Here is a 57,671-nt window from a genome sequence, read left to right as displayed (position 1 = left end):
GATGCATCAATTGTTCCAGCTACAACAAAGAAGCTGACAATCTACATTACGGTTGCATCTGCTATTGTGCTCATCGGTGGATTGCTCTTCTCCTTTATCATGGGAAGAAGAATTGCGAAACCAGCTCGTTCATTGATGGAATCAGCGAACCGAATTGCTGACGGTGATTTAACTGGAATGGTAGAAGTTGAAAGTAAAGACGAGATCGGCCAGCTTGCCGCATCCTTCCAAAAGATGCAGGGGCGGATCAAAGAGCTCATTTCGAAAATCTCACACTCATCTAGTGAAGTGTCGAAAATGTCTTCACAGCTTCGTACGGTGACGAACGAATCAAGTCAAAGTGCGCAACAAGTATCAGAAGCTATGACGAATATGAGTGAAGGAATCAATGATTCTGTCGCAAATATTACGGATTGTACGACATCCGTTGCTGAGATCGATACTCAAATCGAAGGCGTCACAAAAGAAGTTGATGAAATGAAATCTGTTTCATCTGACGTGCAAGAGCAGTCAGAATCTGGTCAAAAATTAGTGAACCATGTGCTTGATCATCTGAATATGCTACATGACAAGATGACCAACTCTAAGCAGGCAGCAGAAGAATTACAATCCCATTCTACGGAGATTGAAAGTGTCATCTCGATTATTACGGATATTTCAGCTCAAACGAATCTGCTTGCACTGAATGCTTCAATTGAAGCGGCACGTGTTGGAGAAGAAGGAAAAGGCTTTGCTGTTGTGGCAGATGAGGTACGTAAGTTAGCTGAGCAATCAGCGGATGCGGCTAAAACCGTTTCAGATCTCGTCATCGGCACACAGGAAAACAGTCAGCGCGTTCTTGAAAGCGTAGAGGAAAGCAGTAAAGCAGTGGAAGAAGGACGTGAGCAAATGGAAGGCACGTCACAAAACTTCGCTTTGATTTACGATGGTGTGTCTCAGTTTTCAAGAAGAACGAACAATTTGCTTGCTTCTATTAAGCAAGTGGAGAAAGCATATCAAACGATTTCTACATCGATTGAGCAAATTTCTGTTGTATCGGAAGAACAAGCAGCCAGCTCACAAGAAGTAGCGGCAGCAACAGAACAGCAAAGTGCTGGTATGCAGCAAATTTCAAGTGCGATTGAACAGCTCTCTGATATGTCGGATGACTTAGCACAAATGGTATCTACTTTTAAAATAGACAATAAATAATGAAAAAGCTGACTCTTGTGAAGGAGTCAGCTTTTTTGCTATGCTTAATCAAATTGTTACGGACGAAAGGAGAAACGCTATGGATTTTGCGCAGAGATTATCAGAAGAACGGATCAAAAAAGCGATGGATAACGGGGCTTTTGAAGGGTTATCTGGCTTTGGGAAGCCTTTGCCAAAAGATGACGCTGCTCATGTACCAGAAGAACTTAGAATGGGCTACCGCATCATGAAAAATGCTGGCTTTGCTGGGGAAGAAACAGCACTGAAAAAAGAACTCATGACTGTCAAAGAATTACTTCAATCGAGTATAGATGGAGAGGAAAGAAAGAAACTGTCTCTCATATGTGAAGAAAAACAAAAACGCCTGGATGAACTTACATCAAAGCGCCAAACTTTTGCCCGTCCAGCCTCCTACTTTTATAAAAACAGGATCTACGAAAAATTAACGGAGCATAAAAAAAGATGATGACACGCTGCCTCACCTGAGCACATTGAGGGGGCTTTTTTTATGAAAGCGCTGCATTTTGTTGTTGACTACATGTATATACAAATATAAAATAAGAATCAAACATGTATATACAAGTTTTTTGATTCTTTTTTCTTATAAAAAACGATCTCGGAGGGGATAGCATGGCTGATTATCAGGCAGCAGCAGATCAGATTGTGAAAGCCATCGGCGGCAAAGAAAATATTGATCAAGCGACACATTGTGTGACAAGGCTTCGCTTTGTGCTGAAAGATGAAGGCAAGGTTGATGAGAAAGCACTTGAACAAATTGAAGAAGTGAAGGGATCTTTCTCAGCTAACGGTCAATACCAAGTGGTGATCGGCCAAGGGGTCGTCAATCGGGTATATGCCGAAATGGTGAAACAGACGGGGATTGGGGAAGCCACAAAAGAGGACGTGAAGCGTGCCTCTGATCAAAAATTAAATCCATTGCAGCGTGCTGTGAAAACGCTTGCGGATATCTTTATTCCGATTCTTCCTGCCATCGTCACAGCCGGTTTATTAATGGGGATTAATAATATTTTAACAGCTCCTGATATTTTCTTCGATCAAAAATCGATTGTGGATGTGTATCCGGCATGGGCTGACTTAGCGAATATGATCAACTTAATTGCAGGCACTGCCTTTACGTTCCTGCCAGCATTAATTGGCTGGTCAGCTGTGAAGCGGTTTGGGGGGAATCCGCTTTTAGGGATGGTCCTAGGTCTGATGCTCGTACACCCAGACTTGTTAAACGCATGGGGCTATGGAGCGGCTGAAAAGACCGGTGACATTCCTGTTTGGAATTTGTTTGGTCTTGAAGTGCAGAAGGTAGGCTATCAAGGACAGGTTCTTCCGATACTCGTTGCCTCCTATTTACTTGCAAAGCTCGAATTATTTATCACAAAACGGACACCTGAAAGTATTCAGCTATTAGTTGTTGCACCAATTACGTTATTAGTCATTGGATTTTTATCATTTATCGTCATTGGACCTGTTACATTTGCAATCGGAAACGTTTTAACATCTGGACTTGTAGCCGTATTCCAGCAATTCGCAGCACTTGGCGGTCTATTATACGGCGGACTGTATGCAGCATTAGTCATTACAGGAATGCACCATACGTTCCTCGCTGTGGATATTCAATTGATTAACTCAAAGCTGCACGGCACGTTCCTATGGCCAATGCTTGCACTGTCCAATATCGCACAAGGATCAGCTGCACTGGCCATGATGTTTGTCTTAAAAGATGAAAAACAAAAAGGACTTTCGCTGACATCAAGTATTTCTGCTTATTTAGGAATTACCGAACCGGCCATGTTTGGGGTCAACCTGCGATATCGATTCCCGTTTATTTTTGCACTGATCAGCTCAGGATTAGCCGGTATGTTTATCGCCTCTCAAGGGGTGCTGGCAAGTTCAGTTGGTGTTGGAGGCATTCCAGGAATCTTCTCCATTATCCCGAAATATTGGGGTGCATTTGCAATCGGAATGGTGATTGTACTCATCGTCCCATTCATCGGTACTCTTTTATATGCAAAACTAAAAAAGAAGAAGGATTTTTCAGAAGAACTTAACTAGTGGTGGTGAAGGAAATTGAATCAGCAGACAAATGAACCGTGGTGGAAAAAAGCGGTGGTCTATCAAATTTATCCGAAGAGCTTTTTAGATACAACGGGTTCTGGTACAGGCGATATCAATGGCGTGACGAAAAAGCTTGATTATATCAAAGAGCTTGGGGCGGATTGTATTTGGCTCACGCCAATGTACGAATCCCCGCAGCATGACAACGGCTATGATATTAGTGATTATACAAAAATCCATGACATGTACGGCACAATGACAGATTTTGAACGCATGCTGAAGGAAGCGCATGAGAGAGGGATACGGGTCATCATGGATCTAGCCGTTAACCATACATCCATTTTCCATGAGTGGTTTCAAGCTTCGCGTGAGTCAAAGGATAACCCTTACCGAGATTATTATATTTGGAAGGAGCCAAAAGCGGACGGATCTCCTCCGAATGATTGGCAGTCGAAATTTGGCGGTCCAGCATGGGAGCTAGACGAAGTAACAGGAGATTATTATCTTCATTTATATGATGTCACTCAGGCGGATCTCAATTGGGAGAAGGATGAGGTGCGCGGGCAAGTATATGACATCATGCACTTTTGGTTTGAAAAAGGAATTGATGGGTTCAGGCTGGATGTCATCAACAACATCTCAAAGGATCAGCGTTTCTTAGATGACGCCGGACAATCTGTGCAAGGCGACGGCCGCATGTACTATACGGACGGGCCGAGAATTCATGAATTTCTGCATGAAATGAACCAAGAGGTTTTTTCGAAATACGATAGCATGACAGTTGGAGAAATGTCTTCAACGAATATCGCAGACTGCATTCGGTATACAAGACCTGATCGGCAGGAGCTGGATATGACGTTTAACTTCCATCATTTAAAGGTGGATTATCCAAACGGCGAAAAGTGGGCGATCGCACCATTTGATTTTCAAGAATTGAAGTCGATTCTGTCTGAATGGCAGACAAAAATGCATGAGGGCGGCGGCTGGAATGCACTGTTCTGGTGCAATCATGATCAGCCGCGTATCGTCTCAAGGTATGGTGATGATGACACGTATCATCAGCAATCAGCGAAGATGCTGGCGACCACGATTCATCTGATGCAGGGGACTCCGTATATTTATCAAGGTGAGGAAATTGGCATGAAGAATCCTCGCTTTGAGGACATTTCATCTTACCGCGATATCGAGTCACTCAATATGTATGAAGTCATGCTTGAAAAGGGAAAATCAAAGGAAGAAGCACTCGCCATTTTACAGGTCAAGTCAAGAGATAATGCGAGAACACCAATGCAGTGGACCTCAGAGAAGAATGCAGGTTTCTCAACAGGAACGCCTTGGATTGAGCCAGCCAATAACGACATTTCAGTCGAATCTTCATTAAAGGACCGGACGTCCATTTTCTATCATTACCAAGCCCTTTGCAGACTGCGTAAAGAACTTGACGTGATCACATATGGCAGCTTCTCTTTACTCCTAGCAGAAGATCCAAAGATTTTTGCTTATGTGAGAGAAAGCAAGAATGAGAAGCTCCTCGTGATCAACCACTTTTATGCAGTGGAGGCGGACTTTACGCTTCCTGATGAGCTTGTGCAGGCTGTAGATGAGATGGAGGGTCAAGTACTGTTATCGAATTATGAGGATGTGCCGGCACATATCAAGGGATTTACGTTGCGCCCATATGAGTCAATCGTTTATCATTTAACCAAACGCTAGAAAATGGGGCGGATGGAAAATGAAAGAGAATAAGTTTCGAGTGATTTATGATCAGCTCGCAAGACGAATTGAGCAAGGTGAATGGCAGGATAAAGGCATCCTTCCATCAGAGCATGAGCTTTCTATCATGTACGACACCTCCCGGGAGACGGTGAGAAAGGCATTAAATATTCTTGTGCAAAATGGCTATATCCAAAAAATCCGCGGGAAAGGCTCTGTATTGCTGAATCGGGAGAAAATGCAGTTTCCTGTATCAGGTCTTGTCAGCTTTAAAGAACTTTCTCAAACGCTTGGCCGAAAGACGGTCACAACGGTTCATGAATTTGGTTTAATCAAACCGGATCAGTATATTCAGTCTCAGCTGAAAATTGATGAACAGACGGACGTCTGGAAAGTCATTCGATCTCGTAATATTAGCGGGGAAGAAGTGATTTTAGACAAGGACTACTTTTTGCAAAAGCATGTTGAAGTATTGTCTAAAGACATATGCGAAGGATCAATCTACGAGTATATTGAAGGAGAACTCGGTGTATCGATCAGCTATGCTCAAAAGGAATTTGTGGTAGAGCCATGTACAGAAGAGGACGCCAAGTACCTTGATTTGAAGGGATTTGACCATGTCGTCGTGGTAAAGAATTATGTGTTCTTAGAGGATACGAGTCTATTTCAATACACAGAAAGCCGTCACCGATTAGACCGCTTCAGATTCGTCGATTTTGCTAGAAGAGAAAAAATGGACAGAGCATAGGCTCTGTCCTTTTCAGGTGTTGGAGAAGCGGGGATATACACAACGATAAAATCTTGATTTACAGGAGGAAAAATGATTAGACTGAATCGACCACTAAAATTAAGGGATTTAGAAATTTTTAGCGTGATGAAAGATCATCGAATATTATGTTACGTCATCATTGAAGATACTCGAAAACCGTTTACAGAAGAAGATCGAAAACTAGATCCATTATGTTATATGGATGAAGAAGATATACAATCGATTTTGAATGTGTTCCATATTTCAATTATTAATGATGAAAAATTAAGTGAAGAAGATTTAACTCTTGTCCAATCGTATTTTGCTGAATTTGTAAATAATACGAATTTAACGAATTTTATTACGAGAGATTATGTTCAAGAGGATTTATATGCCGTCGATGATGAAGATGACATCACGTTCTTCAATAGAATGCTGCGTCATATAGGATCAGATGATGTGAAACAATTTGATAAACGCAATTGGATCTATTTATCCCAAGATTGAGATGAAAAAAGGACAGAGCAAAGGTTAAATATACTAAGATATTAGTAGGTTTGTTAGTTCAATATAACAATGATCCTACTTTTTTATTTATACACTAGACTTATTGAACTATATGTTGAATGAGTAGGTATATTTTATTCGGATAGGGAGGTCGGTGGATAACGGGCAGAAAAATTAAATAAGGCGAACATTAAAACAGCTGCTCCTGATTTTTATAGTGGGTTAGTAAAAAATAAATATTTTAATTATCATCTTGATACATAGTTAAAATTTCTTCCGCTTGTTTACGTAATCCAACGATTAATTCCTTTGGTTTCAAAATTCGTGCGTGACTTCCAAGTCTTAAAAATAGTGATGTTATAAAATTTAGTTCACCTCTATCTATGATTGTATCTATGTATCCAGTTCCATCTTCTTGCGTGACTACAAAACCCTCAAAATAAGGAACACTTTTACATTGACGGACACCTTCCACAGTTAAATGTACATGCAGTCGAATTGGGTTTTTTACTTCAATAAAGTTGAACCATTCTTTTAAATTCATCAATTCAACTTCGTTTTCCTCAGTTGATAAAATGGAAAGAATACGATCTACACGATACAGTAATATTTTTTCCTTATGATAATCGTAAGCAGGCAAATACCATAATCCATCATGGGCATATACACCAATAGGACGAATGTGTTTTTTCCTGATACCTGATTTAGATTCATATTGAATGTGTAAATTTCTATTCTCAATAGAATACTTTAAAACATCGTTTAAAAAGGGGGTATCAATCGTTCTTTTGGGGTTCCAAAAAGCGATATAAGACCGAATTTTATCTATTTTTATTTTAGCTTCACTCTGGAGTGAACTATATAATTTATGTTCGACCGAGGAAATTTCAGTATCAAATGGCAAGTTGCGATAGTAATTTAGAGATTGAAAAGCAAAGAAGATAGAAACAGCTTCTTCTTCTGTAAATAAAATTGGAGGAAGAAATCTACTCGTTAATACTGTATATCCACCATTACGTCCTTGTTCTGAGTAAATTGGCAATCCCATATCAGATAAATCTAATATGTATCTGTGTACAGTACGAATGGATATATGAAATTCATCAGCTATTTCTTGTGCAGTAAATTTTTTCTTAGTCTTAACAAACATAAGAATATCTAATAGACGCTTAGCTTTTGACATTTTTTCACCTTTTTCATTTAATCATGTCATTACTTGTCATGTTTTACGTATAGTATAGTTTATACCTTATGATTTTAGCAAATAGGGGAAATTCTATAAGATAAAAGGGGATAATAATATGACCATTAATGAGAGAGCAAGAAGAGTGATTTTAGATTTAGCAGTTACTTTAGATGGATTTATTGAAGGGCCGAGTGGAGAAGTTGATTGGTGCATTATGGACCCTGATATGGATTTCAATAAATTTTTGAATCAAATTGATACTATACTATATGGTAGAAAAAGCTACGATTTATGGGGGAAATATATTCCAAAAAATGAAGACTCGGATACCGATAAAGAAATGTGGAGATTGGTTCATAGCAAAGAGAAGTATGTGTTTTCCAGAACACAAAAAGAAACTGATAATCGAACGATATTAATAAATGATAACATTGTTGAAGAAGTTAATAAGTTAAAGAAAAAGCCCGGTAGGGACATTTGGCTTTATGGTGGATCAAGTCTTATTACAACTTTTATCAATTTGGGACTTGTTGATGAATTTAGATTGTCTGTTCATCCAATTATTTTGGGAGAAGGAAAACCTTTATTTATAGATATAAACAAGAGAATAAATCTACAAATAGTTGAAACCCAAAAGTTTTCTTCTGGCGTTGTTCAATTAACTTATAGATTGAATTAAACAAAGGGTACATTTCAATGAGTTTATTGTCGTCACTTTCTTCTACTAAAGGGTAGCAAGAGTTTAATATCCAGCGGCCACTTTGGTGGCTTTTTTATTATTCGACTAAAGGATCAGGTTAGCTCAAGAATGAGTTTTAGTGTAAGAAGAATTAATTCATTTTAAGACTGAGGTCAAATTTAGTTACTCCATTAAAGGAAACTATTGCGAAATAAAAAGTAAAAGGGAAGATACATATTAGTCATGACTAATATGTATCTTCCCTTATTTTTTATGATTTTTTACGATTTAGGTCTTGATAATTTAAGCTCTGTCCTTTTCTTTTAGGATGAAACATTTTTTCTTGTACGCTTGCGCTGGTAGTAATATAGGATACCTCCTGAGGCAAGCATGAGTACGCCAATCAATACAGCTGTATACATCATCGTTGCTGTATTCGGCAGTGTGCCGCCTGGGAGTCCGGTTCCATCTTGGCTTGGATCTGTACCTGTACCTCCGCCTGGCGCTGAAGTTCCGCCGTCTCCGCCAGTTTGATCTGGCGTTGTTCCAGCTGCCCCGCTTTGGTTGAGTACGGTATATTCGCTGAAGTGCTCAGTTTGACCTGATACGACCCCATTTTCAAATGATCCGTTACTTGTTTTGGCATAACGGTTTTTCTTGCGGTCTACATAGTATACACCAGGTTTCTTCGCCTTTTGAGGCTCATCTAATGTAAAGGATAGTGTGACAGGATCTTTAAAGGTAGAAACCTTTTTCTGATCTTGTTTGATTTGGAAATCATACGTATCCGTTAATGCATTTTTCACCTTATCCGTCTTTGTCATCCATATATCTGCGCTTTTCTCGGACAAGTTAGAGAGCGGTAATGCGAGTCCCACTTTATCATGATAGATGGTGACGTTTGGATCTTGCTCTCTTTTCTTCAGTTCGGCTACCTGTGCTTTTGATAGTGACAATTGAACGTTTTTCGCTTCGCTCGCTTTGTCTAAATAGAGCAATGCTTTGTTTGTATGCTGCACATACGTTTGGAATTTCTCATCATCTTGAATATCATAGGCACCTTTTCCTTTCGCACGCGGAAGGAACACTTCTTTCACCCGATGATCGATGACAGGAGAAATATGCCCGCCGTCTGCCTGTTCAATTTGCTCTTTAAAGATTTCATAATCAACATACCCTAAGTCTTCGCCGTGAGAGGCTTCTGTAAAGACGCTGTAGCCATCGCCGCCTGTGCCGACAAATGCGTTTGTTGCCACGCGGTATGTTTTCTTATCATCAATGTCTGTTAGTTTGCCGTTTTTGTCTTTCAGTTTGACATCAATGAGTCTGCTGCCAGCTGGTTTACTCAGTGTAAACGTATATTCAATGCCGGCTACATGAGGGAACGCGCCGCCGCCTTCCTCAATGCCTGAAAGTCCTTGTTCGAGTGCTTTTTTAATTTGGCTGCCTTTTAGATCTGCGACATATAGTGTGTTTCCAAATGGCATGACCGTTAAAATGTCACCTAAAGTGATATCTCCTTTTTCAATGCTGCCTCGAATACCGCCGCCGTTTGTGATGGCAAGATCAGCACCAGCAGATTCTTGCGCTTTCTTCAGCATGCCGTCAGCAATAAAGTTCCCAAGGTTCGTTTCCTTCGCACGGACGTGCTCTCGTTGTCCATCTAAGAGGACATCGGTAGACCCGACTTTTTCCGTTTTTAAATCTTGAATATCTGCCTTGTACTGATCGAGGATCGCTTTTGCATCGGCATCTTCTTTGACAGAGTCATCGATGGTGATGAGGTCAAAAGAAGATTCCTTTGGCTGTACGACTCCTTTTTGATTAAAGGCCACATCTACTTTTCCTAAGAATTGTCCGTAGTCTTTCACCTGTGCGACAATCGTTGGTTCTTTCTTATTGACGACCTTTAATTTTTCAACAAGGGTGTGCGTGTGACCGCCAATGATTAAATCAATCCCGTCTACTTTTTGAGCGAGCTCAAGATCACGGTTATAGCCAATGTGTGTTAAAGCAATGATTTTGTTGATTTTTTCTTTTGTTTGAATGGTGTTGACTGTTTCTTTTGCTTTCTTGTATGCATCCTTGAATTGAATGTTAGGACCGCTGCTGGATGTAATGGCGGTGTCTTCAGTGGTTAAGCCGAATACAGCCACCTTCTCACCGTTTACATCAAGCAGGATGTATGGGTAAATCCCAGCTTCTTTTTTCTCACCAGCTTTAAATGTGGCTGGCTTTTTCACTAAGTCGCTCAATTGTTTTTCCTTAGAGACATCAACGTTTGATGACACAATCGGGAATGCAGGCTTTTCAAATTGGTGGCGATTTTTCGCATCTACATCTGAAGCATCGCCCGTCAGGAATTGACGAAGAACAGAAGGACCTTTGTCAAATTCATGATTACCAAACGTCATGGCATCATATTTCATTAAGTTCATTAGTTTTAGGTCGGCAAGTCCTTGCCATTTTGTGAAATATAGGTCACCAGAGAAGACATCTCCAGCATCTAATAAAATGTTGTTCTTGCTTTCGGCTCGAACTTCTTTAATCTTTGTTGCACGTCTTGCCGCATCATCAAGGTGTGCGTGTGTATCGTTTGTATGCATCACCGTTAAATTCCAATTGTCTGATGAAGGCGGTTCTGTTGTGCCATCCCCTTTAAAGGCTAGCTTGTACACGCCAAGACCATCTGTGCTGGCGTTACGAACAAAGTCTACGCTGCTTGATTTTTCAGCAAACGGCTTAGCCAAAAGAGAAGATTCGAATGTGACTGTTGCGCCCTTGACTGGTGCAATGGACCAGTTTTGATCCGCACTTGGGTTGATGGTTTTTTGTTCGATAATATAATCCATCAGCACTTGGCGGTTCTCATCAGCTGAGGCAAGCACCACTTTATCTTGCGTCAGATGCGGGAAGCCCCCGCCGCCAGAAGCTCGATAGTTGTTCGTTACGACTAAAAATTCTTGATTGTCAGAGACTGGTTTCCCGTTGTAGGACAGGTTTTTGATGCGGTTTGCATTCGCATTGACAAGAGTACCTGTTGTGCTGTACTTAGCAGGCTGCGTCACATCGACTTGATAGGTGACACCATCGATCACATCAAAGTTATACGAGCGGTATTCTTCGTTTAAAATAGGCTGTTCATTTGAATCGTTTGGTTTGATCTGATTAAACTGTCCGGCAGACATCTCGAGCCAGTCTTTCACTTCACTGCCTCTCAGTTTGACAATCTGCACGGTGTTGTCGTAAAGGTAGAGATCGCCGATATTTTTAATCGCTAAATCTCCTTTTGCGATATTTGTATAATAATTCACACCGTTTCGGCCGCCGGCTTTAAACGGAGCGCCTGCAGATAAAATCGGTAAGTTTTTGTATGACGTGTCCTTCATTTTTTCTTGTGCATACCATTTTTGTGCATCTGTCACAATTTGAATAGAAGGGTCATCCATCACTTGAGCAAAAAAGCTGTTAATGTCTGCTTCTGTTTTACCGACAGGTTTTCTCACATAATCAAGTGTGTTTTGATGCGTCGTTTGAATGGCATCTTTCACAGTGCTGTTTTGAGAGGTGACTCCTGCAACAGATTCAATCTTTCCTGTTCCGTCTGTGACCTTCCATTTGCTGCCGTCAGGCTCTAATGTTAAATCAATGACTCCGAGGTAGCTTCCCCAGTTTTTTGACATGACGACTGGAATGCCATTGATGGTTCCTTTTGAGACATCGAATTTGTCGACGCCGCTATATTCAGCGCTTGGGAATGTGCCATGCTGGTGGCCGGACACGATCGCATCGATGCCTTTCGTTTTCGTGGCAAGGTCAAAGATCATATTTTCTGATCCTTTAGGCGAAGCGGTTTTTTCAATTCCTGTATGGGCAAGAGCAACGATGACATCTGCGCCTTTTTCCTTCATTTCAGGGATGGTTTCATTGGCAGATTCGACGATATCCTGCACTTGAACTTGTCCATCTAAATGCTTCTTATCCCACGTCATAATTTGCGGTGGAACGAATCCTATGTAACCGACTTTCACAGTTTGTGAAGCTCCGTTTGCGTCTTTAAAGGTCTTATCTTGAATCACATAAGGCGTAAAACGGTGTTCTCCATTTAACTTTTTGACGTTCGCATTGACAATCGGGAAGTTAGCGCCGGCAATGGTACCATCAAGGAATGATAATCCGTAGTTAAATTCATGATTGCCAAGTGTTCCTGCATCGTACTTTAGTTTGTTGAGTGTATGAATAATGGGGTGAACCTTTGTTTGATTGATGATACTGTCTTTCTCATTTTTGTAAACGTATTCTCCAAGAGGGGTTCCTTGAATCAGGTCTCCGTTATCAACAAGGAGTGTATTTGGATTTTGTGAACGGTGCTTTTCAATCAGCTCGGCTGTTTTTGCTAAGCCAAACTCATTTGTTTCTTTGTCGCTGTAATAATCATAATTCATCATGTTCGCATGAACATCCGTTGTGGCTAAGATGCTGACTTTTACGGCATCGCCGTTTTCTATTGCTGCATGAGTAGGTACTGCTGGGAGAATGAGACTAATCATCATAATGGAAGTGAGCAGAATAGACAGGTTTTTCCTTCGTTTAGACCTATGTGCTTGCTTCTTCACCTGATCTCCGCCTTTCTAATTTTTTTGACCACAATACCTATTGTAGAAATGTTTCGTTAACTTTTGTAGTTATTTTTTGCAGATTATTGTAAAGATAACATAAATCATACGAATTACCTTGTTGAGGAAATATAAATAAGTCTAAATGCTTATTTTCATCATAAGGGGTTTTCTGATCGGGATAGGATGTTTGATTTCAATATACCCGGGTATAGTGTGTAGTGTAAACGATAATTAAGCAGGAGGGTTTCTACATGGGTAAGAAAATTGCAGTTGTATTAACAGATTACTTTGAGGATGTTGAATTCACCGAGCCTGCAAAAGCCTTTAAAGATGCAGGCCATGAGGTCACAGTGATTGAAAACGAAAAAGGAAAAACAGTGAAAGGCAAGCAAGGAGAAGCAGAAGTGAGAGTGGATGCGTCCATTGATAACGTGAAGCCTGAAGACTTCGATGCACTTCTGATTCCTGGCGGGTTCTCACCAGACATTCTGCGTGCAGATGATCGCTATGTTCAATTCACAAGAGCATTTATGGACGAGAAAAAACCAGTATTTGCGATCTGTCACGGACCGCAATTGCTCATTACAGCGAAGACGCTGGAAGGCAGAGGCGCGACTGGCTATACATCCATTCAAGTAGATATGGAAAACGCAGGCGCAAAATTCAAAGATGAAGAAGTTGTTGTTTGTCAGGATCAGCTTGTGACAAGCCGTACACCTGATGACATTCCAGCATTTAACCGTGAATCATTAAAACTGCTTGCAAAATAAGCAGTTTTGACAGGATAAACAAAAGCCAGCACCCGGCGGGGTGCTGGCTTTTTCTGTGCATGAATGTAAGAAAGCGGCGAAAACCGCAATCCAGTGATTATTTTCTTAAGCTTTTTAGCTCGCTTGCGATGGCTTGCATTTCACTTGGGCTGAATGAAGATTTTTTCATCACCATTTGGTGTAGAAATTCAATATCTTCGTACTTGTCTGGACTGAAGTCCTCGGCTTTGATGACTCCAATGTTCAGCATATTTAACTTTTGCGAAATGTCTTCAATCAGCTGATTGACTTCAGCCGCTTTTTGCTCTGACAAGGGCGGCACGTCCTTTCCTGCATATGTGTTGAATAATATGTCTATTTTAACAGAAATGCAAAAGAATAAAAGGGTTATTAAGACGACACCGAGATGTTTTTCTCCTTTTTCTCCTGCTTGATCTTATCAATGATTCGTTTAGATTCAAACACGACAACTCCTGATAAACCGATGAGGCCGATTAAGTTAGGAACAGCCATCAGTCCATTTAGCATATCCGCTACGCCCCAGACGAAATCATTCTTAAACACGGCACCGAAAAAGACAGCAATAACAAACACAACACGATAATACATCACATACGAATCTTTCGCCAAATATGTAAAGCATTTTTCGCCATAATAGGACCAGCCAATAATGGTGGAATAGGCGAATAAAAGTAAGCCGATTGCAACAATGATTGAGCCGATTGGTCCGAGGAAATGAGCAAAGGATAACGAGGTGAGTGCATCACTTTTTTCTGTGACGTACATATCGGCCATGACAATTGTGATCCCTGTAATGGAACAAACAATCATCGTATCAATGAATACTTGCGTCATTGACACAAGCGCTTGACGAGCTGGCATATCTGTTTTGGCAGCAGCTGCAGCGATTGGTGCAGAACCAAGACCCGCTTCATTGGAAAATACCCCTCTCGCCACTCCCCAGCGGATTACGGTACCGATTGCGCCGCCTGCAACGGCTTGACCTGTAAATGCATCCGTAAAAATGAGCCCGACTGCACTTGGGACAAGATCCGCATTCATGACAAGAATGATCAGTCCGCAAATGACGTAGAATAAAGCCATGACCGGTACAAAAATAGCCGTCACACGGCCAATGCTTTTAATCCCGCCTAAAATCACGAGGGCAGTAAAGGCCGTAATAATAATGCCGGTGACCCATGTTGGAATCTGAAAGGTTGAATTCATGACACCAGAAATCGAATTTGACTGCACGAGATTCCCAATCCCAAAGGCAGCCGTAGCGCCAAAAATAGCAAACAATACCCCTAGCCATTTTTGCTTCAAGCCATGCTCCAAATAGTACATCGGCCCGCCGGACATTTCACCTTTTTCATTTTTGACACGATACTTCACTGCGAGAACAGCTTCAGCATATTTTGTCGCCATTCCAAAGAACGCTGCAAACCACATCCAAAACACAGCGCCTGGTCCGCCGGCAATGACAGCAGAGGCGACCCCTACAATATTTCCCGTTCCAACCGTTGCAGCAAGAGCTGTCATTAATGCTTGGAAGTGAGAAATATCACCTTCTGATGTCTTGTCTTGCTTTGAAAAAGCCAGCTTGAGTGAATAGGGGAGCAGCCTAATTTGAATGAAGAGCACGCGAAAGGTAAGATAAATCCCTGTCCCCACGATCAAAAACAAAAGCGGCGGTCCCCATAATACATCATTGATATTGCTGACAATCTGTTCTACCCATCCCATATGTATCCCCCTTTATTTGTGCAATTCTCCTAAAGTGTCACCTTTTTTTGTATAATGTGTCAATGCCGATGGGAGTTTTTCTTGCAAAGTTTTCAAAAGAAAAGGGGCTTGATATGATAGAGAAAAGGTTTTCGAAAGCAGCTCTTAGGGAAAAGATAGGAGGAGAATGAAGGATGATTCATGTATTATTCGTATGTCTTGGCAATATTTGCAGATCACCGATGGCAGAGGCCATGTTTAGAAAACGAGTAGAAGATGAGGGACTAAGCGAGCACTTTGTGATTGATTCAGCCGGCATTGGCGGCTGGCATCAAGGAAGTCCTCCGCATGAAGGAACACGAAAGCTGCTTGATGAAAAAGGGATTAGCTATGAAGGGATGTCCGCAAGACAAATCATAGATGAGGACATCACAGCATACGACTATATCATTGCGATGGATGCTGAAAATGTAGGGGCACTTCGCAGTATAGCCGGCTATGGGAAACATCACTTTATTGGCCGTCTTCTTGACTTTGTTGAAGACGATGATCGAGATGATGTGCCAGACCCTTATTACACTGGAAACTTCGAGGAAGTACATGATTTAATTGAAACAGGAATTGATCGTTTTTTGACGTATGTAAAGAAAGAGAAACACCTTTAACTGAAAGGAGATCAGATGAGATGGAAGAGAAAAATCAAATCATGCTTCGAGGAGCTGTGATTGGAGCAGCTTGCGGCGCACTGCTGACATTATTTCATCGGCCAACGAGAATCGCACTCAAAGACAAATGGGATGACTGTCAGGAAAAGCTGGCGGAATACCGTCAGGAGCCAGCCAGAATTTCTGCTTGCGTGAAAGAAAAAATGGAAGAAACGAAGCAGCTGATGCGAACAGTCTCAGATGACTTGTCATTTTTAAATGAACAAGTCAATCAGTTAAAGGAAACAACCCCAAAAGTATTAGAGATTATTGAAGAAACAAAAGATCACTTTCGAACGAAATAGAAAGATTGATCATTGGAGATGAGGCGTATGGGTTTTGTTAAAGCGTTAATTGAACGCTTTTTGCTGCATGAAGGACCGGCAAAATCTGCTGAGCTTGCTTACTTCTTTTTGCTTTCATTATTTCCGTTTCTCATCTTCGTGCTGACGCTCGTTGGATATTTGCCGCTGACGTCGAAGGATGTCCTAAGTGTCATCTCTGGTTATGCGCCAGAAGGAGCGCTTTCCATGATTGAATCTATTGCTGAAGAGACACTGAACAGCCGTAACGGCGGATTGCTGTCATTCGGGATTATTGCCGCCCTTTGGTCTGCATCTAACGGCATTAATGCCGTCGTCAGAGCATTTAACCATGCTTACGAAGTTGAGGAAAATCGTTCCTTCGTTCTCGTACGTTTAACATCCATCATCTTAACCATTGCAATGGTTCTTACAATTATTTTTGCCTTAATGCTGCCTGTCTTTGGAAAAGAACTTGGCTTATTTCTCGCTAAATTAGTCGGGCAGTCAGATGCCTTTCTCTCCATTTGGACGGCCATGAGGTGGATCATTAGCCCGCTGATTTTATTGATTGTGTTTACAGCCCTGTACTATTTCGCCCCAAACATCAGGCTGAAATTGAAATTTGTTCTGCCAGGCGCCATTTTTGCATCGATTGGATGGATCTTGGTGAGCATGCTGTTCTCATTTTACGTAGGCGAGTTTGCTAATTACAGCGCAATGTACGGAAGTATTGGGGGAATCATTATTTTGATGATCTGGTTTTATTTAACCGGCATCATGATTATCCTTGGCGGTGAGCTCAATGCGCTTTTACATAAGCGTAAAATCGTACCAGGCAAGGTGTGAAGAAATTCGGGCATCCTAAAGAAGAACGAACATGTTCAATCTTGATGGATGGGGGGAATCACATATGTCCAAACAATCGAAAAAAGGTGGAAGCAAAACGAAACAAAACAAAGGCCATCAGCCAAAGCACAAAACAAGCGGCAGTGCGAACGGGCAAAATGGTTATCATTAAATGAAAAAAACTCCTCTGCATAGGTGCAGGGGAGTTTTTATTTCGACAATCGTATATATCGCTTAAGGATAAAAGCTGTATCAGGTTTTGACAGGTAGTGACGATCATGCTGAAATCCTGCGTTTATCGCTACACGTTCACTTCTGACATGGCCAGCAGGACAAAAAATTTCAAATCCATCGACTTTAGGAGCAAAGATTTCTGTCATAGATTTGACGATGGTTGTCACAATGCCCTGTCCTTGCGCGTCTTCATCAATCCAATAACCGATATTGCCTAATTGTTGATCAAATGTCAGACGGAACACACCGATTAATTGCTCGTTCAGCTGAATGCCAGCTTCCAACCCTTTTTGTTGATTGTAGATGGTTTGAGTTGATTGAATAAACGTTTTGACAGCTTCTACGCTTTGGCATTGATGAACCCAAGGCAGCCACTCCCCTAAATGGGCCTTATTCTTTTGAATAAGGCTAAATAGTGAGTCCGCATCATCTAATTGTAGAGATGCCAAAGTCAACTCATTTGTGATGTTATATGTAAACAACGATTGACCCTCCATTTTAGTGACTCTCCAGCACTGCCGTCGTTCTCCCAAATCGAACGCAGCAAAACACAAATAATATCACGAGGCTGACAAGGTAAAGTAAATTCATGCCTTCAAACGTTTGCACAAAGATTCCACCGAGAACAGGCCCGAGAATACTCCCTGCACTAAACGCCATCCCACACATCAAATTTCCGGCGGGAAGCAAATGCTTTGGCAATAAGTCGGTCATATAACTGATGCCAAGTGAGAAGGTAGAACCTACAGCCATTCCAGCGATAAAGAAACAGATGGCCACAGCCAAAACGGATTGAATAAAAATCCCTGCCAAAAGGAAAAAGAATGATCCAGCGAGTGTCACACATAAAATAATGCGGCGTCTGCCAAACCGGTCACTGAGCATCCCAAGAGGAAGCTGAAAGACAATGCTCCCAATGGCAAACGCAGGTAAAATAAACGCAACTGCATCTACTGTCACACCGCTTCTGAGTGCATACACAGGGAAGTTACTATTAAGCGTCGTTTCTAAAAAGCCGTAGCAAAATGGCATCATAAAGGCGACCCAGCCAAATTGAAAGGCCTTTTTGAAGCGCTTCAAACTGTTTGTCTGCTCTGACGTTTGCACTTCACCCGTATCTGGATATGTATTTTTTAAAACAAACACAAGCAGCCAAATACATAAACTAACGGCACCAGAAACAATAAAAGGCAAAGCTGGATTGATCTCAATGAGCGGAGTTAAAAAAGGGCCGGCGGCAAAACCGAGTCCAAACGATAATCCATACAGTGAAATATTTCGTCCGCGATTTCTCGAGGATGAAGCATAGGTCACCCACGTCTGTGTAGAGAAATGCAGCATATGGTCACCAATCCCGATCATGAGTCGGAGGAAGAACCAGACGACATAAGATTCAAAAAACACAAAGCTAAACAAGCTTAAAAAGACAGCAGCGCCTCCAATGACGATTAACGGCTTAAATCCAAACCGGCGAAGCGGTGCTTCCATAAAAGGAGACGCAAGCAGCACACCGAGATATAAGCCTGTGGCATGCAGGCCGTTTAACGTAGGAGAAGTACCGGCATGTTCAAAAATAATGGAAATGACAGGAAGTAATGCACCCTGTGAAAAACCAGATACGGATACAAGTAAAATTAAAATCATAAAGTGAATTCTCGACATAAGATGCTCCTTACAAGTTCATGCTTTCATCGTACAATGGAACCATAGGGGTTTCAATAGAAAGGTGGAAAAGGAATGAAGCTGACATACGAAAAGGATCATTGGATCGCACATATTGAGGACGGGCAGCTGCCTATTTCAGGAAAAGAAGAAACGGGGTACCGCCCATCACAGTTGTTCACCTCAGCCATTGCAGGCTGCTTTGGAGAAATGCTCACTCATGTATGCCGTAAAAAGCGAATATCCTATAAAGGGCTGACGATCACACCAGAAACGACAAGGGCAGGAGCTGTAAACAAAATTTCCCGCATTCATTTACATATCTTATTTGAAGACATCAAGACATCTGATGAACAAATCGATAAAATGATCACCCTTGCATTGAAGCATTGCTCTATGGTGCAGTCTGTGAAAGGAAGTATTGATATCACCTTCTCACACGCGCGAATATAAAATGTATATGATGCCGGCACTCACGAAAGAATAACAGTCAGACATATGTAAAGGAGAATGGCTGTATGAATCGTTTATTTCTTGTGATTGTCGCAATCGGTGTTCCGCTATCGGTAATTGGCAGTTTTCTTCATTTCCCGCAGGTCGTCATGTTTGCCGTTTATTGTATCGCCATTATTGGTCTTGCTAGTTTTATGGGAAGAGCTACAGAAAGTCTTGCCATCATTGCTGGACCAAGAATTGGCGGACTTTTAAACGCCACATTTGGAAATGCAGTGGAGTTAATCATTTCGTTTTTTGCCTTAAAGCAAGGACTGACGGCCATCGTACTTGCATCATTAACAGGATCGGTCATCGGGAATTTACTGCTTGTGGCGGGGCTGTCTTTTTTCGTTGGCGGATTAAAATATAAGCGTCAAGTGTTCAATGTCCATGATGCAAGGCACAATTCAGGCTTGCTCATGTTTGCTATTATTGTAGCGTTTGTCATTCCAGAAGTGTTTTCGATGGAGATGGCAGAGAATAAACAGTTTGTTTTAAGCATTGGGATCAGTATTGTCATGATTTTGCTTTATGTCGCGGCGCTCTATTTCAAACTGGTCAGCCACCGCGGGGTCTATGTTGCCAAGCAGGAGAGCATGGAAGGTGAAGCTGAGACGGAAGAAGAAACACCTGAATGGTCTGGGAAGTTTGCCACCGTGATTTTGCTGCTTTCGACGATCGCAGTTGCATACATTTCAGAGCGCCTTGTTCATACATTTGATACGGTAGGAGAACAGTTTGGCTGGAGTGAGCTGTTTATCGGTGTCATTATTGTGGCCATTGTCGGCAACGCAGCAGAACATGCCTCGGCTGTCATCATGGCGTATAAAAACAAAATGGATGTGGCAGTGGAAATTGCCTTTGGCTCCACACTTCAGGTGGCCATGATGGTCGCGCCAATCCTTGTCATCAGCTCGTTATTTTTCGACAAGCAGATGCCGCTCATTTTCTCTTTGCCAGAACTCATTGCGATGGCATCCTCTGTGCTGCTCACGGTCATTTTATCAAATGATGGTGATACAAACTGGTTTGAAGGCGCCACATTACTCGCTGCCTATTTTATTATGGCGATTGGATTTTTCCTTTTATAATCTTTTGTGGATAATGGACGTCTTTGCGGAAAATACTATGGAAAAATGAATGAGAAAGAGTGATGATATGAAAAAGATGCCCCGCATCATGTTTGTTGTTCTCTTATCCTTAAGTTTTCTATACAGCTTTCCAATAGAGGCGGCAAAGCCATTTAAAGTGCCATCCTCTGTCGCAAGTATCTCAAAGGAGAATACGTATCCGAATGCTTCACAGGATCAGCCCCTGCTTCAGCCAAGCGAGCTGACGGCTGAATTGTTCAAAACAACAAGTGTACCGATTGAGAATACTCATTTGATTAAAATGCTGAATGAATCCAGCATTTCAGGGACGCCATTAGCTGTTGGATACCGTGCGACCATTTTCCTTGGAAGATGGGCGCTGAGCTACGATTCAAACGAAACGGTCGCCAACTGGGAATACAAAAAAGTGAATACGAACCACATTGATAACAGAGGCGGCAACAAAACAGCCATTGGAAAATACGTTCAAAAGCAGCAAGTGAAAGTAAGCGGCGGCCTCACAGCAAAAGTGCCTAACCCAGAAGATGTGAAAACATTGATGATGCAAAAAGCGATTCAAAAAACAAAGCTGCCCCTCGCTTTTGATACTGTGATTGGTGCAGGAACAAAACGAGATCAGTCATACCACGTCTCACCGAAAAAAGCAGCAGCGCTACATGCCTATGCACCAGCGATTAACGAAAAAGGAAAGGTCACATACGGAGAAGTGTACCTTGTGCTAAAAGGAAATAAACGAAAACTCGTCGTGAAAAACGTGACCTCACAAGGAATCGGCGCTTGGATTCCAGTTCAGGATCACCTGACGTTTGGGTTTCAAGGGATGAATTAAAACAGTCATCTCCTCTTATCAATAGGGGAGATGACTGTTTTTTTTTTGCTAATCGGGTTTCTCTTTTTTTCTTTTTAGCTCATTCATGTAAAAGTCAAAGGCGTTATATAAATACCATACGATAAAAAGAAAGAAGATCACTTTAGTGAATATCGTTAAGTTGTTGAAAATAAAACATAGGCCAAGATAAGGGATGATCATAAATCCATTAAGAAAACCACCATGTTTTAAAAATGAAACTCAGCTCCTTGGAAATTGTAAACATTAACACCTTATCTATATATTACATTTTTTTCAGGGAAATAAAAAAGCCTTAGTAGAAGTTGAATGAACCTAACGACTACTATGGCTTAAGTTTTTTATTCCCCTAAATCCACATTATGATAAACCTGCTGCACATCTTCAAGCTCTTCTAATACATCGATCAGCTTTTCAAATTGTTCTTTAGATTCATCATCTAACGTCACTTCGTTTTGCGGGAGCATTGTGATTTCAGCGACAGTGAATTCTTGAGTGCCGGCTTGTTTGAATGATTCTTGAACTTGATGGAATTGATCTGGTTCAGCGTACACAATCACCGTTTCATCTTCTTCCATGATGTCACGTACATCAACGTCGGCTTCCATTAGAAGCTCAAGCGTTTCTTCTTCACTTTTTCCTTCGACACCGATGACAGCTGTTTGGTCAAACATGTAGGCAACAGAGCCGCTTACGCCCATGTTTCCACCGTTTTTCCCGAATGCCGCACGAACATCTGACGCTGTACGGTTCACGTTATTGGTGAGGGCATCAACGATCACCATTGATCCGTTTGGACCAAATCCTTCGTAGCGCAGTTCATCGAAATTCTCTTCCGCACCGCCTTTGGCTTTTTCAATGGCACGGTCCACAATGTGTTTTGGGACACTATATGTTTTTGCACGTTCTAGGACAAAACGAAGTGCTTGGTTTGATTCTGGGTTTGGCTCACCTTGTTTGGCAGCCACATAGATTTCACGCCCGAATTTTGCGTAAATACGACTTGTACTGGCATCCTTTGATGCTTTCTTTTCTTTAATGTTGTTCCACTTACGACCCATCTTATTCACTCTCTTTCACTTAGTAAATACACAGTATGAGGGTCCCCATGCTGCATGAAATCATTCTGTTTTCTATTATACATGAATCAGTCAAGAGGATAGAAGTTAGAGGGGCTGAAATGAAGAGAATTCTTAACGGATGTGTCCAAGCTGTTCAAGTGTTTCCTGTTTCCTGTGAGCCCGAGTCAGCTCGACGCATCTAATAATAAAGAAATAAGAGCCAATGATATAAAAAAATAACCCCATCATAAATGAGGTTATTTTGCAGGCTGGGGATAAGCGAGATCCTCAAGCAATTTGACATCATGCTGATGAAGTTGTTTGATCATTTCTTTTCGCACAGCGAGGGCGGCGTCGAAGTATTTTTCGTCTTCGACCATTCCCTTTACTGTGATTTCAATCCCGCGATTCAGCTTATTCAGACCCATAATTCCATGAACCTGAAAGGGTTCAATGGCGTTTTGGAATTCATCTTTTTTAAGAAAATCATGATGCATTTGATTTAAATTGTCACATGCTGATTCAAGTGCTTGGAAGGCGATATCAGGGTTTTGATTCGCACTAATTAATACAGATTCCGTAATCCGCATATATTGCATGTTATAGTTTTGGATTTGCCGGATATCCCCGTTAGAAATGGTTAACAGCTTGCCGCTCCATTCTCTAATTTGCAGAGAGCGGAGCCCAATCTCTTCAATGGTTCCATTAAAGAGGTTATTCACCGTCACATAATCCCCTTTATGAATCTGGCGTTCATAGATGAGAAAAATGCCTGCCAAAATATCACGAATCAGCGTCTGGGCGCCAAAACCGATGACGATCCCAGCAACACCAGCACCCGCAAGGATTTTCCCAAAGTCATGAAAAAAGAGAGAAATGACATAGAGCACAAAACAAATCGAAGCGGTGTACTGCGTGACCGATTTGACCAAGCTCTCGATCGTTTTCTTCTTTTTGTCCTCTATAAACTCAGTTCGTTTAAAGAAAATTTGAAGGGCTTTGTTAATCATAAAGACAGCAAGCCAAAGAACCAGTCCAACAAGGAGAATTTCAATGTATTTGTTTTTGACCACTGTCAGAAATGTATCGTCCATCTATCGGTTACCCCCTGGCTGTACGAGAAGTAAAATCAACATCTTGATAATAGCTGTTTTTCACTAGAACATTCGGACCGAGGCACTGCACGCTTGGGCAATGACAATTCAGTTCTTTTGCTAATTTCGTGTCCATCCACCGTGTATAGGCTGATTGCAATGTATCAGTTGCAATGTTTCCAAGCGGCGGTGTATCGCCAAAGTCTGTCACAATAATATTCCCATCAAAAATATTCACATTCAACCGTGAGCGTCCATCAGGGTCATTTCGTACCGTGATATTTTTCTCCTGGCGCAATCGGTTGAGGAGACGCTGGTCTTCTTCATCTGTACTGCATGAATAAAATGGCAGGGTGCCAAACAGCATCCATGTGTTTTGATCACGAATATCAAGCAGCTGATGAATCGCATCCCGCATTTGCGGAAGCGTCAATGATTCAAGGGCGCTGGCGAAATCACTTGGATACATCGGGTGAACTTCGTGGCGCTGGCATTTCATTTCCTCGACGATTTGCCGGTGGATGTGTTCGATATATGGAAGCGTGCGTTTATTCAGCATGGTTTCAGCGGATACGGTTACGCCCGCTTTGACAAGTGCTTGACTATTTTCAATCATGCGGTTAAATAATTTCTCGCGCTGCTCAAAGGTTGGTTTTCGATCCATCATGGCAAAACCGACTGTTGCAAACTCTTCGACAGTGCCCCAGTTATGTGAAATGTGAAGGACATCTAAGTATGGAATAATTTCTTCATATCGCGCCAAATCAAGGGTTAAATTTGAATTGATTTGTGTACGGACACCGCGTTCATGGGCATACTTTAATAAAGGAACGACATATTCCCGTACAGATTTAAGAGAAAGCATCGGCTCTCCGCCTGTAATACTGATGGAGCGCAGAAGCGGAACTTCATCTAAACGGCGAAGCAGTAAATCAATCGGCAGTGCATTCGGGTCTTTAGGCTGCAAGGTATAGCCGACCGCACAATGCTCGCATCTCATGTTACACAACGTTGTTGTCGTAAATTCAATATTTGTCAGCTTCATTTCTCCGTAATCCTGCACATCGAGATAGGCTTCCCAAGGGTCGTATGCAGGTGTGATCGGACGAAGTGCTGTTTTTTGGTTCATGGTATCTATCTCCTTTTCATTCAGGCAAACGTGGACCCGCCAACAGTTAATTTTAAGCCTCATCACGGTTATACGCAAGGGGGACGCAATTGATTTACAAGGGAAAAAAAGATAAGCTAAAAACAAAAGCTAAAGGGAGTGTATCGATGGGCAAGGCAGCAGACAGCAAAGAGCAGCAGGTTGATTATTTAAAGAACCGATTAGATATGTTTATGAATGTGATTGATTCATTAGATCCCGAATCAACAGACGTTGAGGATATAGACAGACTGATCCAGATGATTGACGACCTGGAAGCGAAATATGAACGGTTTAAAAACGATTGGAAAGAAGAATAGCTCGCGCGATGCGGGCTTTTTTCTTTAAATTGGCAGGTGAATCGGTGTATGAGTCTCGGTCTTATTCTGCACAATAGAAGAAAAACCGGGAAGTGACGTAAATGAAAAAATACATGCTGATCTGTTTATGTGCGCTTTTTGTTTCCATGCCTCTTTCAGAAGCAGGAGCCGTGTCTAATAAGCCCATCCACTGGGGATTTGCGAAAAGTAAAGAGCACAGGCCGCCGGATGCGGGCAAAGAATTGACGGCACTCTTAAAAAAGTATGATGCCTTCTACTTAGGAAACACGAAAAAGAAAGAGATTTATTTTACCTTCGACAATGGCTATGAAAATGGGTACACACCCAAGATCTTAGACGTGCTGAAAAAACATCAAGTACCAGGCACCTTTTTTGTGACAGGTCATTTTGTAAAGGACCAGCCGGGGCTTGTCAAACGTATGGCAGAGGAAGGTCATATCATTGGCAACCATTCTTATCACCATCCTGATTTAACAACAAAGAGTACAAAAGAAATCAAAGAAGAATTGGACCGTGTCAATGAAGCTGTGTACAAAATCACAGGGAAACAAGATAACCTCTATCTTCGTCCGCCGCGCGGTGTGTTCAGTGAACGGGTATTAAATGAAACAAAACAGCTCGGCTACCAAACTGTTTTCTGGTCAGTGGCGTTTGTGGACTGGCACATCCATCATCAAAAAGGAAAACAGTATGCATACGATCAAATGATGAAGCAGGCACACCCAGGTGCCATTTACTTACTTCATACCGTCTCAAGAGACAATGCAGAAGCGCTGGATGATGCCATCACTGCTCTGAAAAAACAAGGATATTCCTTTAAAAGTCTAGACGATCTCATGCTTGAAAAAGTATGGCATCTGCCTCAGCTATAGAAAGAAGCCTGCAGAAGACCTGCAGGCTTTTTGATTATCCTTCTCTGATTTTACGCTGAAACAAAAGAGGGTGATGACGTGAAAAAGAGTCAAACATTATTTAAAAATCCTAAACCACCCTTTATGTTTAAACCACAAAAGCATACCCGAGACGAGCAGACCCATGAAAATCAGCACGCCAAAATAGCCGTATTTCCAATGTAATTCAGGCATGTTGTCAAAGTTCATTCCGTACACCCCAACAATAAAGGTCAGTGGAATAAAAATGGTCGACACAATGGTCAATGTCATCATAATGGCATTCATCCGGTTGGAATTCAGCGTCTGATAGCTGTCTCGTAAATCGGCTGTCATGTCACGGTTTGACTCGACGATCTCGGTTAGTTTCAAAAGGTGATCATAAATATCATTAAAATAAGCATGGCGGTTTGGATCGCTTTTCATCATATTCGTGTTCACAATACGATATAAAAGGTCCCTCATTGGGATAATCGTTCTTCGCAGTTTGAGCAAATCTGATCGAATCCCAAATACTTCGTTCATTAACGTGCCATACGTTTTATGCCCTTCTTCATCCTCAATTTCATTCAGCCTGTCTTCAATTTGATAAATAATAGGGAAATAATCATCAACAAGCTCATCAATCAGCATGTAGGCAATATGCTCAGGTCCGCTGTTTCTCGCTTTATCAGAGCCTTTGAGCTTTCGAATCACACGTTCAACGTACGGCGCTTCTTTCAAATGAAAGGTCACGATATAGTTTTCACCAACAAACAGATCGACTTCCTCAGAACGAAGCGTTTTTTGATTAAGGGCATGCAGCACGAAAAATAAATACCCTTCATAAAAATCAAGCTTGGGCCGCTGTAAATAATGGAAGCAATCTTCAATCGCAAGCGGATGGAATTGAAAATATTCCTTTAAAAGCGCTGCTTCCTTTTCCGTTGGCGCATAAAAATCAATCCAATACCAGGCGATATCGGGGCTTGAAAGCTGCTGCAATGTTGCATGTTCAATCAAGTCGCCGTTTTTTGTCACTGCAAGTTTTCTCAGCATGTGCACCCCTCCAGACTTGCATTATATCATGAAGCAGCGCCGGTGAACTTATACGTTTTCTTCATAAAAAAAGCCGATCTCATTTTTGAGATCGGTTCAATGTGCGTGTATGATTGATGGATAAAACCGAGAATTAAGGACGGTGGAACGTAACGAATTTATCTTGGCGGTCAAACCAGCCTCTAAACGCCCAGTTATCCCAGCCGCCATCGCCGTTATTTTTAAATGTACCGCTTTCGAATACCCAAATACCGTAAACAACATTACCAAGATTAGCAGTAGCGAAAGTTTTTACACCGTTAAAACGGTCTTCGTAGTTTTGGCTTAGGTTAAAAACCATGACGTTATATCTGCCGCCAGCAGCGTAGAATGTGCTTTCCATGACGCTTTTAACGAATCCAGAACGGTTTGCATTTGCGTTTACTGCGTTTACAATGGCATTGGCAATCCCAAGAACATCAAAGTTTACGTTAACATTAGGGCTAGCCGTAGTGCCAGCTTTACCTTCAGCAGCTTTGTTTAAGACAGTTTGCTGAAGTGTAGTAGAAACAGGTGCTGAAGTTTTTGGCTCAGCAGCGTCAGCGAATACTGGCAGTGTCGAAGAAACAGCAGTGGCAAGGGCAACAGAAAGAATGGTTTTTTTCATTGGTCGGATCTCCTTTGTTTTTAAATTTTGGGTCTTCTTTTTCGTAAAATGTGAAACTAAGTGAAGCCGGTCATCAATGAGGTAAAAATGTTCCTGCAAGATAAAACAAATGATTGCCTAATCCGCTAATTTCTTTGTTCACCTCCTTGATATGTCATAATTATACAAATGTTTTCAGAATGGAAGATATCACCCAGAGGTTCTATTTCTAATTTAAGGAAAATGAGCCTAAAATGTTGAAGGATGCTGTCGAATTTTAGCTGAATTCGACTAAAAACTTTCGTCTATCCAAAAGGAGAATGTCCACAAATAAGGAAGATATAACTGATAAATTCTTGTACTCTTTATGTTTAAAAGTATTCAATCTAGAGAATCATTCATGCAAAATGAAACAATCACATCTGCGTATGTTTGCAGAAAGGAAGAGGACATGTATGTGGGAAAAACAGCTGGTGGTAGAGCCGCCGTATCATTTCGATCAAGTGCTTAGACGCTTATCAAGTGATCCATTAAAAGCAGTCGATTTGAGTCAAAGAGAAATCAAAGTGCCAATCAGATTAGAGGAAAAACCGTACGTGGTCATCGTTCAAGCTACTGGAACAAAAGATGCGCCTCTGTTCCGGGTGCGAGCAAACGGTCCTGAGGAACCCCTTCTTTCTGAGGTGAAACGGATATTTGGCATGGAGCATCAATTACACATGATTCAAGACCATTTTTCTCAAACCAATCTAGCGCCCATTTTTGAGCAGCATATCGGAACGCCACTCATGCTGGATTTTCATTTATATCATTGTTTAATGAAATGCATCATTCATCAGCAGCTTAATCTCTCGTTTGCTTACGAGCTCACGAAACGATTTGTCCATACGTACGGCGAGCAAATAGAAGGTGTATGGTTTGATCCTTTACCAGAAACCATTGCTTCTCTTGAAACAGAGGATTTGAGAAAGCTTCAATTTAGTCAGCGAAAAGCAGAATATGTCATCGATGTATCGAAACGAATTGTGAGCGGCTCACTTTGTTTGGAGGAATTACACGATTTATCTGATCTGGAGGTAGAAGAGCGATTGCTTCCGATTAGAGGGATTGGACCTTGGACGGTTCAAAATGTGCTCATGAATGGGCTTGGAAGACCAAATCTTTTTCCGGTGGCAGATATCGGCATTCAAAACGCAATCAAACGGCACTTCGACCTGCCTGAAAAGCCGACAAAAGAAGAGATGACAGCGCTAAGCAAGGAATGGATACCATATTTAAGCTACGCTTCTTTATATTTATGGAGAAGCATTGAGACAGATAAATAAATGAAAGGCATTTTCTCTCTTTGTCTAAGACGTGATATACTAATGAGATGGAATAAAATGAAGACAACCTATCAAGGGTTTAAATAGAACGGAGAGAATAAATTGAAAGAAAAACAGCAAGGTGCCCTTTTGCAAAAGGGACAGCAGTTCCCGCTTACCATTAAACGCCTTGGCATTAATGGGGAAGGGGTCGGTTATTTTAAAAAGCAAGTGGTCTTTGTCCCAGGCGCGCTTCCAGGTGAGGAAGTGGTGGTTGAAGCAACGAATGTCCAAGCAAAATATGCAGAAGGTACAGTGAGAAAAGTGCGAAAGCGCTCCGAGCATCGAGTCAAACCGCCATGCCCAGTATACGAAGAGTGCGGCGGCTGTCAGCTTCAGCATTTGGCGTATGAGCAGCAGCTAAATGAAAAGCGTGATATTGTCATTCAATCAATGGAGCGCCATACAAAGCTATCGGTTGAAAAGCTTGATATTAGGCCAACGATTGGTATGGAAGACCCGTGGCATTACCGAAACAAAAGTCAGTTCCAAGTAGGACGTTCTCACAGCGGAGACATCATTGCAGGGCTTTACGGACTGAATTCTCATAAGCTTGTACCGATCAAGGAATGTATCGTGCAGCATCCAAAAACGAACAAAACAACGGGCGTTGTCCGCAAAATTTTAGAGAAATTCGGCGTATCTGTCTACAATGAACGGACAAGAAAAGGCGACGTACGCTCGATTGTCGTGCGTGTCGGCTTTGAAACAGGTGAAGTACAAGTCGTTCTTGTCACATCAAAACCTGAATTTCCAAAGAAAAAAGAAATCGCCGAAGCCATTCAAAAACGTCTGCCTGAAGTGACGTCCATTATGCACAATATTAATGGTGAAAAAACGTCGGTCATCTTCGGTCATAAGACATCTCACCTAGCTGGCAACATGGTCATTCAAGAATTTTTAGGAGACGTCTCCTTTGAACTGAGTGCACGTGCTTTCTTCCAATTGAATCCCAAGCAGACGCTAAAGCTTTACGATGAAGCGAAAAAAGCGGCCAAACTGACTGGAAAAGAAAAGGTTGTCGATGCATATTGCGGCGTTGGGACCATTGGGATGTGGCTTTCAGATGGCGCCAAAGAAGTACGAGGAATGGATGTCATCAAAGAATCGATTGATGATGCTAAGAAAAATGCCAAAAAACACGGCATGAAAAACGCGACCTATGTGACAGGAACAGCTGAACATTGGCTGCCAAAATGGGTCAAAGAAGGCTTCCGTCCTGACGTCATCGTCGTCGATCCGCCAAGAACAGGCTGCGAGCGCACCTTCTTAGACACCGTCAAACAAGTCAAACCAAAACGCTTTGTCTACGTCTCTTGCAACCCATCCACACTAGCAAAAGACATTGAGTACATGTCAAAAGACTACAAAATCGAATACATGCAGCCAGTCGATATGTTTCCGCATACGGCGCATGTGGAGACAGTTGTATCAATGGTAAGAGTGTAAAAAGTGAAGTGAATAAGACAGTCCGTGATTTGAATACTGGTGTCTAGCTGGTAGGATGATCACGGATTTTTTATATACTGATCCATAGGTGTCGATCAGAGTAAACCATATGAATGAGGTATAGGAGGATGGAAATGAGTCAATTCGAGATTCTAACAAAATACATACCAATGCTTCAGGAGGATCGTATAGGAGAATGGGTGATCGATCAAGAAAATGATGGAACAGCTGAACGCCCAATCCAGATGCCCTTTGTGAATTATTCCGAAACGGTCCAACGCTTTATCGAAGATGTCTATACCTTTGCAGAACAACATCAAGAGCTGGAGCTTACCCGCTACAGAGAAATCCTCAAAGAAAATGGCATTGAAGGTGGATTGAACGATATCGAGAATGTGGACATTTCAAATTTAAATGTGCAGTGTGTACTTGCACTCATCATGGGAGTGGTGAGAGCTGAGCGGTTTTGCGAGGGTGCCATATTCAATTCTTTTAAAAGTGGAACCATGTTGAAGTGTCTTGAAAGATTGGATTGTTTGGAGTAAGAGAGGCTAAGTTTTGAAGTGGAAGAAAATGAGAGTACGCAGATTAAGAGAGCTTTAAAAACATATAATACAGAATACGATATAGGTTCAAGTAACGTTGAAGTTTTTGATTTCATGATTATGAAAAATTGTTTTCCTATTCTAAAATTATCTATTGGATAAATGTTGGTTAATTGATATATAGTTGACATATATAGGAGACTAAGTTACTATCTTATTGTTTGAATTAAAAGTATTAGATTACTAAAAAGGAATGTATAAGTAATAATGAAAAAATTCGTTTTGCTTCTCTTTTTATCTTTGGTCGTGATTTATGTGAGTTTTTTAATTGTCAATCCAAAAAGTAGTGAAATTCAAGAATGGGAAAAAGAACAGCAAATACCGAATTTAACAAAAAAGCAAATAGAAAGTTGGGGGTATAAATCATTAAATATTAAGCATGAAAAAGTTTATAAAAGACGGATCAAAATAGCAATTATAGACTCTGGAATTGATAAATCTCATCAAGAATTAAAAGGTATAGTAACTAAAGAATTCAATGCTATCAAACCTAATGAAAGCATTGTGGATGATACTGGTCATGGAACTGGGGTAGCAGGCATTATCGGAGCAAAAAATAATGGAACAGGAATTAGAGGAGTAGTAGGATCTAACAGATTGGAGATATATTCAATTAAAGCTTTTGAAAAAGGTACTAGTAATATAGAAGTAATAGAGAGAGCATTGAGATGGGCTATAGATCAAAATGTAGATATTATTAATTTTAGTGCAGGTACATCAAAGGCTAGCGTTGAATTAGAAAACTTAATTATTGAAGCTGTAAACAAAAAAATAATAATTATTTCAGCAGCTGGAAATAGTTTTAATAATCACATTCAATTCCCAGCTAATCAGCCTAATGTAATTTCTGTTGGGGCAGTGAATCATGAATATAATCAAGTTTCAGGTACAACTATTAAAAACGTCGATATTGTAGGTCCAGGTCTGGATATTTTGACTACATTTCCAAAAAATAGATTTGGTTTTTTAAGTCATACTTCATCTGCAACTGCTTTTGTAACAGGAATAGTTTCAAACTTATTATCTCAAAATTCAAATCATTATAAGATGAAACACGATGAAATCTTAAATATTCTAGAGGAAAACTCTAAAGTTATCAAATTAAGCAATGGATCAAAATACTATTTTGTTCAAGAAAGTTATAGATAATAGCAGGGAGAAAAGTACATATGAAAAAAATGTTAATTAAAATAATAATAGTGTCCTTAATACTTAGTCTTCATGTACCTCTAACAAACGCTGAGCAATTAACTGATAGTGAGTCATTGGAATTAGTAAAAAAGAAATTGGTTAATGAATTGGAGGATTCAGGTTTAGAAGATGTCGAAGTTAATATGTTAACCCCTATGGAAGTACAAACTAAAAATTTAGAAAGAGATTTGGAAGACATATATGAGGAGAAATTTGAAGGAGTCCTTAAAAAACCATTTGATGAATTAGTTAGTCAAAATCAAGAAGAATTAGATATAGATAAGGAGTATTTAAAGAAAAAAGAAAAAGAAATGTCTAAAATTTCAGAAGAAGATTTTGAAGAGTTAGAAGAATTAATATTTAGTGAAGAAGAAGAAGAAGAAGATCTGAAAAGTATTGAAGAAATGAAAGAACAATTGGATTTTGAGCAAGAAGATAAAAAAGATAGTCTTATTGATAGCAGTGACGTCATAGTTCAAATAAAAGGGAAAAATGAATCTAATGAAGAATTTGTTTTAGGCTTTGGGTTCGAAATTGGGGACAATGTAATAAATATTTCTTCAGAAACTGATAATGGTAAGTTAACAGAGTATGAAATTAAATTAGATACTCTATTAGAGGATTCATTTAGTGCAACTATGAAAAACCTAGAAACAAATGAAAAAGTAGATGTTGAATTAAATGATGAGGAATTTAAAACATCTGTTTTTTGGATTCCTGCTTTAGGAGCAGTAGTAACTGTAAGTATGCTTGAAGCTTTAGCTATAAGTGTCGGACTTGCTACACTGATATATTTTGCTGCTCAAGGTTTATTATCACTTAAATCTGGAGCGTTATGGGTAGCTGGAAAGGTAGCTAATAACAATACAAAAAATAAAAGATATGTTCATTATGAAGCCATGAGAACATCAAATTCAATAGGTTTATGGGTGGGACCTGGTAGATCTAAGAAGAAGGCAATTTCTCGTTTGAAACGCCATTTAGATACTTGGAGTATCGGATCAGTAAATGCACGACTTATTGCAAAAGGGGCCTCTCCCACAGGGCGATATAGATATAATAAGGCACATAAGCCGCCTAAAGCTTCTAAAGGAAAACGTACATTCACACATTATCATCCTTATGAATTAAAATCTCATGCATTTTACGGAAGTGGTAAAGTTTGGTGAAAAATGAGGTGATCAAATGAAAAGTAAAACAAATTTAACTGAGGCTTATCCTCCTATGAAAATAGAAGAAATTGATAAAATTTTATTATATGAACTTGATGCAATAAAAATTGAAAAAGAAGATGAACGTATAAAATTCATTTTACAAGATCCCTATTGTCCTGATAAAAGTCATATTCACAGTGTGTATGTCATTTATAAGAAGTCTATACTCAATTTACTTGAAGGTAGGATTCGTTCTATTCATAGTCATGAATTCATGAGTGCTAAGAAAAAAGATCGAACGATTTCTAAAGAAGATATAGAATATGTATTAGAGATGGCTACAGTTGTGGTTCCTGCAAGTGAAAATAATGGAGTATTGACGAATTATTTTTATAGTGGAGATGGAGAAAGGTTAGATAGTATTTTTAATATATGCTTAGGTTATTCAACAGATTTACAAAAAAAAGAGCATAAAGTAAGTTTACAACGATTTATGAATGATATAAAGATTGTTGAACAGATGGGACTGTTAGAAAAACTTTAATCGATAATAGATGTAAATTTACAAAGTAACTCAAATTGTGTACATGGAATCAGAATCAAAAAATTAGCAAAACCTAGATTTTAAGAAATCTAGGTTTTTTTGCGTAACAGCAGTTATTTCATGGTGACTGAATGCTTAATAGATGATGAATGCGAAGTTGGAGTCTACATTCTTCAACTTAATCTAATGATAATACGATTGAATATTAAATTCTCCTATTGACTTTCCCCTTTACTGAAAGGTTTATACTTTGATCAGATCAACAGAACGGAGGAGATGCAGGATGTTCAAAATCGGTGATTTTTCTATGTTAAGTAAAGTCCCTGTCAAAACTTTAAGGTATTATGACCAAATTGATTTATTAAAGCCTAAGCAGATCGATCAAGATTCGGGATATCGGTATTATTCAGCTGAGCAGCTGCTTGAGGTCAATCGAATTTTTCTGTATAAGGAATTGGGCTTTACGTTAAAGCAAATGGGTCAGCTTCTTCGTGAAGATATTTCGGTAGAGCAGATTCAGGGCATGTTTCTCTTGAAAGAGAGTGAGATTCAGCAATTGATCGAGAGAGAACAACAGAAATTAGCCCGTATTAAGGAGCGGATGCACCTCATCAAACGAGAGGGGTGTGTTGAAAAAGAACAAGAGGTCATCATCAAATCGGTTGAAAGCAAACGCATCATGTCTTTTCAATCCCATGGAACTGTTGACGAAATTCCAACATTCTTTCAAACGTTTCATCATTTGTTACATAAACATCCGCAAGAATTGAACTCTGAGCCGCAAATTGTGCTGTGGAGGGAATCACCTGCTCAAGAAAGTGAGTTCGAATTTGAGGTTGGGTATACCGCGAAAACGTTAAGAGGCTCTCTGCCTAAGGGCATCACGATACGTACGTTACCGGCTGAAGAAACCATGGCGACGCTCTTATTTCATTCAGATTCTCCATTCGCACAAACTGCTTGTGTTGACCTAGCGACATGGATCGAAAATAACGGATACCGCGTGAAAGAAGATCAGCCGGGCAGAGAGATTTATTACCCATTGTCTGAAAATGAAGAAGGAAGACTCATTGAAATTCAAATTCCTATAAAAAATGAAGTCAAATCGTAAACATTGCCCAAAGGAGAAACGTCACGATGAAAAATAAAGCCGTTGTCTATTTACTTGCTTTAGCAGCCTTTTTAATTGGAACGATTGAATATATCATTACAGGCATTATCCAGATGGTCGCAGATGATTTACAGGTCACGACGTCAGCTGCTGGTTTATTGGTCACATCATTAGCGCTCTCAGCAGCAATCGGCGCACCGATTGTCATTGCACTAACCATCAATATCGATCGCAGAAAAATATTATCATGGATGCTGATCATTTTTACTTTAAGTAATATCATCACAAGTGTCAGCCATTCGTTTGAAATGGTGCTGATGACAAGGGTTTTACAAGGAATTAGTGGAGGGACGGCCATTGTAGTGGCAATGGCTGTGGCCACACGTCTTGTCGAACGAGAAAAAAGAGGAACAGCGATTGGCATCATTTTAATGGGATTAAGCAGTTCCTTGGTTTTAGGTGTGCCCATCGGGACATTTCTAAGCAGCATGATCGGATGGAAAGCATTATTCGCAGCCATTGGCTTGATCACGCTCATTCCGCTGATAGTTGTGTATAGGCGCATCCCTTCTATGAAAGAACAAGAACCGGTGACGCTAGGTATGCAATTATCGATATTAAAAGATAAAAGAATTTTGCTTGCGGTGGCAGTTACACTCTTTTATGTAGGCGGATATTCCACTTTATTTACCTATTTAACGCCCTTCCTGCAAGAATCAGCAAACCTTAGCATCACAGAAATCAGTGGCATTTTATTACTAGCGGGAATATGCAGCTTTTTGGGCTCCAGCCTTGGAGGGGTTGCAGCAGATAAAAAAGGCCCAACATTCACGATTATCTCCGGAATTATTCTACAAATCATCATGCTTATGCTGCTAGCATTTGTGACAGGGAATCTCGTGGTCATGGTGGCGGTTATCATGATATGGATGATTGCTACATGGAGCACATCGCCAGCTCAGCAGCTGTATCTCGTCACACTTGTACCCAAATCTCCTGATATCGCATTAAGTGTCAATACATCATTTATTCAATTCGGATTTGCTTTAGGCTCGGGTTTAGGAGGGCTTGTATTGAGCAGGACATCTATATTGAATCTGAGCTGGATCAGCGCTGGAACGGTTCTTCTCGCTTTACTCATGACCATCTTGATGGTGGCGTTTGACAGAATCTCTCAGCAGAAGAGTTTGAAGGTGATGGAGCAAGGAAGGTAACATATTCAGTTTTTTATTGTGGGAACTACTTATCTCAGGTAGTTCCTTTTTGATTTGAAGAATGCACCAGTTGAGGGAGTTTATTTGCTACAATAGGAGTGAATATCCAAAGGTTTTTAAGGGTTAATAACAAATTACTCCAAAAATGAAAGCCGAAAAAGTACTACTAGACAGGAGAGAATACATAATGCCTGAGGAGATCATCAATCGGAAAGGCGCTCGAAAAGGGAGTGACATTCCTCATGACGTCTTGATCCTTTTGAATCAAGGGGAGATAGAGAGTGTAAATTTAACTGAATGGCTGGCGGTCAATCATATGACGCTATTACAGCATGTCCTGCCGTCCCTTGGCTTAGACGATCATTTGGACTATGTTTCATCTGAAGTTGCCAAACATAAATCTGAGTCAGGCATGAAAGCAATTCGTCTCATAGGTCATTTGTTAGATGAAGTGCTGCAGGAAGAAAATGAGGAAAAACGAGTGGAAGTCATACAGGCGTGCAGTCGTCACATATCTGATAGCGTTCGCTGCTGGGCTGCTTATATGAACAAGCAGCGTTCATCCTCTTTGGAAGAGAAACTAGCGTACATTCAGCCATTTGCAGCTGATCATCATTTTGGTGTTCGCGAAATTGCTTGGATGTCAGTGAGAGAAAGTTTAAGTGATCAGCTCGATCAAAGTATAGAATATTTAACAGAATGGGCAAAAAGCGAGGATGAAAATATTCGCCGGTTCTCTGTAGAGTCGATCCGTCCAAGAGGTGTATGGACAAAGCATATTGAGTTATTAAAACAGGAACCAGAGAGGGCACTGCCTATTCTAGATCACCTCAAATCTGATCCATCAACATATGTTCAAGATTCTGTAGGAAACTGGCTGAATGACGCTAGTAAAACACAGCCGAATTGGGTAAGAAACCTGTGTGAACAGTGGTCAAAGGATTCTGATACAAAAGCGACTAGCAGAATTGTTAAAAAAGCCAAGAGAACGATTGTGAAGGGGAATTTGTGAAAAAGAACATGAACTTAATTTCCTTTTTTGAGGGATTTTTATCTAAATGATTCAGGAGAAATTCTTAGAGATTTGCAGGTTTATTATTCAGAAGTACTATTCTTCAGAATGGTACAAATTTCGTTTTGTTTGAGTCAAATATTGCTTTTGTAATACATAATTCAATAGAGCATATTAATTCTTCTGACTAACACTAGAAATAATATCTATCTATAAAGAAAACAATATACAGAGAGAGTGAGTAGTACCATTGATGAATCAAGATACTTTTGCTGAATGGTTGAGAACTTATGCAAATATAAAACCATACTCTATTGGAAGATACTCTAAAGCGATCGGCACAATATCCTCAGAATTAGAAGACTATGGATTACAGAGTATGAATTTATTTACTTTAACTGATGCTGCCTTTATTGATGAAATTCTTAGTAATTCTGAGTTTAAAAAGAAAAATGAAAAAGGACACAGGATGTATAGTGTAGCTTTAAAGCATTTAAAAAAATACATTGAGTATTATTATGATTCTGAGTTACAGGCAGAGCTGTTCAAAGAGGAGCTGCAGTTTGAAAAGTACCTAATAGGAAATCCTGCTGATGTCAGCAGAGCTGATATTGAGGATAAACCAAATGATAAGCCTAAACATAGGTTAGTGAAAAATAGAAAGGTATGGAGTAGAAATCCTAAATATGCAGTTGGGGCTGTAGCTGATGCACATTATTTATGTGAGTTTGATAATCAGCATAAGCACTTTATTTCTAAGTTTAATGGAGAGAATTATGTAGAGGCTCACCATTTGATACCAATGCAATATCAGGATCAATTTGATCACAGTTTAGACATCCATGCTAATATTGTTTCAATTTGTTTAGTCTGTCATAAGAAAATCCATTATGGACGATTTGAGGACAAGAAAGAAATATTAGATAAACTATTTCACAGTAGGAGAGAGAGACTTCTTAAAGGTGGAATTGATATAGAAATTTCACAGCTATACACGTATTATCAGGATTGAGAAAATCTAAGGGAATTATGGCTGGCTTAAGATTACTACCCAAATTAGGATGCTAATTGAGTATTTAGGACAAATTGATTATAGCCTAAGTAAAATCACTCAAAATGTCATTTTAAAGAATGAATTTCAATAGCTCTGCACAAAATAATCCTTTACATAATCCATCATCATCATGTAAGATATGGAGAAATTAAAAGCGAAGAAAAGGACATGAGCCATTTTTACTGGTTACCAGAGAGGGAAGTCACGCTGAAATCTTCCTAACACAGGAAAATTGTCTTACCACCTTTGAGCTGTATTGGGGAAATCATAGTATCCAATATCGTCAATGCCACGTTACGGCACCAGAGCCATAAAGCGAATACGCGTTATGGGAATTTGGGTGGAACCACTGATCACACATTCGTCCCTCTATGAGGGATGGGTGTGTTTTTTTGTACACTCATATATGATCATTGCTTTGAAAAGGACATGAGCAGCTTTTACGGTTACCAGAGAGGGAAGTCACGCTGAAATCTTCCTAACGCAGAAATGCTGTCTTACCACCTTTGAGCTGTATTGGGGAAAACATAGTATCCAATACCGTCAATGCCACGTTACGGCACCAGAGCCATAAAGCGAATACGCATTATGGGAATTTGGGTGGAACCACGGATCACACATTCGTCCCTTTACGCGGGATGGGTGTGTTTTTTTATTTCAAAAAATATGAAAGGTGTGTCAATCATGAGAGAAAACATGGTGAAGATTCAATTTCCGGATGGAAAGATAAAGGAGTTTCTCGCAGGTACGACTGTCGCAGATGTTGCCTCCCATATTAGTCCGAGCTTAAGAAAAAAAGCAGTGGCAGGTAGGATCAATGATCAAATGGTTGATTTAAGTGAACAGCTATACAGCGATGCTCGGCTGTCTATTGTCACACTTGATTCAAAAGAAGGGCTTGAAGTGATGCGCCATACATCTGCACACGTATTAGCCCAGGCTGTGAAAAGGTTATATGACAATGTCACACTGGGGATCGGACCTGTCATTGAAAATGGATTTTACTATGATATGAAGCTCAATCAAACATTAAGTGTAGAGGATTTGTCAGAAATTGAAAAAGAGATGAAAAACATCATAAAAGAGAATCATCTGATCCAAAGAAAAGAGGTCTCTTACAAAGAAGCTGAAGCGCTGTTTGCACATGATCCATATAAGCTGGATATTTTAAAAAATTTACCCTCTCAAGAAGCCATCACGGTTTATCAGCAAGGAGAATTTATCGACTTGTGCCGCGGACCGCATGTACCTTCTACAGGGTACTTAAAGTCATTTAAATTAACACGGGTTGCAGGGGCTTATTGGCGGGGAGACAGTCATCAGGATGTCTTGCAGCGAGTGTATGGTGTTGCGTTTCAACACCCAAAACATCTAGCTGATTATCTTCATTTCATGGAAGAAGCAAATAAACGTGATCATCGGAAATTAGGGAAACAGTTATCTCTCTTTATGTTTTCAGAAGAAGCGCCAGGTATGCCGTTTTATTTACCAAAAGGTCAAATTGTCAGAAATGAATTAATGGCTTTTTCAAGAGAAGTGCGAGGCAAAGCGCAATATGAAGAAGTGAGTACACCGTTTATGATGAACCAAGAGCTTTGGGAAAAGTCAGGGCACTGGGATCATTATCATGAAAATATGTATTTCTCAGAAGTAGACCATACAAGCTTTGCTTTAAAACCGATGAACTGTCCAGGGCATATGCTCATGTTCAAAAACAGCTTAGATTCATACAGAGACCTTCCGATCAGAATGGCTGAGTTTGGTCAGGTGCATCGTCATGAATTTAGCGGAGCGTTAAATGGATTGTTCAGGGTCAGAACATTTTGCCAAGATGATGCCCATATTTTTTTAAGAGAAGATCAAATTGAAGCTGAAATCAAACGGATTTTTCAATTAGTTGATCATGTGTATCGGACATTTGGGTTTGAGTATTCAGTCGAGCTATCCACTCGTCCAGAAAAAGCCTTAGGGGATGACGCCATTTGGGATATATCCGAAACAGCGCTAAAAAATGTGCTTGATCGTCTCAATGTCGACTATCAGCTAAATGAAGGAGATGGGGCATTTTATGGTCCGAAAATCGATTTTCATATCAAAGATGCCTTGCAGCGGAGCCATCAGTGCGCCACAATTCAGCTGGATTTCCAAATGCCTGAGAAATTTGATTTAACATATATTAACGAAAAAAATGAAAAGGTACGGCCAGTTGTGATTCACAGTGCCATTTTTGGTTCTCTAGATCGTTTCCTTGGCATTCTCATCGAGCATTTTGCGGGCGCTTTCCCATTATGGCTAGCACCAGTACAAGTACAAATCATCCCTGTCTCAACTGTCCACCTTGATCACTGCTTAGAGGTGCAGCAGCAATTAAGAAGTATCGGAATAAGAGCCACAATCGATGAGCGGGATGAAAAACTTGGCTATAAAATGAGAGAAGCACAAATGCAAAAAATCCCTTATATCGCGGTCATCGGCGATAAAGAAATGCAGGAAAAATCACTAAATATCAGACAGCACGGAGAAAAGACGTCAAAGGAGCTGTCTATTGAGGACTTTAAACACTTGGCAGCTCAGCAAATAAAAGACAGATTGGCTGCTCAAATATGATGTGCTGATTTTATGAAGAAGGATAAGACGTTCATTGAATGATGGGCGTCTTTTCATTTGCGAAAAGAGCCGAATTGACAGTAGAAAGGGAAAATATTGAAACATTTTTTCTGTAAAATCGTAATAAAGATAGAGCGTTCAACAGAAACATTTATAACGGAGAGGAGTATTACATGGAACAAGCTGCACTGAAAAAGATGAGGACAAAACAAATAGCTGTCTCTAATTTAATAGCCGTTATCTTAATCATTGCTTTTTATATGATGATTCAAATTGTTGAAATTCGATTTACACATTTCTTTCTTTGTTTAGGAATTTTAATGCTCCTTCAAAGCATTTATGGTTTTATTAAAAAAGGATCAACAAAGTCCTTCATTCCAATTTACGAGCAGATAGCAATTTATGAAAGAGAAAAATTAGGGGAAGAGTGGGAGAAGGAACAGAGGACGGATAATGTTTGGAAACTGATAATGAGCGGGCTTATGTTTTTTCAGTCATTTAGTTTCCAAAATGTATCGAACCCATTCTTTGATATCCAACCAATGTTTCTACTTTTCTTATTGATTATGGCTCTAGCTCTTATTAATATAAGCATGCTTTTTCGCTTTAGAAAAATCGACCGATCGACTGAAGGCGAATTAACAGGATATACAAAAGAGTCAAATATAATGGCAATAGCTTTAGGATTCTTAACTGTAATCATCCTCTTCATCTTTATCGTCATTTTTCTTCTCCCATAAAACATCATCATTTTGAGGTGAAACAAATGAATGCAAACATTCAACAACTGATCGATCAGACAAAGGCGAAATTTGGTTTAGATCTTTACCATCTAAAAAGACACAGTTTTTATCGCTACGTCAATATGTTCAATGAAACGGTTTATATATTGAATATGGAATGGTTCCCCTCTCATGAAGCTGAACCCGAGGACGATGATTTAAACCCGGACGGCACAGCTGTGATTGACGTGAACTTGAATACAGGCCAGGTTGAAACGGTTATTTTTGTCATGGACAAAACCTTCGCGAAGAATGGTGTCACGTTTAAGAGACCTTATCCAGCTCATGCCATTCAATGGATCGAACAAGAAACAGGTTTGATCTATGGCGAGCATTTTCACATGCATGAGAAGGAAAAAGGGGAACTTTTTTTCGAAGAAGCAATAGATGGTGTGAAAGTGACGCCTTCAGGCAGAATCGAAGTGAAATGGGGTGAACATGGGCAGCTCATTCACTTTATACATCGAGGGCCATTTATGGCAAAAAAACGACTAAGGGCTGAAGAATATGTGCTTTCCATTGATAGGATCGAGAATTTAGCCCAGCAGCAAGTGCAGCGGTTTGATTGGCCATCCTTCGAGCAGAATCGAATCCGCCCGATTTATGCGTTAGAAGAAATCTATGTAAAAAACGATGGAACAGGAACGATACCGTTTGAAATTGGGCGTGAAGAAACGAATAGTATACACATGCATCAGGTCATGGAGTGGAATGAACCGTTAAACAAAGCCTTTGAAAAAAAGGAAATCGATATAAACGAGGACATTACTGCTGAACAAGCCTTCTCATTGGAGCCTTCGCCAGATATATTCCCGATCTCAAAAGAAGAGCAAGTTGCTTGTATAAAAGCGGTTCGAACCTTTTTGGCGCAAAAATATTCAAAGGATACAGGGAAGTGGGTGCTAAAAACACTCCACCGTGATCATGGCTACATCCAAGCGATATTAAAAACGAATGAGCAAGAAGGCTGTGGATTTATGGATAAGATCAAGGTCTTCATTGATGCCAGCACTTTTGAAGCCATTAATTACATAGATAAAAAAGAGATGTTTCAAGTATGCGGGATACTCAATCCATCTCAAACAGCTAGTGAAATCACCATATCTCAGAAAGAAGCCTTTGAAAAATTGAGGGAACGCCTCGAACTTACACCCATCTACGTCTATGACGATGTGCAAAAACAATATGTTTTATGCGGAAAGCTCGATTGTCATGATGGTGTTGATGCAGTGAGCGGTGAAGTGTTCTCTTTGACAGACCTTTCATAGCTTCTAAAAGAACAGTGAGCAGCTGTTCTTTTTTGCCCCATCTCCCTCTTTTTTGAAGAAAAATGGAATTTTGTAGAAGGAAGTTGTCGTTTCATCACGAAAGAAACAGATAAGAATATGATCATAGGTCCATCGGTTGGAATTCGTATTTCATATAGTAAACGTCATACATAATGAAAACCCATAACAGTAATGTTGATCTACAATCCTTTTAGAAGAAAAATGAAATCGTGTCTCTAGTAGTATGCGAAAATAGGCGGACTAAGATCATAGGATGAGTTGAACATGTTTGTTTTTAGGTAAGCTTAAAGCCATAAATAGAAGAAAGTGAGGATATCTACCTTGAGTACATTGGAAGTGTTTCGTCAGTTTTTGGTTGACCATTATCCTGCGTTACAAGATGAGCTTTGGCTGAAAGATGTTGATACCCTTCGAATCTCTCCTATTCTTCATCCTTTTCTGAAAAGCAAGCTGCCAGAAGGAATCGAAAAATTCACTTGTGTCCTATTCACGCAGCAGACCGATCAAACCGCTGCACCGCTCAAAGTTTACCTTCTATTAGATGAATATGAGCAATCACTTTATGCCATTGATTTGATGAATGAACAAATAGTGCTTCATTAATACAGAAGAAAAAAGCTGCTTGAGAGCTCCTCAGCAGCTTTTTTTGATGAACATTAGTCGATCATATCAACCAATCTTCGGTTCAAGTTGTCCAATTCTTTTTTTGTTGGAAAAGAGCTGATCAGCAGCGTAGATCGTCCAAATTGAATAGGGAGCTCAGTATCGGTCACAATCATATCAATCCCTAGTTGATCCATCGCTACAGCATTTAATGTATTCTCTGGACTTGTGAAAATGTGAATGAGAGGAGGCACGCGTAATTTAATTAAATCAGCAATAAACAAACTATGATAATAGCCTAATGTTGAAATAACAAAAATGTTCAGCGCGTTTCTCCGTTCCATCTCCAAATGAACAAGTCCTCTCCAGGAAGATGTAATGATACGAATCAATTCCCGTTCATTTTTCACAAAAGAACCGAGTATATCATCTGTTTTTAACTCTTGGATGATATGAGTAATCCTCGAATAGAAGTAAGGAAACTGTTTTTTTACCTCTGATAAATAGCTCGATTTCTTTTTGAAAAGGAATCCATCTCTCACGGTAATTTCATTGGAATACACATAGTATTGGAGAAGAATGAGTGTCATCACCTTGCGATTCGCTATTTCTTGATGAAAAATCGACTCCAATTGGTTAATAAATGAATGAATGGCATCATAGAGTCGTGGTGTATGTGACTGAAAGAACGTCAATTTTTCTTCGACAGTTTCAATTGATTTAAAGTGTCCAATAGCTGGTTCAATCAACAGCAAAAAGACAAATTCATGATGATCCAGCGTCACATCAAATACGTCTTTGGTCATTCGGCAAATATGCTCTTCCCATGTTTTGATTTGATCATAGATCCCTTTGGCTACTGAGGTTTGTTTTTCCTCTTTCATTGAGTACGTATATTTACGGCTTATTGAGAAATTTTTCCTCATTCGGTGAATGGAAACGCCTAACCACAGACAGTATTTATCTATAGCCACATCTGGTACATTGACTTCGAGCACCTGAAATAGCTCTTGTAATAAATCAACTGCGTCTTGTTTTGGAATATCATCGAATGGCCAAAGCCGGCTTCCATACACTTCAAACAAAAATTCAACAAAGAATTGGCGAATTTCCTTCTCATTCCCATGAAACTGCATACTATCTGGACGTAACTCAATGTCATAGGATGTAAGGATCGAGTTGATTTTATGAATCGTGTTATACAGTGTGGATCTACTGATATTAAGCGTGTCCATCCATTCATAGAAAGACCTGTTTTGTTCGAAAAAAATGCCGTCAATCAATCGGATTTCAATCGTATCTTTTAAAATTTCTTTAATATAGTAGTCCACTCGTATCGTCTGCGTATAACAAATAGATATCCCTTGTCTTGGCTTTATGTGGATTAACGGCTCTCCGTTCTCTGTTTGGAACGATTTCATTTGTTCTAAATCGCTTTGAATCGCACGAACCGAACCGATATGTTCATTCGATATCTCTTGAAGGCTCCACCACTTATTTTTTGATACAAGCAGTTTTAAAATGTTTATCCATCTCTTTGATTTATTATCAATGAGCTCCATCAAACAACTAACTCCTTCCCTTGGCTTGCCTCTATATATTATGAAGTTCTGATAAAGAACATGAGATTCTCAAAATAGGCATGAAATGATTGTAATGTTTAGGCTAAATCGTTTTGTCTTCACTTTTGATGATAAAAGAGAAAAAAATTAGACAAAAACAAATGTTATGTGTTGATTCTCCATATTTTTCTTTTAAAAGGTGATGAATGAGCCATGAATCCTATAAAAATGGATCATTTTAGATATTTTGTTTATTTTTTTGCTGTTGAAACGGTAAATGTAAGAATAAAAAGCAGCAGCTTTTTGATTACCATATGAAAGGGAGTAGAAAGGAATGCGATCTAAATGATGCTGAACTGTCTAACCATACATACCATATGATACATGCTTGTTTCATATGAACGAACCATATGTGAGCATATGCTTATATATGCATGCACACATTATTTATTGTTCATTCCAGTATAAATAGAAAAATTCACATTTATTCTTTCATGATCCCTCTCACTATTCCCCATGTCTATAGACCCCTATCCCGTTACTAAATCCACTACTCATGATTGATCAACTCATTTTATTCATAGGGTCTTAAGGTGCAATTTTTAGAAATATTTGATCAGAAGCGGAGTGATTGATCGGACAGTATATAAATGATTTTTTTATCGTTGTTGAACATTAATTTTAGAAAAGGGTGGATGTATTGAAAAGAATATTGGCGCTGGCACTTATGACTGTGTTAGTCATACAGTCTAGTATATTAGGAGTCTTGCCTTTGGCAGGGGCACAAGCAAAAGAAACTCAAGAAAACATTTATGGGGATATTGAGTTTGCTGATAGCGAAGGCAACAAGTTATCAAGCATGGAAGATCAGCAAGTAAGAAAGGCCACTGTGCATTGGTCTATAAAAGGAATTGATCTAAAAAAGCAATATCCGTATGTACTTTCTCTTCCTTCAGCCATCCAGGTTGAGAAGGAGCAGAAGGAACCGATTACTGTGGGTGACATACCTGTTGGCGAGTATACCGTTTCAAAACAAAATGAAGTGACGGTGAAATTTAAAGAAGATGTTGAGATCGATCCAAATTTAGAAGGATCAATTGACATCGATGTCACCAGTATAGCTGAGCAAGAAGAGAAAACAAAGCAAAATGAGGGTGAAGAAAGTCTTCCAAAAGATGACTCAACCTCATCTAAGAAAGATAAAACTTCTAACAATCAAGAAGCCGCTCAAACGAAACAAAATGATGAAGATGAATTACTAAAAAACAAAGTGAGCGTGTCTAAGCGTGTAGGGCTGCAAAGTGTTTCAAAACAAATGCTGATACAAGAAAATCTCCTCACTGATGCGAAATTAATATATGAAGATCCGGAAGGAAATTCAGTTGAGAAACCTGATATCAACTCGCTGATTTCCATTAACTATGAGTGGGCCATCCCAAATGGGCATAGCTATAATGGCGGGGATGAATTCCATTTCAAGGTTCCAGAGGAATTAGTGATTTACGAAAAAATCGATCGTCTCGAGATGAAATTTAATCAGGCAACCGTTGGTTATTTCTCTGTAGATGAGAGCGGAAATGCCTCCATCGAGTTCACCGATTTTATTAAACAATATTCAAATATCCATGGAACACTTCAAGTTTGGACACAATTAGATCAACAAACAGTCATCACGGAAGAAAAAGAAGTCATCATTACCCCGATTGAAGGCAAGGATACGGTATCCATTCCGATTCAATACATTCCAAATGGTCCAAACGTCTCTAAAAAGGGAGAACCAAATCGATCTTACAATGCTGAAACCATTCAATGGACAGTCGATTTTAATATGGACTTAGACGATGTGAAACAAGCGAGACTTTTAGATCCGATTCAAGAAGGTCAAGCGTTAAAAAAAGATTCAATTAAGCTTTATCGTATTGATACAAAGCTAAATGGGGAAACATCGCTTGGTCAGCAGCTTGATGAAAACCACTACACGATCGGCCAAACAGCAGATGGTCAAGATTTCACGATTGAATTTAAAGATGATGTGCATCTAGCTTACCGTTTAATGTATGAAACGAATATTACGAATCAAGATCAATCTGCATTTCGTAATAAAGCATCCCTTGTTTCCGGTGATAAAGTGATCAGTTCAGCAGAAGGCACAGTGAATGTGACAAGAGGCAGTCCTTTAAATAAAAAAGCCGCGCACTACGATCCAGTCACACAAACGATTACTTGGGAAATTCGGTATAACTATAACGAAAAAACGCTGGCTCAAAAGGACGCTTTGTTAGAAGACTTTTTTAACGGCACACAGGCGCTGATATCTGATTCAATTCAAGTCAAAGAAGTCACAATTGATCAAAATGGCAACGAAGCAGGAACAAAAGCGTTTGAAAATTATGTGGTTCAACCTCAAAAAAAGGATGAACAAAACGGGTTTACCTTGCAATTCAATCAAGATATTCAATCGGCTTATCTCATCACCTATCAAACAAAAGCAACGGAGCGGATTTTTGAAGCTGAAGAGATTATCAATACTGTAACAGCTGGCAAAGAGAGCAAACAAGGGAAGCAAAAAATTGACCAGCAAATCCTAACGAAAAATCATGGAACACCGAATTACAAGAACAAGACCATTCCATGGCGTATCACCTTCAACAAAGATCAACAAACGATGAACAATCTGATATTAAAAGATACGTTTACAAACGAAGGATTGACGCTGCAAAAAGATAGTTTAAAAGTGACGACAGGCAATTTAGTGCTTGAAGAAGGCACAGACTATCAAATAGTTGAACATGCAAATGGATTTGATATTCAATTTATGAAAGAAATAAAGACAGAACATGTAGTCACATATACAACGTCTTTTGATTATGAAAAAAGAGCAGATAAAGACCAAAAGAATCTGCGTAATCATGTAAAGCTTGAATGGGTTAATGAAGATGGCAAGGATTTGACGAAGGAAAATCAATCTGTCTTCACGCCTGACACATACACGCAGTCAAATGGTTTTAAGAATGGAACTTATGATGCAAAGAAAAAAGAGATCACATGGAATATCGGTGTAAACTATAATTTGAAACATCTAGAAGAGGCGAGAATCGAGGATTTCATTCAAGGAAATCAGCGTTTGCTTAAAGATTCAATCACCGTCTATTCGCTTGATTTACAAGGCGGGGAAAATGGAGCAGAAGAAAAAGAGGTATTAGCGAAAGAACATTATGACATCAAATTCCTTGAAAATGAAAAGGGAGAAACAGGCTTCGAAGTAATTTTCAAAAAAGCCATTGATTCCCCATACAAAATCACGTATCAAACAAGTGTTGAAGGAATGGATTTAGTACAGAAAACCTACGAAAATAAAGCGACCCTTTATGATGGACAGACAAAAGAATCAGATGTGAATGCTGTGGTGTCCATTCCAAATGGAGGGAAATACACGAGCAAATCAGGAAATCAACAAGGGAAAGTTATTGATTGGAAAGTGAATATTAATTTTGGTCAATCAACAGTCCAAGATGCGACGATTATAGACCATCCGAGCAGTAACCAAGCCATAATAGAAAACTCATTTCATCTCTATTCGACGACAATAGATGAAAAGGGGCAAGTGACAAAAGCAGAAGAGCTGGAAAAAGGGAAGGATTATGAACTAGACCTTGAATTCGACCCAGATTCTTTTCAAATCAAATTTAAAGAAGAAATCACGAGACCATATATTTTAGAATATCAATCTCTCATTTTAGATAAGGTGGGAAGTACACTTCAAAACGAAGTAACGTTTAGAGGTGAAAATGTAAAAGAAATCAAAAAGGAATCCGAAGCCTCAATTGTGGTCAAACGTACAGCTGGCATGGGAGATGGCACAGGAGCGATTGGTGCTTTAACCATTAAAAAGGTAGATGCAAGTACTGGAAAAGCGCTAAAAGGAGCAAGCTTTTCACTGACAGATGCTGCGAGTGGTATCGTCATTGGAACAAAGGCAACAGATGAAGAAGGAGCTCTTCGATTTGATCGTCTTCTGTATGGTGACTATATCGTGACAGAAGAGAAAGCACCAGATGGTTATATTAAGACGAAGGAACCGATCCATGTAACAATTGATCAGCCTTACGAATCAGGAGATCAAGCGAAAACAGGAAATAGCATGACGGTGCAGAACCAAGAAATCCGCCAGCATGTCAAGTTAACGAAAAAAGACAAAGAGACGGGTGCAGCATTAGAGAATGCAGAATTTGAACTGAAAAATGAATCTGGAGATACCGTCCAAACCGATTTGAAAACGGACGAAAAAGGAGAAATCCTTTTCAAACATCTTGAGCCAGGTTCCTATTATTTTGTTGAGACAAACGCACCGAAAGGCTATCAATTAAATCAGCAAAAATGGCCGTTCACCATTAAAGAAAATCAAACAGAGACAACGACTGTAACCGCAGTAAATGACATTATCAAAGGCTCTGCAGAATTGAGCAAAATAGGCGAAGGCGGAGAGAGACTAGAAGGTGCACAGTTCAAGCTTTTAGATCAAGATGGGCATGAGCTAAAAGGTTCGCTTGTCACAGGAGAAAATGGCAAGATCACGATAAACGAACTAAGACCGGGTACGTATCAGCTCATTGAAACAAAAGCACCAGATGGTTATGTGTTAGATGAAACGCCAATCAAATTTGAAGTACCACTTGATCCAAAGGAACCAGTCGTCATTTCGCAAAAGAACTTCTATGAAACAAGTGCATTAGAAGTGCTGAAAGAAGGGGAAGATGGCAAGAAGCTTCAAGGTGTTCGATTTGAAGTCTTGGATCAAAATGACGAAGTTGTGCGTAAAGATTTGACAACAGATGAAGATGGGAAGCTTTTGGTCGATAACCTCAAACCGGGCAAATATCAGCTCGTAGAGACAGAGAGTATTGATGGTTACGAAAAGAAAAATAAGCCTTATCCGTTTACCATCGAAATCGCACAAAAAACACCAGCTGAGATCAAAGTGATCAATGATCTTAAAACTGGAGCTGTCCAGCTCAGGAAGCTCGGTGAAAAGGATGATGTGCTTGAAGGAGCAGAATTCAAGCTTGTAGATGCAAATGGAAAAGAGATGAAAACAGGTCTTGTCACTGATCAGAACGGGAAGATCATCGTCAACGATCTGAAGCCTGGAACCTATCAGTTTGTTGAAACGAAGGCTCCATTCGGTCATGAGCTTGACGAAACACCTGTCACTTTTGCTATTCCATTTAACCCTGAGAAGCTGGTCAGTGTGACAAAAGAAAATAGCCGCAAAACAGGCGGAGTGCTGTTGCACAAAAAAGGCGAAGATGGGAAATCATTAGAAGGGGTTGTCTTTGAACTATCTGATGATAAAGGAAAGATAGTGGCAGGAGGAGAAGGAATCACAACCAATCAGGATGGAAAGATCACCTTCACAGGGCTAAAACCTGGAACCTATCAATTTGTTGAAAGAAAGAGTCTTGAAGGCTATGAATTGAGTACGAAACCACTTGTCTTTCAAGTTGAATTAGGTCAAAAAGAATTGATTCAAGTGGAGGCCATCAATCAGCTTAAGAAAGGTTCTGTAGAACTCACAAAAATAGGGGAAGAAAAAGAAAGATTGAAAGGCGCAGAATTTACACTTTTCAATGACGATGGTAAAGAATTGATGTCAGGTTTAACAACCAACGAGAAAGGCATCATCACTGTCAACGATTTGAAACCAGGCGCTTACCAATTGGTTGAAACGAAGGCTCCTTTTGGACATAAACTAGATGCAGAACCAGTAGACTTTAAGATTGATTTCAATCCAAAACAACTGGTGAAAGTGACAAAAGAAAATATTCGGACGACAAGTGCTGTGAAGCTTCAGAAAAAAGGAGAGGATGGTCAGTTGCTCGCTGGGGTGACCTTCGATCTGATGGATGAGCATGATCAACGTATAAAGAAAGACTTAAAGACAGATAAAAACGGTCAACTGACAGTCGATCAACTGAAGCCAGGCACCTATCGATTTGTCGAAACAGCAAGCATTGCCGGCTATGAATTGGATCAGACACCTGTCACCTTTACGATTCGATTAGGTCAAGACAAACCAGCAAAAGTAGAAATCATCAACAAACTGACGCCGGGAGCAGTGGAACTGACCAAAGTGGATGATGAGGGACATACGCTGGAAAATGCAGAGTTTGCTCTTCTGAGTAAAGAAGGAAAAACGTTGAAGAAATCACTTGTAACGGACCAAAAAGGCAAGCTTCACATCAACGATTTAAAACCGGGACAATATCAATTCGTTGAAACGAAAGCACCTCAGGGCTATCAATTGGATAATCAGCCGATCCTGTTTACAATTGAGAAAAATCAGCAGAAGCCGCTTCAATTAACAGCGAAGAATCACTTGATCTTAGGAAGTCTGCGTATCATAAAGGTAGACCAGCAGACAGATAGAACCTTAAAAGGGGCAGCCTTTGACATTCATACAAAAGCCGGGAAAACCATAAAATCTGTGACAACAGGAAAAGACGGAGAAGCGATTGTCAAAGGGCTTAAACCTGGAGAGTATATACTCACAGAGACGAAAGCTCCAGATGGTTATGTAGCGTTAAAGAAGCCGCTCGCTTTTACAATTCAAATGGGCGAAGTGGAGATCAAGACAATGATTGTGAAAAATGCACCAGTGAAGAATGAAGAGGACCACACGAATCCTCCGGCTTCAGATAAAGGGGATCAACATCCGCCTCATGACTCAAACGGTGAGCTGCCAAAGACTGGAGAAGAATGGCTGCGTTACTTGATGTATGCAGGGATTTTACTAGTAGCTTCTGGAACTGTTCTTCTTGTTGTCAGAAGAAGAACCATTCAGTAAAAGGAAGGAACGAGTGTATTGATGAAAAAAAGAACCTTATTAGGCAGCTTTTTGGTGGTCGCGGGGCTAATGCTCATCTCCGTTCCTTTTCTATATGAGTGGCGAACTTCTCAGGAGACAGCAGCAATGGAACAGGCATTAAAGATGATTGAAGAAAATGAAAGTGATGCCCTTTCTTCTATTCCACATTTAACTGTGTCAGAAGAAGACCTGCGAGATACGATGGAGCTTGAGATCCCGTCAATTAATTTAAACGAAAAAGTGCTTCCTGTTACAACAAAAGAAAATTTAGGTATTGCACTGACTCAAATCAAATCTCATCAAATGCCAGGTGAAGGAAATTTCACGATTGCAGGCCATAGAGGGTATAGAGGCGATCGTCTTTTCCGTCAGCTGCCAGAGGTACCTAAAGGAGAAAAAGTCGTCTTACATCATCAAGCAGAAAAATACGAATATAAAATTGTCAGCTCAGCTACGATAGAACCGACGGATGTGGATGTACTAAAGGATCGCGGGAAAAATGAACTGACATTGATCACTTGTACACTTGATGGTCAGAAACGCTTTGTCTTAAAAGGAATACGAATCAATGCTTCAAAGGGTGAGCAGCCATCGGATGTATAACACCAACATAATAAATGATGGATGCGATGGAAAAGCAGCGCTCACGACCGACATGTTACACCATTTGTTATCAGAGCATTATCCAACTTTAAAAAATGAACGTTGGAATGTTGATGTAGATACAATTCGGGCTTCGCCTATTCTTCACCCTTTATTAAAAAGAGAGCTGCCAGTTGGTATTGAAAAATTCACCTGTGTTTTGTTCACGCAGCAGACAGCAGCTTTTGGAGAGCCTTTGATTGTGTACTTTTTATTGGATGAGAAAGGCGAATCGATTTACGCAATGGATCTCTTGCTTGAGCAGCAAGATACCCATTAAACGAGAAATAAAAAAGGAAGGGGCTTTGATTAACGGGTTCGGTTTTTAAGGTAGAAAAATGAAATCAGTAATATCATTAGGACTCTAATTCGTATATGAATTGGAGTTCTTTTATTTGTTTATATATAGGCATTTTACTAACTTTATTATTTCAATTCGTACAAAAATTAGCATAAGAATAGATTGAAAACAGACGTAATCATCGGCGGATTGTGAAGCAATTGGAAATCGAGGATTTAGTGGAGACTGATAAAATTTTCTAAATTTAAACGATTGGAGACCAAAGAAGATCATCTAGTTTTTATCCCTTCCCCTGTTTCTTCGGAAGAAATATCGGAAAGAGCTAAAGATGATCGTGTTTTGACTCCAAACTTCTGATAAAATTCATTTAGATAATCCGTATTAGGTGTGGAGGTAAAAGAATGCTAAAAGAACACCCTCAATATATTTTTCGTAATGATGCACGACCTGAAGTTGTTCATGATTTAGCCGATGTAGATGAAAATTCCACTGAGTTGTTAATCACAGGAAAAACAAAAAATATTGAAAGGTTGAAATCTTTTTCTAACCTAACGAAATTGTGGATTTACAAAGTGAACCAAAAGGAATTCAATACGATCTTGAGCTTAGTTAATCCCAAAATGCTCTTTGTGCATGAACTGAGAGTAGAAGATTTATCAATCATAAGTACTCTTAAAGATGTTGAGGTATTGGCACTTGAATGGAATACAAAAGCACAAAGTTTATGGGATTTATCAAAAAACACTTTCTTAAAATCTTTATCCATAACAAATTTTTCAAAGTTGAATGACATAGCCCCTTTGCAGAAAAAAACTGATTTAGAATTGTTAGAATTGTCAGGCGGTCTTTTTAATTCATTAAACTTAAATACACTTCAACCTTTAAGATACCTCAAGAATTTAAAATATCTGTGCTTATCAAATATAAAAGTGAAGGACGAGTCTTTAGAGCCGATATCGGAATTAGAGGGACTCAAGGAACTTGAAATTTCGAACCAATTCCCGACAGAAGAATATGCCAGGTTATCCGTAACCCTCCCAAATACTAAGTGTGATCGTTTTGCACCATACATCTTTTTATCAAGTCCTATTGTAGATAAAGATGTGATGGTTATTGGAAAGCGAAAACCGAAATTAAATTCAAAAGTTGGTGGGAAAAAGTTGCAAAAATACGAAGAACAATTTAAAGCGTACCAAGAAAAGTATATAAATTAACTTAAAAAGCAATGGAACATCAATTCCATTGCTTTTTCTATTGCGAATGTAATGGCTAATAACATCATAAACTTTTTCTTTCTTGTTATTCAATTATGCAAACAGCTTCAGCCCAACCACACCAATCACAATCAGCAGCAAGCTGAGTATACGAATCATGTTTTTCGGCTCTTTAAATAGAATCATATTAAACAAGACAGAGCCCGCCGTTCCAAGTCCAATCCAGACCGTATAAGCGACGGATACTTGAACAGAAGAAAACGAGGCGTATAAAAACAAAAAGGATAAGGCAAACCCGCCGACAAATAAAATGCCTGTCGTGATTTGCTTTTTCTTACTAAACATATTGAGCCCAATGGTCCCGCCGATTTCGCAGGCAGAGGCTAACAGTACAAAAAACCAGCCCATTTATACCGCTTCTCCTTTCTGCTCATGTGCATCTCCATCAGACACTTTCAGTCCGATAATTCCGAGAATTAAAATGCCCATAAATAAGAGCTTTTCTAATGAAAACGAACCGCCAAACAGCGCATAATCCATCAAAGATGTACCAATCGTTCCAACTCCGGCAAACACGGCGTACACGGTCCCTGTCGGCAGCTTCTCGCAGGCCTTCATTAAAAAATAAAAATCAATTGGAATGAGGCAGATAATGATGGCCCACTCCCACACAGCATCAGCTCTATTTAAACCAAACACCCAAAGTAATTCGAATAAACAAGTGAGTGCAACATACATCCAGCTTTTTTTCATTCTACTTCCTCCTAAAACTGACGATTCGTCATTTTAAAACCAAAAAAGAGCGTACAGCAAGTGCTGTACTATGTTAAGGTGTCTCTATGCCAAGTGCGTAAAGAAGAAATTGCTTTACCTCTCGCTTTTGAATCAAAACCTCTTCTGTATCTGTTTCCGTAAATAAGTACATTTGCTCAGCAGACGATTCGAGTAAACCGATAATGAATTTGGCTGCATATTGACAGTTCAAATTCGCACGGACCCTTTTGTCCTGCTTTGCTTTTTCTAGAAAAGCAGCGACCCATTTGTAAATCGGCTCATAAATATCTTCCCATTCCTTTAAATGCTCCGTGGCGGCTAAGCCTGAGTAGGTCAGGGCAAGGACATCACGGTATTGCCTTGTAAAAGCGAAAATGAATTCAACAAGCGCATCTGCTTGATCGAGGACATCTGCATGCTGAGTTAATTCCTTTTCGATCGCAGGCACCATCTGTGCGATCAGATGTTCTGCGATCGCAGGCATGACGGAAAGCTTTGAAGGAAAATATAAATAAAACGTTCCTTGCGCTACTCCTGCTGCTTTCACAATATCCGAAATGGTCGTCTTTTCAATTCCTTTTTCTTTAAACGCATCAATCGCAGCAAGCATAATCTTTTCTCGTTTCGACATATCATCACCGGCCTTAAATGACTGAATGTCATTCAGTTTAGCGGGAAAATGACGATTTGTCAATATGGTTTTCTCTTCATTGAATGTGAGAATAAGTGATGAATAGATGCGGGCAAGCCTGAATAAGCTGTAAATATGGTCAAGCATCATCATGTGAGAAAGGGGCAGCTCTCTGTATGACATCCAGTGCTATGTTTTCCATTGCTTATTTTCTCCTGCTCGTCCCGCTCTATTTACATATGAGATATAGACAGGCAAAAAAGCACAAACGTTTTATCTATTTGCGGACAGAATTGGTCCTTGCCAGTCTGTTTATTTATACGAATGTTTTACTATATTTGACGGTCTTTCCAAATCGTTTTTCCGCCCCAAAAGATCAGGTGAGTGTTAACCTCATGCCTTTGCAGTCCATTTATCAAAATCTTCACGCCTACCATCATGGCTATCCAAATCTTGTCTTTTTAAATTTAGCAGGCAACATATTTTTATTTGTACCACTCGGTTTTTTTCTTTATCAAGCCTTTCGAACCATGCGCTGGCAAAAGGCGGTTCTTAGTGGCTTTCTCCTGTCAACCATGATCGAATTGCTCCAATGGATGTTCTCGCAATCTGGTATCATTACAAGAAGCAGCGATATTGATGATATTCTCTTAAATACACTTGGCACAGCGCTAGGCTGTATCATGTATCAGATATATCGAAAAAGGAAGGAGAAAACCTGAGTGAAGCGAGTTTGTATCATTCCATGTGGCGCGAAGAAAATTTGGGACGTCGATCCAGAGTCAGGAAGCCAGCCGGCGAACCTCGTTTATTTAAGTCCGCTGCATCAGCGTACGAAAAGCTATGCCCAAACGTTCTTTTCAGACTGGATGATCTTATCAGCGAAGCACGGATTCTTAAAGGCAGATGATATCATACACGAAAATTATGATGTGGCTTTTGGTACACCGCATGCTGAACAGATCACACGAGAAGAACTGAGCCAGCAATTTCATCAAAAAAATCTTTTCGCATATGATGAACTGGTAGTACTAGGTGGAAAGAAATATCGAAAAGTGATCGACCCTTTATTACAACCTCATCAAAAAGCAAATTATCCGCTGGCTCCATATAAAGGAATTGGCTACATGCTTCAGGCGTTACATCAAGCAGTGGAATCAAAAATAGAACTTCCGCCGCATATTTAACACATTCACATCTACCGGTAAGCAGGGTTTTGATCAATAAAAAGAGAATAATTGAAATAGCGATGCTGATTGTTTCATATCTTTTCAGCAGCCACTAGGATGCCCGTATCGCTCGGGTGAAGTGGCTCAATGAAAAAGGGAGGCGTATGAACATGACAACCATCTATTTAGCTGGTGATTCGACCGTTTCATCTTATCCAGATCGTCCTGTTCAAGGAGGATGGGGAGAGTTTTTACACCGCTATACAGCGCACGGGGTGAACGTTGAGAACCGTGCCATTGGTGGAAGAAGCTCAAAAACATTCATTGAAGAAGGACGCCTTGATGACATATTGGCTGACATTCAGCCAGGAGACTGGCTTTTCACACAAATGGGGCACAATGATGCTTCAAAAGAGAAGCCTGAGCGGCATACAGATCCTTTCACGACGTATAAAAGCTACCTGTCTCAATATATTCATGGAGCAAGAGCAAAAGGGGCAACACCACTTTTACTCACGCCAGTCGGCCGTTTTCATGAAAAAGACGGAGAATTTATCAATGATTTTCCTGATTACTGTGCCGCTATGAAAGAACTAGCTGATGAAGAAGAAGTCCTTCTTGTTGATTTAAATACGGCAAGCCTTCAGTTTTATCAAATTTCCGGTATAGAGAAAACGACCTCTTACTTTATGCTGTCAACAGGAATTGAGGATCGCACGCATTTTACAAAAGAAGGCGCAGATGCGATTGCAAGACTTGTTTCTCTTGAATTAAAAGACCTTGGTTTAACCATTGTGTGATGGATGACAGGACGAGTGAGCGCTCGTCCTGTTCTTTTTTTGCAGAAAGCTATTGATTCCCTTCACTAGAGTAGACTACAATAGGTACATATGATAATGAGAATCAATATCACTGAAAAATAGAT

General features: G+C 39.9%; 52 protein-coding genes and 1 other annotated feature (1 of these 53 only partly in view). Of the genes, 37 read left to right on the top strand and 15 right to left on the bottom strand.

The features are described 5' to 3' along the window. From NSS92_RS10625 to NSS92_RS10600, 6 genes are all read left to right on the top strand, one after another. A protein-coding gene (locus NSS92_RS10625; RefSeq protein ID WP_340867789.1) for a methyl-accepting chemotaxis protein crosses the window boundary here: on the top strand, nucleotides 1-1,191 show its 3' portion. It extends 534 nt beyond the left edge of the window; 1,191 of the gene's 1,725 nt are visible here — the last part of the coding sequence; its start codon lies off the left edge, out of view; its stop codon occupies nucleotides 1,189-1,191. A 79-nt stretch (nucleotides 1,192-1,270) separates the two neighbouring features. After that, nucleotides 1,271-1,657, top strand: a complete 387-nt coding sequence (locus NSS92_RS10620; RefSeq protein ID WP_340867787.1) for a DnaJ family domain-containing protein — start codon at nucleotides 1,271-1,273, stop codon at nucleotides 1,655-1,657. A gap of 164 nt (nucleotides 1,658-1,821) precedes the next feature. Further along, entirely contained in the window at nucleotides 1,822-3,258 is a 1,437-nt protein-coding gene (gene treP / locus NSS92_RS10615; RefSeq protein ID WP_267587982.1) for a PTS system trehalose-specific EIIBC component, read from the top strand. Nucleotides 3,259-3,273: 15 nt separating this feature from the next. Continuing rightward, on the top strand, nucleotides 3,274-4,974 hold the full coding sequence (gene treC / locus NSS92_RS10610; protein WP_340867784.1) for an alpha,alpha-phosphotrehalase: 1,701 nt from the start codon (nucleotides 3,274-3,276) through the stop codon (nucleotides 4,972-4,974). Nucleotides 4,975-4,993: 19 nt separating this feature from the next. Further along, nucleotides 4,994-5,722, top strand: coding sequence for a trehalose operon repressor (gene treR / locus NSS92_RS10605; RefSeq protein WP_034283687.1), 729 nt, complete (start codon nucleotides 4,994-4,996; stop codon nucleotides 5,720-5,722). 72 nt (nucleotides 5,723-5,794) lie between these two features. Continuing rightward, complete coding sequence (locus tag NSS92_RS10600; protein ID WP_340867781.1) at nucleotides 5,795-6,229, top strand: terpene synthase; 435 nt, start codon at nucleotides 5,795-5,797, stop codon at nucleotides 6,227-6,229. Between the two features lie 241 nt (nucleotides 6,230-6,470). On the opposite strand, the gene NSS92_RS10595 is transcribed toward NSS92_RS10600, so the two are convergent. Beyond that, complete coding sequence (locus NSS92_RS10595; protein WP_340867780.1) at nucleotides 6,471-7,412, bottom strand: helix-turn-helix transcriptional regulator; 942 nt, start codon at nucleotides 7,410-7,412, stop codon at nucleotides 6,471-6,473. Between the two features lie 118 nt (nucleotides 7,413-7,530). On the opposite strand from NSS92_RS10595, the gene NSS92_RS10590 reads away from it, so the two are divergent. After that, entirely contained in the window at nucleotides 7,531-8,094 is a 564-nt protein-coding gene (locus NSS92_RS10590; RefSeq protein ID WP_340867778.1) for a dihydrofolate reductase family protein, read from the top strand. Nucleotides 8,095-8,417: 323 nt separating this feature from the next. Here NSS92_RS10590 and NSS92_RS10585 read toward each other — a convergent pair whose 3' ends face one another. After that, a complete protein-coding gene (locus NSS92_RS10585) occupies nucleotides 8,418-12,710 on the bottom strand; it encodes a multifunctional 2',3'-cyclic-nucleotide 2'-phosphodiesterase/3'-nucleotidase/5'-nucleotidase (RefSeq protein ID WP_340867776.1) in 4,293 nt (1,430 codons plus the stop codon). Nucleotides 12,711-12,964: 254 nt separating this feature from the next. Between NSS92_RS10585 and NSS92_RS10580 the strand changes: the two genes are divergently transcribed. After that, nucleotides 12,965-13,483, top strand: a complete 519-nt coding sequence (locus tag NSS92_RS10580; RefSeq protein WP_034283692.1) for a type 1 glutamine amidotransferase domain-containing protein — start codon at nucleotides 12,965-12,967, stop codon at nucleotides 13,481-13,483. A 97-nt stretch (nucleotides 13,484-13,580) separates the two neighbouring features. On the opposite strand, the gene NSS92_RS10575 is transcribed toward NSS92_RS10580, so the two are convergent. Both NSS92_RS10575 and NSS92_RS10570 read right to left on the bottom strand, forming a co-directional pair. Beyond that, a complete protein-coding gene (locus NSS92_RS10575) occupies nucleotides 13,581-13,796 on the bottom strand; it encodes a DUF1128 domain-containing protein (protein ID WP_034323493.1) in 216 nt (71 codons plus the stop codon). A 77-nt stretch (nucleotides 13,797-13,873) separates the two neighbouring features. Further along, nucleotides 13,874-15,229, bottom strand: a complete 1,356-nt coding sequence (locus NSS92_RS10570; RefSeq protein WP_340867772.1) for an alanine/glycine:cation symporter family protein — start codon at nucleotides 15,227-15,229, stop codon at nucleotides 13,874-13,876. A gap of 173 nt (nucleotides 15,230-15,402) precedes the next feature. Here NSS92_RS10570 and NSS92_RS10565 point away from each other — a divergent pair, with 173 nt between their 5' ends. From NSS92_RS10565 to NSS92_RS10555, 3 genes are read left to right on the top strand one after another with little or no spacing between them, the layout of a single operon-like run. After that, nucleotides 15,403-15,873 (top strand): low molecular weight protein-tyrosine-phosphatase, encoded by a 471-nt coding sequence (locus NSS92_RS10565; protein WP_024425850.1) that lies wholly within the window; start codon nucleotides 15,403-15,405, stop codon nucleotides 15,871-15,873. A gap of 20 nt (nucleotides 15,874-15,893) precedes the next feature. Beyond that, complete coding sequence (locus NSS92_RS10560; protein WP_267587990.1) at nucleotides 15,894-16,217, top strand: YtxH domain-containing protein; 324 nt, start codon at nucleotides 15,894-15,896, stop codon at nucleotides 16,215-16,217. 27 nt (nucleotides 16,218-16,244) lie between these two features. After that, entirely contained in the window at nucleotides 16,245-17,063 is an 819-nt protein-coding gene (locus NSS92_RS10555; protein WP_267587991.1) for a YihY/virulence factor BrkB family protein, read from the top strand. Between the two features lie 209 nt (nucleotides 17,064-17,272). On the opposite strand, the gene NSS92_RS10550 is transcribed toward NSS92_RS10555, so the two are convergent. Together NSS92_RS10550 and NSS92_RS10545 are read right to left on the bottom strand one after the other, a co-directional pair. Beyond that, complete coding sequence (locus NSS92_RS10550) at nucleotides 17,273-17,779, bottom strand: GNAT family N-acetyltransferase (protein WP_340867765.1); 507 nt, start codon at nucleotides 17,777-17,779, stop codon at nucleotides 17,273-17,275. Nucleotides 17,780-17,795: 16 nt separating this feature from the next. Then, nucleotides 17,796-18,959 carry an MFS transporter gene (locus NSS92_RS10545; protein WP_142946349.1) on the bottom strand — a complete coding sequence of 388 codons (1,164 nt, stop codon included), beginning with the start codon at nucleotides 18,957-18,959 and terminating at the stop codon, nucleotides 17,796-17,798. A gap of 75 nt (nucleotides 18,960-19,034) precedes the next feature. Here NSS92_RS10545 and NSS92_RS10540 point away from each other — a divergent pair, with 75 nt between their 5' ends. From NSS92_RS10540 to NSS92_RS10530, 3 genes are all read left to right on the top strand, one after another. Continuing rightward, a complete protein-coding gene (locus NSS92_RS10540; RefSeq protein ID WP_267587993.1) occupies nucleotides 19,035-19,412 on the top strand; it encodes an OsmC family protein in 378 nt (125 codons plus the stop codon). 65 nt (nucleotides 19,413-19,477) lie between these two features. After that, nucleotides 19,478-20,545: a calcium/proton exchanger gene (cax, locus tag NSS92_RS10535; protein WP_047203594.1), complete on the top strand. Its 1,068-nt coding sequence runs from the start codon at nucleotides 19,478-19,480 to the stop codon at nucleotides 20,543-20,545. A 67-nt stretch (nucleotides 20,546-20,612) separates the two neighbouring features. Then, entirely contained in the window at nucleotides 20,613-21,395 is a 783-nt protein-coding gene (locus NSS92_RS10530) for a YfkD family protein (protein WP_340867760.1), read from the top strand. A gap of 359 nt (nucleotides 21,396-21,754) precedes the next feature. Here the strand turns inward: NSS92_RS10530 and NSS92_RS10525 are convergent, their stop codons facing one another. The 3 genes from NSS92_RS10525 to yfkAB form a co-directional block, all read right to left on the bottom strand. After that, nucleotides 21,755-22,474, bottom strand: coding sequence for a YebC/PmpR family DNA-binding transcriptional regulator (locus tag NSS92_RS10525; protein ID WP_340867759.1), 720 nt, complete (start codon nucleotides 22,472-22,474; stop codon nucleotides 21,755-21,757). Between the two features lie 257 nt (nucleotides 22,475-22,731). Then, nucleotides 22,732-23,568 (bottom strand): mechanosensitive ion channel family protein, encoded by an 837-nt coding sequence (locus NSS92_RS10520; protein WP_340867757.1) that lies wholly within the window; start codon nucleotides 23,566-23,568, stop codon nucleotides 22,732-22,734. 7 nt (nucleotides 23,569-23,575) lie between these two features. Then, nucleotides 23,576-24,697 carry a radical SAM/CxCxxxxC motif protein YfkAB gene (gene yfkAB / locus NSS92_RS10515; protein ID WP_340867755.1) on the bottom strand — a complete coding sequence of 374 codons (1,122 nt, stop codon included), beginning with the start codon at nucleotides 24,695-24,697 and terminating at the stop codon, nucleotides 23,576-23,578. Between the two features lie 146 nt (nucleotides 24,698-24,843). Here yfkAB and NSS92_RS10510 point away from each other — a divergent pair, with 146 nt between their 5' ends. Both NSS92_RS10510 and pdaA read left to right on the top strand, forming a co-directional pair. Continuing rightward, nucleotides 24,844-25,035, top strand: a complete 192-nt coding sequence (locus tag NSS92_RS10510; RefSeq protein ID WP_012009274.1) for an SE1561 family protein — start codon at nucleotides 24,844-24,846, stop codon at nucleotides 25,033-25,035. A 101-nt stretch (nucleotides 25,036-25,136) separates the two neighbouring features. Next, entirely contained in the window at nucleotides 25,137-25,928 is a 792-nt protein-coding gene (pdaA, locus tag NSS92_RS10505; protein WP_340867753.1) for a delta-lactam-biosynthetic de-N-acetylase, read from the top strand. 96 nt (nucleotides 25,929-26,024) lie between these two features. On the opposite strand, the gene corA is transcribed toward pdaA, so the two are convergent. Together corA and NSS92_RS10495 are read right to left on the bottom strand one after the other, a co-directional pair. Continuing rightward, nucleotides 26,025-26,984, bottom strand: a complete 960-nt coding sequence (gene corA, locus NSS92_RS10500; protein ID WP_340867751.1) for a magnesium/cobalt transporter CorA — start codon at nucleotides 26,982-26,984, stop codon at nucleotides 26,025-26,027. A gap of 133 nt (nucleotides 26,985-27,117) precedes the next feature. Further along, complete coding sequence (locus NSS92_RS10495) at nucleotides 27,118-27,630, bottom strand: stress protein (RefSeq protein WP_111291933.1); 513 nt, start codon at nucleotides 27,628-27,630, stop codon at nucleotides 27,118-27,120. Nucleotides 27,631-28,064: 434 nt separating this feature from the next. Here NSS92_RS10495 and NSS92_RS10490 point away from each other — a divergent pair, with 434 nt between their 5' ends. The 14 genes from NSS92_RS10490 to NSS92_RS10425 all read left to right on the top strand — a co-directional run bounded on the left by NSS92_RS10490 (nucleotide 28,065) and on the right by NSS92_RS10425 (nucleotide 43,588). Continuing rightward, nucleotides 28,065-28,934 carry a DNA-3-methyladenine glycosylase family protein gene (locus NSS92_RS10490; RefSeq protein ID WP_340867747.1) on the top strand — a complete coding sequence of 290 codons (870 nt, stop codon included), beginning with the start codon at nucleotides 28,065-28,067 and terminating at the stop codon, nucleotides 28,932-28,934. Between the two features lie 102 nt (nucleotides 28,935-29,036). Then, nucleotides 29,037-30,422, top strand: coding sequence for a 23S rRNA (uracil(1939)-C(5))-methyltransferase RlmD (gene rlmD / locus NSS92_RS10485; RefSeq protein WP_340867745.1), 1,386 nt, complete (start codon nucleotides 29,037-29,039; stop codon nucleotides 30,420-30,422). 134 nt (nucleotides 30,423-30,556) lie between these two features. Beyond that, the gene (locus tag NSS92_RS10480; RefSeq protein ID WP_340867743.1) at nucleotides 30,557-30,967 is read left to right on the top strand and encodes a DUF6508 domain-containing protein; all 411 of its coding nucleotides are present in this window, start codon (nucleotides 30,557-30,559) and stop codon (nucleotides 30,965-30,967) included. Nucleotides 30,968-31,234: 267 nt separating this feature from the next. Next, a complete protein-coding gene (locus NSS92_RS10475) occupies nucleotides 31,235-32,176 on the top strand; it encodes a S8 family peptidase (protein WP_340867741.1) in 942 nt (313 codons plus the stop codon). Between the two features lie 20 nt (nucleotides 32,177-32,196). Next, complete coding sequence (locus tag NSS92_RS10470) at nucleotides 32,197-33,387, top strand: hypothetical protein (protein WP_340867739.1); 1,191 nt, start codon at nucleotides 32,197-32,199, stop codon at nucleotides 33,385-33,387. 16 nt (nucleotides 33,388-33,403) lie between these two features. Further along, nucleotides 33,404-33,916 carry a hypothetical protein gene (locus NSS92_RS10465; protein WP_340867737.1) on the top strand — a complete coding sequence of 171 codons (513 nt, stop codon included), beginning with the start codon at nucleotides 33,404-33,406 and terminating at the stop codon, nucleotides 33,914-33,916. A 283-nt stretch (nucleotides 33,917-34,199) separates the two neighbouring features. Beyond that, nucleotides 34,200-35,027 carry a MerR family transcriptional regulator gene (locus NSS92_RS10460; RefSeq protein WP_340867734.1) on the top strand — a complete coding sequence of 276 codons (828 nt, stop codon included), beginning with the start codon at nucleotides 34,200-34,202 and terminating at the stop codon, nucleotides 35,025-35,027. 26 nt (nucleotides 35,028-35,053) lie between these two features. Further along, entirely contained in the window at nucleotides 35,054-36,241 is a 1,188-nt protein-coding gene (locus NSS92_RS10455; protein WP_340867732.1) for an MFS transporter, read from the top strand. A 187-nt stretch (nucleotides 36,242-36,428) separates the two neighbouring features. Beyond that, nucleotides 36,429-37,253, top strand: coding sequence for a DNA alkylation repair protein (locus NSS92_RS10450; protein ID WP_340867729.1), 825 nt, complete (start codon nucleotides 36,429-36,431; stop codon nucleotides 37,251-37,253). A 253-nt stretch (nucleotides 37,254-37,506) separates the two neighbouring features. Further along, nucleotides 37,507-38,265, top strand: coding sequence for an HNH endonuclease (locus NSS92_RS10445; protein ID WP_267588006.1), 759 nt, complete (start codon nucleotides 37,507-37,509; stop codon nucleotides 38,263-38,265). Nucleotides 38,266-38,716: 451 nt separating this feature from the next. Next, nucleotides 38,717-38,939: a binding site (T-box leader), on the top strand. A gap of 52 nt (nucleotides 38,940-38,991) precedes the next feature. Next, nucleotides 38,992-40,914, top strand: coding sequence for a threonine--tRNA ligase (gene thrS / locus NSS92_RS10440; RefSeq protein WP_340867726.1), 1,923 nt, complete (start codon nucleotides 38,992-38,994; stop codon nucleotides 40,912-40,914). Nucleotides 40,915-41,087: 173 nt separating this feature from the next. After that, nucleotides 41,088-41,654: a hypothetical protein gene (locus NSS92_RS10435; RefSeq protein WP_340867724.1), complete on the top strand. Its 567-nt coding sequence runs from the start codon at nucleotides 41,088-41,090 to the stop codon at nucleotides 41,652-41,654. A gap of 26 nt (nucleotides 41,655-41,680) precedes the next feature. Then, nucleotides 41,681-42,964 (top strand): hypothetical protein, encoded by a 1,284-nt coding sequence (locus tag NSS92_RS10430; protein WP_340867722.1) that lies wholly within the window; start codon nucleotides 41,681-41,683, stop codon nucleotides 42,962-42,964. A gap of 342 nt (nucleotides 42,965-43,306) precedes the next feature. Next, a complete protein-coding gene (locus tag NSS92_RS10425; protein WP_003217864.1) occupies nucleotides 43,307-43,588 on the top strand; it encodes a hypothetical protein in 282 nt (93 codons plus the stop codon). Between the two features lie 53 nt (nucleotides 43,589-43,641). Here NSS92_RS10425 and NSS92_RS10420 read toward each other — a convergent pair whose 3' ends face one another. Continuing rightward, nucleotides 43,642-45,150, bottom strand: a complete 1,509-nt coding sequence (locus tag NSS92_RS10420) for a helix-turn-helix domain-containing protein (protein ID WP_340867720.1) — start codon at nucleotides 45,148-45,150, stop codon at nucleotides 43,642-43,644. 700 nt (nucleotides 45,151-45,850) lie between these two features. Here NSS92_RS10420 and NSS92_RS10415 point away from each other — a divergent pair. The 4 genes from NSS92_RS10415 to NSS92_RS10400 all read left to right on the top strand — a co-directional run bounded on the left by NSS92_RS10415 (nucleotide 45,851) and on the right by NSS92_RS10400 (nucleotide 54,172). Next, entirely contained in the window at nucleotides 45,851-51,994 is a 6,144-nt protein-coding gene (locus NSS92_RS10415; RefSeq protein ID WP_340867718.1) for a SpaA isopeptide-forming pilin-related protein, read from the top strand. 21 nt (nucleotides 51,995-52,015) lie between these two features. Next, the gene (locus tag NSS92_RS10410) at nucleotides 52,016-52,618 is read left to right on the top strand and encodes a class D sortase (RefSeq protein WP_340867715.1); all 603 of its coding nucleotides are present in this window, start codon (nucleotides 52,016-52,018) and stop codon (nucleotides 52,616-52,618) included. Continuing rightward, nucleotides 52,611-52,937 carry a hypothetical protein gene (locus NSS92_RS10405; RefSeq protein ID WP_340867713.1) on the top strand — a complete coding sequence of 109 codons (327 nt, stop codon included), beginning with the start codon at nucleotides 52,611-52,613 and terminating at the stop codon, nucleotides 52,935-52,937. The genes NSS92_RS10410 and NSS92_RS10405 overlap by 8 nt, the downstream gene beginning before the upstream one ends. Before the next feature lie 422 nt (nucleotides 52,938-53,359). Then, the gene (locus NSS92_RS10400) at nucleotides 53,360-54,172 is read left to right on the top strand and encodes a leucine-rich repeat domain-containing protein (protein WP_340867711.1); all 813 of its coding nucleotides are present in this window, start codon (nucleotides 53,360-53,362) and stop codon (nucleotides 54,170-54,172) included. 93 nt (nucleotides 54,173-54,265) lie between these two features. Here NSS92_RS10400 and NSS92_RS10395 read toward each other — a convergent pair whose 3' ends face one another. From NSS92_RS10395 to NSS92_RS10385, 3 genes are all read right to left on the bottom strand, one after another. Further along, entirely contained in the window at nucleotides 54,266-54,580 is a 315-nt protein-coding gene (locus tag NSS92_RS10395) for a DMT family transporter (protein WP_003217878.1), read from the bottom strand. After that, nucleotides 54,581-54,925, bottom strand: a complete 345-nt coding sequence (locus tag NSS92_RS10390) for a DMT family transporter (RefSeq protein WP_075622582.1) — start codon at nucleotides 54,923-54,925, stop codon at nucleotides 54,581-54,583. 73 nt (nucleotides 54,926-54,998) lie between these two features. Further along, a complete protein-coding gene (locus NSS92_RS10385) occupies nucleotides 54,999-55,577 on the bottom strand; it encodes a TetR family transcriptional regulator (RefSeq protein WP_024425822.1) in 579 nt (192 codons plus the stop codon). Nucleotides 55,578-55,753: 176 nt separating this feature from the next. Here NSS92_RS10385 and NSS92_RS10380 point away from each other — a divergent pair, with 176 nt between their 5' ends. The 3 genes from NSS92_RS10380 (at nucleotide 55,754) to NSS92_RS10370 (ending at nucleotide 57,546) form a co-directional block, all read left to right on the top strand. Continuing rightward, nucleotides 55,754-56,299, top strand: coding sequence for a VanZ family protein (locus NSS92_RS10380; RefSeq protein ID WP_340867708.1), 546 nt, complete (start codon nucleotides 55,754-55,756; stop codon nucleotides 56,297-56,299). After that, nucleotides 56,300-56,764 carry a DUF6884 domain-containing protein gene (locus tag NSS92_RS10375; protein ID WP_340867706.1) on the top strand — a complete coding sequence of 155 codons (465 nt, stop codon included), beginning with the start codon at nucleotides 56,300-56,302 and terminating at the stop codon, nucleotides 56,762-56,764. A gap of 152 nt (nucleotides 56,765-56,916) precedes the next feature. Beyond that, nucleotides 56,917-57,546, top strand: a complete 630-nt coding sequence (locus NSS92_RS10370) for a rhamnogalacturonan acetylesterase (RefSeq protein ID WP_024425819.1) — start codon at nucleotides 56,917-56,919, stop codon at nucleotides 57,544-57,546. The last annotated feature ends 125 nt before the right edge of the window (nucleotides 57,547-57,671 follow it).

The organism is Bacillus sp. FSL M8-0166 (assembly GCF_038008825.1).
GTDB lineage: Bacteria > Bacillota > Bacilli > Bacillales > Bacillaceae > Bacillus > Bacillus safensis.
This window is presented reverse-complemented; position numbering and strand designations above follow the sequence as displayed.

Coding starts and splice junctions, on each gene's coding strand:
- NSS92_RS10620 (WP_340867787.1), top strand. CDS start 1,271: ATGGATTTTGCGCAGAGATTATCAGAAGAACGGATCAAAAAAGCGATG.
- treP (WP_267587982.1), top strand. CDS start 1,822: ATGGCTGATTATCAGGCAGCAGCAGATCAGATTGTGAAAGCCATCGGC.
- treR (WP_034283687.1), top strand. CDS start 4,994: ATGAAAGAGAATAAGTTTCGAGTGATTTATGATCAGCTCGCAAGACGA.
- NSS92_RS10600 (WP_340867781.1), top strand. CDS start 5,795: ATGATTAGACTGAATCGACCACTAAAATTAAGGGATTTAGAAATTTTT.
- NSS92_RS10595 (WP_340867780.1), bottom strand. CDS start 7,412: ATGTCAAAAGCTAAGCGTCTATTAGATATTCTTATGTTTGTTAAGACT.
- NSS92_RS10590 (WP_340867778.1), top strand. CDS start 7,531: ATGACCATTAATGAGAGAGCAAGAAGAGTGATTTTAGATTTAGCAGTT.
- NSS92_RS10580 (WP_034283692.1), top strand. CDS start 12,965: ATGGGTAAGAAAATTGCAGTTGTATTAACAGATTACTTTGAGGATGTT.
- NSS92_RS10570 (WP_340867772.1), bottom strand. CDS start 15,229: ATGGGATGGGTAGAACAGATTGTCAGCAATATCAATGATGTATTATGG.
- NSS92_RS10565 (WP_024425850.1), top strand. CDS start 15,403: ATGATTCATGTATTATTCGTATGTCTTGGCAATATTTGCAGATCACCG.
- NSS92_RS10560 (WP_267587990.1), top strand. CDS start 15,894: ATGGAAGAGAAAAATCAAATCATGCTTCGAGGAGCTGTGATTGGAGCA.
- NSS92_RS10555 (WP_267587991.1), top strand. CDS start 16,245: ATGGGTTTTGTTAAAGCGTTAATTGAACGCTTTTTGCTGCATGAAGGA.
- NSS92_RS10545 (WP_142946349.1), bottom strand. CDS start 18,959: ATGTCGAGAATTCACTTTATGATTTTAATTTTACTTGTATCCGTATCT.
- NSS92_RS10540 (WP_267587993.1), top strand. CDS start 19,035: ATGAAGCTGACATACGAAAAGGATCATTGGATCGCACATATTGAGGAC.
- cax (WP_047203594.1), top strand. CDS start 19,478: ATGAATCGTTTATTTCTTGTGATTGTCGCAATCGGTGTTCCGCTATCG.
- NSS92_RS10530 (WP_340867760.1), top strand. CDS start 20,613: ATGAAAAAGATGCCCCGCATCATGTTTGTTGTTCTCTTATCCTTAAGT.
- NSS92_RS10525 (WP_340867759.1), bottom strand. CDS start 22,474: ATGGGTCGTAAGTGGAACAACATTAAAGAAAAGAAAGCATCAAAGGAT.
- NSS92_RS10520 (WP_340867757.1), bottom strand. CDS start 23,568: ATGGACGATACATTTCTGACAGTGGTCAAAAACAAATACATTGAAATT.
- yfkAB (WP_340867755.1), bottom strand. CDS start 24,697: ATGAACCAAAAAACAGCACTTCGTCCGATCACACCTGCATACGACCCT.
- NSS92_RS10510 (WP_012009274.1), top strand. CDS start 24,844: ATGGGCAAGGCAGCAGACAGCAAAGAGCAGCAGGTTGATTATTTAAAG.
- pdaA (WP_340867753.1), top strand. CDS start 25,137: ATGAAAAAATACATGCTGATCTGTTTATGTGCGCTTTTTGTTTCCATG.
- corA (WP_340867751.1), bottom strand. CDS start 26,984: ATGCTGAGAAAACTTGCAGTGACAAAAAACGGCGACTTGATTGAACAT.
- NSS92_RS10495 (WP_111291933.1), bottom strand. CDS start 27,630: ATGAAAAAAACCATTCTTTCTGTTGCCCTTGCCACTGCTGTTTCTTCG.
- NSS92_RS10490 (WP_340867747.1), top strand. CDS start 28,065: ATGTGGGAAAAACAGCTGGTGGTAGAGCCGCCGTATCATTTCGATCAA.
- NSS92_RS10480 (WP_340867743.1), top strand. CDS start 30,557: ATGAGTCAATTCGAGATTCTAACAAAATACATACCAATGCTTCAGGAG.
- NSS92_RS10475 (WP_340867741.1), top strand. CDS start 31,235: ATGAAAAAATTCGTTTTGCTTCTCTTTTTATCTTTGGTCGTGATTTAT.
- NSS92_RS10470 (WP_340867739.1), top strand. CDS start 32,197: ATGAAAAAAATGTTAATTAAAATAATAATAGTGTCCTTAATACTTAGT.
- NSS92_RS10465 (WP_340867737.1), top strand. CDS start 33,404: ATGAAAAGTAAAACAAATTTAACTGAGGCTTATCCTCCTATGAAAATA.
- NSS92_RS10460 (WP_340867734.1), top strand. CDS start 34,200: ATGTTCAAAATCGGTGATTTTTCTATGTTAAGTAAAGTCCCTGTCAAA.
- NSS92_RS10455 (WP_340867732.1), top strand. CDS start 35,054: ATGAAAAATAAAGCCGTTGTCTATTTACTTGCTTTAGCAGCCTTTTTA.
- NSS92_RS10450 (WP_340867729.1), top strand. CDS start 36,429: ATGCCTGAGGAGATCATCAATCGGAAAGGCGCTCGAAAAGGGAGTGAC.
- NSS92_RS10445 (WP_267588006.1), top strand. CDS start 37,507: ATGAATCAAGATACTTTTGCTGAATGGTTGAGAACTTATGCAAATATA.
- thrS (WP_340867726.1), top strand. CDS start 38,992: ATGAGAGAAAACATGGTGAAGATTCAATTTCCGGATGGAAAGATAAAG.
- NSS92_RS10435 (WP_340867724.1), top strand. CDS start 41,088: ATGGAACAAGCTGCACTGAAAAAGATGAGGACAAAACAAATAGCTGTC.
- NSS92_RS10430 (WP_340867722.1), top strand. CDS start 41,681: ATGAATGCAAACATTCAACAACTGATCGATCAGACAAAGGCGAAATTT.
- NSS92_RS10420 (WP_340867720.1), bottom strand. CDS start 45,150: ATGGAGCTCATTGATAATAAATCAAAGAGATGGATAAACATTTTAAAA.
- NSS92_RS10410 (WP_340867715.1), top strand. CDS start 52,016: ATGAAAAAAAGAACCTTATTAGGCAGCTTTTTGGTGGTCGCGGGGCTA.
- NSS92_RS10405 (WP_340867713.1), top strand. CDS start 52,611: ATGTATAACACCAACATAATAAATGATGGATGCGATGGAAAAGCAGCG.
- NSS92_RS10400 (WP_340867711.1), top strand. CDS start 53,360: ATGCTAAAAGAACACCCTCAATATATTTTTCGTAATGATGCACGACCT.
- NSS92_RS10395 (WP_003217878.1), bottom strand. CDS start 54,580: ATGGGCTGGTTTTTTGTACTGTTAGCCTCTGCCTGCGAAATCGGCGGG.
- NSS92_RS10390 (WP_075622582.1), bottom strand. CDS start 54,925: ATGAAAAAAAGCTGGATGTATGTTGCACTCACTTGTTTATTCGAATTA.
- NSS92_RS10385 (WP_024425822.1), bottom strand. CDS start 55,577: ATGTCGAAACGAGAAAAGATTATGCTTGCTGCGATTGATGCGTTTAAA.
- NSS92_RS10380 (WP_340867708.1), top strand. CDS start 55,754: ATGACATCCAGTGCTATGTTTTCCATTGCTTATTTTCTCCTGCTCGTC.
- NSS92_RS10370 (WP_024425819.1), top strand. CDS start 56,917: ATGACAACCATCTATTTAGCTGGTGATTCGACCGTTTCATCTTATCCA.